The sequence below is a fragment of the Pseudomonas sp. REST10 genome (assembly GCF_029542605.1).
Lineage (GTDB): Bacteria > Pseudomonadota > Gammaproteobacteria > Pseudomonadales > Pseudomonadaceae > Aquipseudomonas > Aquipseudomonas khazarica.
The window spans coordinates 4,518,739-4,561,923 of the sequence record NZ_CP035677.1 but is presented as its reverse complement, the minus strand read 5'-3'; the positions used below and the strand labels follow the sequence as shown (position 1 = coordinate 4,561,923).

At 60.0% G+C, this 43,185-nt stretch carries 49 protein-coding genes and 4 tRNA genes; 52 read left to right on the top strand and 1 reads right to left on the bottom strand.

The window, feature by feature from the left end:
* Positions 1-444: 444 nt before the first annotated feature.
* The 50 genes from birA (at position 445) to bfr (ending at position 37,953) form a co-directional block, all read left to right on the top strand.
* Positions 445-1,410 carry a bifunctional biotin--[acetyl-CoA-carboxylase] ligase/biotin operon repressor BirA gene (gene birA, locus EWH21_RS21585; RefSeq protein ID WP_277699283.1) on the top strand — a complete coding sequence of 322 codons (966 nt, stop codon included), beginning with the start codon at positions 445-447 and terminating at the stop codon, positions 1,408-1,410.
* On the top strand, positions 1,400-2,149 hold the full coding sequence (locus EWH21_RS21580) for a pantothenate kinase (protein ID WP_277699282.1): 750 nt from the start codon (positions 1,400-1,402) through the stop codon (positions 2,147-2,149). The genes birA and EWH21_RS21580 overlap by 11 nt, the downstream gene beginning before the upstream one ends.
* Positions 2,150-2,157: 8 nt before the next feature.
* Entirely contained in the window at positions 2,158-2,847 is a 690-nt protein-coding gene (locus EWH21_RS21575) for an SPOR domain-containing protein (RefSeq protein ID WP_277699281.1), read from the top strand.
* Positions 2,848-2,988: 141 nt separating this feature from the next.
* Positions 2,989-3,073, top strand: a tRNA-Tyr gene (locus EWH21_RS21570).
* A gap of 24 nt (positions 3,074-3,097) precedes the next feature.
* A tRNA-Gly gene (locus tag EWH21_RS21565) sits at positions 3,098-3,171 on the top strand.
* Positions 3,172-3,197: 26 nt separating this feature from the next.
* Positions 3,198-3,273: transfer RNA gene (locus EWH21_RS21560), tRNA-Thr, on the top strand.
* Positions 3,274-3,357: 84 nt separating this feature from the next.
* Positions 3,358-4,551, top strand: a complete 1,194-nt coding sequence (tuf, locus tag EWH21_RS21555; RefSeq protein ID WP_134675806.1) for an elongation factor Tu — start codon at positions 3,358-3,360, stop codon at positions 4,549-4,551.
* A 53-nt stretch (positions 4,552-4,604) separates the two neighbouring features.
* Positions 4,605-4,680: transfer RNA gene (locus EWH21_RS21550), tRNA-Trp, on the top strand.
* A 42-nt stretch (positions 4,681-4,722) separates the two neighbouring features.
* Positions 4,723-5,091 (top strand): preprotein translocase subunit SecE, encoded by a 369-nt coding sequence (secE, locus tag EWH21_RS21545; RefSeq protein WP_037057257.1) that lies wholly within the window; start codon positions 4,723-4,725, stop codon positions 5,089-5,091.
* 9 nt (positions 5,092-5,100) lie between these two features.
* Positions 5,101-5,634 carry a transcription termination/antitermination protein NusG gene (gene nusG / locus EWH21_RS21540; protein WP_037057253.1) on the top strand — a complete coding sequence of 178 codons (534 nt, stop codon included), beginning with the start codon at positions 5,101-5,103 and terminating at the stop codon, positions 5,632-5,634.
* A gap of 119 nt (positions 5,635-5,753) precedes the next feature.
* Positions 5,754-6,185, top strand: a complete 432-nt coding sequence (gene rplK / locus EWH21_RS21535; protein WP_277699280.1) for a 50S ribosomal protein L11 — start codon at positions 5,754-5,756, stop codon at positions 6,183-6,185.
* Entirely contained in the window at positions 6,185-6,880 is a 696-nt protein-coding gene (rplA, locus tag EWH21_RS21530; RefSeq protein ID WP_037057251.1) for a 50S ribosomal protein L1, read from the top strand. The genes rplK and rplA overlap by 1 nt, the downstream gene beginning before the upstream one ends.
* 215 nt (positions 6,881-7,095) lie before the next feature.
* A complete protein-coding gene (gene rplJ / locus EWH21_RS21525; protein WP_037057248.1) occupies positions 7,096-7,596 on the top strand; it encodes a 50S ribosomal protein L10 in 501 nt (166 codons plus the stop codon).
* A gap of 81 nt (positions 7,597-7,677) precedes the next feature.
* Positions 7,678-8,046, top strand: a complete 369-nt coding sequence (gene rplL, locus EWH21_RS21520) for a 50S ribosomal protein L7/L12 (protein WP_037057245.1) — start codon at positions 7,678-7,680, stop codon at positions 8,044-8,046.
* Between the two features lie 221 nt (positions 8,047-8,267).
* A complete protein-coding gene (gene rpoB, locus EWH21_RS21515) occupies positions 8,268-12,341 on the top strand; it encodes a DNA-directed RNA polymerase subunit beta (protein ID WP_277699279.1) in 4,074 nt (1,357 codons plus the stop codon).
* Between the two features lie 61 nt (positions 12,342-12,402).
* Entirely contained in the window at positions 12,403-16,602 is a 4,200-nt protein-coding gene (gene rpoC, locus EWH21_RS21510) for a DNA-directed RNA polymerase subunit beta' (protein WP_037057238.1), read from the top strand.
* Positions 16,603-16,748: 146 nt separating this feature from the next.
* On the top strand, positions 16,749-17,120 hold the full coding sequence (rpsL, locus tag EWH21_RS21505; RefSeq protein ID WP_004373429.1) for a 30S ribosomal protein S12: 372 nt from the start codon (positions 16,749-16,751) through the stop codon (positions 17,118-17,120).
* A 104-nt stretch (positions 17,121-17,224) separates the two neighbouring features.
* Entirely contained in the window at positions 17,225-17,695 is a 471-nt protein-coding gene (gene rpsG / locus EWH21_RS21500) for a 30S ribosomal protein S7 (protein ID WP_003246741.1), read from the top strand.
* 30 nt (positions 17,696-17,725) lie between these two features.
* Positions 17,726-19,873 carry an elongation factor G gene (gene fusA, locus EWH21_RS21495; RefSeq protein ID WP_037057235.1) on the top strand — a complete coding sequence of 716 codons (2,148 nt, stop codon included), beginning with the start codon at positions 17,726-17,728 and terminating at the stop codon, positions 19,871-19,873.
* Positions 19,874-19,903: 30 nt separating this feature from the next.
* A complete protein-coding gene (gene tuf, locus EWH21_RS21490) occupies positions 19,904-21,097 on the top strand; it encodes an elongation factor Tu (protein WP_152489706.1) in 1,194 nt (397 codons plus the stop codon).
* 155 nt (positions 21,098-21,252) lie between these two features.
* Positions 21,253-21,564 carry a 30S ribosomal protein S10 gene (rpsJ, locus tag EWH21_RS21485; protein WP_003243886.1) on the top strand — a complete coding sequence of 104 codons (312 nt, stop codon included), beginning with the start codon at positions 21,253-21,255 and terminating at the stop codon, positions 21,562-21,564.
* An 83-nt stretch (positions 21,565-21,647) separates the two neighbouring features.
* Positions 21,648-22,277 (top strand): 50S ribosomal protein L3, encoded by a 630-nt coding sequence (gene rplC, locus EWH21_RS21480; RefSeq protein WP_013717347.1) that lies wholly within the window; start codon positions 21,648-21,650, stop codon positions 22,275-22,277.
* Positions 22,278-22,291: 14 nt separating this feature from the next.
* A complete protein-coding gene (rplD, locus tag EWH21_RS21475; protein ID WP_037055711.1) occupies positions 22,292-22,894 on the top strand; it encodes a 50S ribosomal protein L4 in 603 nt (200 codons plus the stop codon).
* Positions 22,891-23,190: a 50S ribosomal protein L23 gene (gene rplW, locus EWH21_RS21470; RefSeq protein WP_003243891.1), complete on the top strand. Its 300-nt coding sequence runs from the start codon at positions 22,891-22,893 to the stop codon at positions 23,188-23,190. The genes rplD and rplW overlap by 4 nt, the downstream gene beginning before the upstream one ends.
* Positions 23,191-23,204: 14 nt before the next feature.
* Complete coding sequence (rplB, locus tag EWH21_RS21465) at positions 23,205-24,029, top strand: 50S ribosomal protein L2 (protein ID WP_037055713.1); 825 nt, start codon at positions 23,205-23,207, stop codon at positions 24,027-24,029.
* 16 nt (positions 24,030-24,045) lie between these two features.
* Positions 24,046-24,321, top strand: coding sequence for a 30S ribosomal protein S19 (rpsS, locus tag EWH21_RS21460; RefSeq protein WP_003243896.1), 276 nt, complete (start codon positions 24,046-24,048; stop codon positions 24,319-24,321).
* A gap of 11 nt (positions 24,322-24,332) precedes the next feature.
* Positions 24,333-24,665, top strand: a complete 333-nt coding sequence (rplV, locus tag EWH21_RS21455; protein WP_003103908.1) for a 50S ribosomal protein L22 — start codon at positions 24,333-24,335, stop codon at positions 24,663-24,665.
* A gap of 13 nt (positions 24,666-24,678) precedes the next feature.
* Positions 24,679-25,365 carry a 30S ribosomal protein S3 gene (gene rpsC / locus EWH21_RS21450; RefSeq protein WP_003243898.1) on the top strand — a complete coding sequence of 229 codons (687 nt, stop codon included), beginning with the start codon at positions 24,679-24,681 and terminating at the stop codon, positions 25,363-25,365.
* Between the two features lie 12 nt (positions 25,366-25,377).
* Positions 25,378-25,791 (top strand): 50S ribosomal protein L16, encoded by a 414-nt coding sequence (gene rplP / locus EWH21_RS21445; RefSeq protein WP_003243901.1) that lies wholly within the window; start codon positions 25,378-25,380, stop codon positions 25,789-25,791.
* Positions 25,791-25,982 carry a 50S ribosomal protein L29 gene (gene rpmC / locus EWH21_RS21440; RefSeq protein WP_003243902.1) on the top strand — a complete coding sequence of 64 codons (192 nt, stop codon included), beginning with the start codon at positions 25,791-25,793 and terminating at the stop codon, positions 25,980-25,982. Before rplP ends, rpmC begins: the two co-directional genes overlap by 1 nt.
* 2 nt (positions 25,983-25,984) lie before the next feature.
* Positions 25,985-26,251 carry a 30S ribosomal protein S17 gene (gene rpsQ / locus EWH21_RS21435; RefSeq protein ID WP_003243904.1) on the top strand — a complete coding sequence of 89 codons (267 nt, stop codon included), beginning with the start codon at positions 25,985-25,987 and terminating at the stop codon, positions 26,249-26,251.
* 23 nt (positions 26,252-26,274) lie between these two features.
* Complete coding sequence (rplN, locus tag EWH21_RS21430) at positions 26,275-26,643, top strand: 50S ribosomal protein L14 (RefSeq protein WP_003243907.1); 369 nt, start codon at positions 26,275-26,277, stop codon at positions 26,641-26,643.
* Positions 26,644-26,654: 11 nt separating this feature from the next.
* Positions 26,655-26,969, top strand: a complete 315-nt coding sequence (gene rplX / locus EWH21_RS21425) for a 50S ribosomal protein L24 (RefSeq protein ID WP_003463290.1) — start codon at positions 26,655-26,657, stop codon at positions 26,967-26,969.
* A 19-nt stretch (positions 26,970-26,988) separates the two neighbouring features.
* Positions 26,989-27,528, top strand: a complete 540-nt coding sequence (rplE, locus tag EWH21_RS21420) for a 50S ribosomal protein L5 (protein ID WP_003243911.1) — start codon at positions 26,989-26,991, stop codon at positions 27,526-27,528.
* 14 nt (positions 27,529-27,542) lie between these two features.
* Positions 27,543-27,848, top strand: a complete 306-nt coding sequence (gene rpsN / locus EWH21_RS21415) for a 30S ribosomal protein S14 (protein ID WP_037055718.1) — start codon at positions 27,543-27,545, stop codon at positions 27,846-27,848.
* A gap of 194 nt (positions 27,849-28,042) precedes the next feature.
* Positions 28,043-28,435, top strand: coding sequence for a 30S ribosomal protein S8 (rpsH, locus tag EWH21_RS21410; protein WP_003243915.1), 393 nt, complete (start codon positions 28,043-28,045; stop codon positions 28,433-28,435).
* Positions 28,436-28,447: 12 nt separating this feature from the next.
* Positions 28,448-28,981 carry a 50S ribosomal protein L6 gene (gene rplF / locus EWH21_RS21405; RefSeq protein ID WP_037055721.1) on the top strand — a complete coding sequence of 178 codons (534 nt, stop codon included), beginning with the start codon at positions 28,448-28,450 and terminating at the stop codon, positions 28,979-28,981.
* A gap of 11 nt (positions 28,982-28,992) precedes the next feature.
* Complete coding sequence (gene rplR / locus EWH21_RS21400; protein ID WP_017675612.1) at positions 28,993-29,343, top strand: 50S ribosomal protein L18; 351 nt, start codon at positions 28,993-28,995, stop codon at positions 29,341-29,343.
* 3 nt (positions 29,344-29,346) lie between these two features.
* Complete coding sequence (gene rpsE / locus EWH21_RS21395) at positions 29,347-29,847, top strand: 30S ribosomal protein S5 (RefSeq protein WP_037055724.1); 501 nt, start codon at positions 29,347-29,349, stop codon at positions 29,845-29,847.
* Positions 29,848-29,849: 2 nt separating this feature from the next.
* Positions 29,850-30,029 carry a 50S ribosomal protein L30 gene (gene rpmD, locus EWH21_RS21390; RefSeq protein ID WP_003243922.1) on the top strand — a complete coding sequence of 60 codons (180 nt, stop codon included), beginning with the start codon at positions 29,850-29,852 and terminating at the stop codon, positions 30,027-30,029.
* A gap of 2 nt (positions 30,030-30,031) precedes the next feature.
* Positions 30,032-30,466 carry a 50S ribosomal protein L15 gene (gene rplO / locus EWH21_RS21385; protein ID WP_037055727.1) on the top strand — a complete coding sequence of 145 codons (435 nt, stop codon included), beginning with the start codon at positions 30,032-30,034 and terminating at the stop codon, positions 30,464-30,466.
* Positions 30,467-31,795: a preprotein translocase subunit SecY gene (gene secY / locus EWH21_RS21380; protein WP_037055730.1), complete on the top strand. Its 1,329-nt coding sequence runs from the start codon at positions 30,467-30,469 to the stop codon at positions 31,793-31,795.
* A 28-nt stretch (positions 31,796-31,823) separates the two neighbouring features.
* Positions 31,824-31,940: a 50S ribosomal protein L36 gene (gene rpmJ / locus EWH21_RS21375; RefSeq protein ID WP_002555468.1), complete on the top strand. Its 117-nt coding sequence runs from the start codon at positions 31,824-31,826 to the stop codon at positions 31,938-31,940.
* Positions 31,941-32,073: 133 nt separating this feature from the next.
* Positions 32,074-32,430, top strand: coding sequence for a 30S ribosomal protein S13 (gene rpsM, locus EWH21_RS21370; RefSeq protein ID WP_003463275.1), 357 nt, complete (start codon positions 32,074-32,076; stop codon positions 32,428-32,430).
* A 30-nt stretch (positions 32,431-32,460) separates the two neighbouring features.
* A complete protein-coding gene (gene rpsK, locus EWH21_RS21365) occupies positions 32,461-32,850 on the top strand; it encodes a 30S ribosomal protein S11 (RefSeq protein ID WP_003243933.1) in 390 nt (129 codons plus the stop codon).
* A gap of 17 nt (positions 32,851-32,867) precedes the next feature.
* Positions 32,868-33,488, top strand: a complete 621-nt coding sequence (gene rpsD, locus EWH21_RS21360) for a 30S ribosomal protein S4 (protein WP_003243935.1) — start codon at positions 32,868-32,870, stop codon at positions 33,486-33,488.
* Positions 33,489-33,510: 22 nt separating this feature from the next.
* Positions 33,511-34,512: a DNA-directed RNA polymerase subunit alpha gene (gene rpoA / locus EWH21_RS21355; protein WP_037055733.1), complete on the top strand. Its 1,002-nt coding sequence runs from the start codon at positions 33,511-33,513 to the stop codon at positions 34,510-34,512.
* A gap of 44 nt (positions 34,513-34,556) precedes the next feature.
* Positions 34,557-34,943, top strand: coding sequence for a 50S ribosomal protein L17 (gene rplQ, locus EWH21_RS21350; protein ID WP_037055738.1), 387 nt, complete (start codon positions 34,557-34,559; stop codon positions 34,941-34,943).
* A 259-nt stretch (positions 34,944-35,202) separates the two neighbouring features.
* Positions 35,203-37,353: a catalase/peroxidase HPI gene (gene katG, locus EWH21_RS21345; RefSeq protein ID WP_277699278.1), complete on the top strand. Its 2,151-nt coding sequence runs from the start codon at positions 35,203-35,205 to the stop codon at positions 37,351-37,353.
* Between the two features lie 135 nt (positions 37,354-37,488).
* Entirely contained in the window at positions 37,489-37,953 is a 465-nt protein-coding gene (bfr, locus tag EWH21_RS21340) for a bacterioferritin (RefSeq protein WP_047587342.1), read from the top strand.
* 79 nt (positions 37,954-38,032) lie between these two features.
* Here the strand turns inward: bfr and uvrA are convergent, their stop codons facing one another.
* Positions 38,033-40,894: an excinuclease ABC subunit UvrA gene (gene uvrA, locus EWH21_RS21335; protein WP_277699277.1), complete on the bottom strand. Its 2,862-nt coding sequence runs from the start codon at positions 40,892-40,894 to the stop codon at positions 38,033-38,035.
* A 134-nt stretch (positions 40,895-41,028) separates the two neighbouring features.
* On the opposite strand from uvrA, the gene EWH21_RS21330 reads away from it, so the two are divergent.
* Both EWH21_RS21330 and EWH21_RS21325 read left to right on the top strand, forming a co-directional pair.
* A complete protein-coding gene (locus EWH21_RS21330) occupies positions 41,029-42,423 on the top strand; it encodes an MFS transporter (protein ID WP_277699276.1) in 1,395 nt (464 codons plus the stop codon).
* A 9-nt stretch (positions 42,424-42,432) separates the two neighbouring features.
* A complete protein-coding gene (locus tag EWH21_RS21325; protein ID WP_037055750.1) occupies positions 42,433-42,924 on the top strand; it encodes a single-stranded DNA-binding protein in 492 nt (163 codons plus the stop codon).
* Positions 42,925-43,185 lie beyond the last annotated feature (261 nt).

The following is a 43,185-nucleotide window of genomic DNA, read 5'->3' as shown; positions in this document are numbered from 1 at the left end:
AACGACGCATCGCCGATGGTAGTGTGGTGCTTCACCATGTGAGAGTAGGTCATCGTCAAGCTCCTATACGAAACCCCAGATCTCTAACGAGGTCTGGGGTTTCTTCTTTGCGCGGCAGAAAGTCGGGCGCGAACAGCGCCGGTCGGCGGCGGGGTTGGTGGAGCAGCCTGCAGGACCCGTGATCGCCGGCAAGCCGGCTCCTACGGGACGCGGCCTGGCGAAACTCCCGTAGGAGCCCGCTTGCGGGCGATCGCGGTGATCGCCGCACCTGGGTGGTCGGGGCGTTCGCGGCTGAGGATGTTCCTGTGCAGCGCTTTCGGGGTGTTTGCCGGCGCGGTGCAGTGCTTGGATCTTCTCCCCGGATCGGCGGTGGAACACTGCGTTTTCTATGCAAGTACAAGCCTCGTCGTTATCATGCCAGCCTTGTTCATAGCGGGGCCTCGCATGCTGGAATTGTTGAAACTTCTGCAGGATGGTCGCTTCCATTCCGGTGAAGCCCTTGGGGCCCGGCTCGGAATCAGTCGGAGTGCCATCTGGAAGCAGTTGCAGGGCCTGGAGGCTGAACTGGGGGTCGAGGTGTTCAAGGTCCCAGGTAAAGGCTATCGGCTTTCTTCGCCCCTGGTCCTGCTCGATGCCGAGCGGATTTCACAGGCGGCGGGAGAGGTGGACTGGCCCATCGCTGTCGAGTCCAGTCTGGATTCGACGAATGCGGAGATCTTCCGCCGCCTCGATGCCGGCGCTCGTCCGCCTTTCGTGTTGCTTGCCGAACGTCAGACCGCAGGTCGCGGGCGGCGAGGCCGGGTGTGGGCGAGTCCGTTTGCCGAGAACCTCTATTGCAGTCTTGTCCTGCGCGTCGATGGTGGAATGACTCAGGTCGAGGCCCTGAGTCTGACCGTCGGCCTGGCGGTGGCGAAAGCGCTGCGGGCGTGTGGCGTGACTGCGGCCGGGCTGAAGTGGCCGAATGACGTGTTGGTCGACGGGCGCAAGATATCCGGAGTACTGCTCGAGCTTGCCGGCGATCCTGCCGATGTCTGCCATGTCGTGATCGGTATCGGTATCAATGTGAACATGCTGGTCGATACGCCTGCGTTGATCGATCAGCCCTGGACGTCGGTGCGGCAGTGTCTCGGCCACGCGCTCGACCGCAACCAGTTGGCGGCTGAACTCCTGAAGCAGTTGCGTGTGCATCTCTCCACGCATTGGCAGCAGGGCTTTGCCGGCTTGCGAGAAGAGTGGGAGGCGTTGCACGTGTGGCGAGGCCGCTGCGTCGCGTTGACTGCGGGGAGCAACGCAATCCTGGGTGTGGTGCAGGGCGTCGATGAACGAGGGGCGATTCGGCTGAGTGTCGATGGTGTCGATCAAGCCTTCAGCGGTGGCGAGTTGAGCCTGAGGTTGCAGCATGATTCTTGAGCTCGACTGCGGTAACAGCTTCATCAAATGGCGAGTGATCTCCAGCGACGCTGCTCAGCGTATTGCCATTGGCGTGGTCAACGACGATGCCGGCCTGTTCGAGGCGCTCTCGGCTGTCCCCGATCTGCAGGTGGAGCATTGCCGCATGGTCAGTGTGCGCAGCGATGCCGAGACCGAGCAGTTGGTCGTCCGTCTGCGTGCGTCTCTGGGCGTGGAGGCGGTTTGCGCTCAGTCCGCCAGCCAGGTCGGCGCTGTACGCAATGGCTATGCTGACTTCCAGCGCCTGGGCCTGGACCGCTGGCTGGCCGTGCTCGGGGCTTACCATCTCGGTCAGCGCGCCTGTCTCGTGGTGGATCTGGGAACGGCCGTCACTGCCGATTTCATCTCTGCCGACGGTGCGCACCTGGGCGGCTTCATCTGTCCGGGGCTGCCGTTGATGCGTGATCAGCTGAGCACGCACACCCGGCGTATTCGTTACGACCGCCAGGTGGCACTCGCGGCATTGCAGGAGCTGGATCCTGGGCGTTCCACTGCGGAGGCGGTCGAGCGTGGTTGCGTGCTGATGCTGCGCGGGTTCGTCGCCGAGCAGTTGGCACAGGCGACGGCGCGTTTTCCGGATGGCTTCGAGGTGTTCCTGACGGGTGGGGACGCGGACCTGGTGCGTGATGTCGTGCCGGGCGCTCAGGTCGTCGCGGATCTGGTATTTGTCGGGTTGGCGATCGCCTGCCCCCTGAATTGAGGCAAGGCATGCGCTGGTTCCTGCTACTGCTGCTACTTCTTAACGCGTTCTACTACGTCTGGCATCAACAGCAGGCGCCGTTGCGGGCCAAGGAGGTGGCGCCGGCCAGTTCTTATCAGGGGGCGCGCAAGGACATACGCCTGCTCAGCGAGGCCGAGTCGCCTCGTCTGCCCGCAAGGCAGCCGGAGGTCGAGCCGCAGGCGGCTGCCTCCGAGGCGGCGGTGTGTCTTTTCCTGGGGAGCTTCGAGGAAGAGTCTCGCGCCCGGGTCGTCGAGCAGCGCCTGCTGAGCCTCGACATACAGGCCGAGGTTCACAGCGTCGATGCGGCTGCGGGCGTGGAGTACTGGGTGTACCTGCCGCCGCTGGCGTCCCGGCAGGCGTCATTGCGTCAGTTGCGAGAGCTGCAGGCGCGGCGCATCGACAGTTACATCATCACGCAGGGGGAGTTGGCGAACGGCATCTCCCTGGGCATCTTCCCGCGCAGCGATTCGGCCGACAGCGTCATGCAGCGCCTTCGCGAGGTGGGTTACGAGCCGCAGATGCGCGAATTGTCGCGTGCCCATCGCAGTTTCTGGGTGCGGGTGGCCCCGGAAAGCAGGCGCCTGGCCGACGAATTTCTGCTGGGGCGACTGGCTGGAGACTTCGCTGGTTTGCAACATCAATTAATGCCGTGCGAGGGCGTTGCATTGCTCCAATAGTTTGCATAGAATGGCGCCCGCTTCGCAGGGTGGTCAAAGTTGGTTCCCGACGAAGATGTTGTCAAAGTAGCTAACCTCAAGATTTTAATGAGAAAAAGCTTGACAGCAGGGTGGCAGATCTAGAAAATGCCGCCTCACTTTGGAGGGGTTCCCGAGCGGCCAAAGGGATCAGACTGTAAATCTGACGTCATCGACTTCGAAGGTTCGAATCCTTCCCCCTCCACCAGATTCAGCGTGAGCTGCAGGCTCCGCGGGCATAGTTCAGTGGTAGAACCTCAGCCTTCCAAGCTGATGATGCGGGTTCGATTCCCGCTGCCCGCTCCAGTTTGTGGTTGGCGCAATAGAGTTTGGCTCATGTAGCTCAGTTGGTAGAGCACACCCTTGGTAAGGGTGAGGTCAGCGGTTCAAATCCGCTCATGAGCTCCATCTAATGAAGGCAGATATGAAAGTATCTGCCTTTGTTTTAATGGCGGCATGGCTTGCTCAATTCTTCGTTAGGAGACGGTCAAGATGGCTAAAGAGAAATTCGAACGTAACAAACCGCACGTCAACGTCGGCACCATCGGTCACGTTGACCACGGTAAGACCACTCTGACCGCTGCTCTGACCCGTGTCTGCTCCGAAGTTTTCGGTTCGGCCAAGGTTGACTTCGACAAGATCGACAGCGCTCCGGAAGAAAAAGCTCGTGGTATCACCATCAACACCGCGCACGTGGAGTACGACTCCAACATTCGTCACTACGCGCACGTTGACTGCCCGGGCCACGCCGACTACGTGAAGAACATGATCACCGGTGCTGCCCAGATGGACGGCGCGATCCTGGTCTGCTCGGCTGCCGACGGCCCGATGCCGCAAACTCGTGAGCACATCCTGCTGTCCCGTCAGGTTGGTGTACCGTACATCGTCGTGTTCCTGAACAAGGCCGACATGGTTGACGACGCTGAGCTGCTGGAACTGGTCGAGATGGAAGTTCGCGACCTGCTGAGCACCTACGATTTCCCGGGTGACGACACTCCGATCATCATCGGCTCCGCGCTGATGGCTCTGAACGGCGAAGACACCAACGAAATGGGCACCAGCGCTGTTAAGAAGCTGGTCGAGACTCTGGACAGCTACATTCCTGAGCCGGTTCGTGCCATCGATCGTCCGTTCCTGATGCCGATCGAAGACGTATTCTCGATCTCCGGCCGCGGTACTGTTGTTACCGGTCGTGTCGAGCGCGGTATCGTCAAGATCCAGGAAGAGATCGAGATCGTCGGTCTGCGTCCGACCACCAAGACCACCTGCACCGGCGTTGAGATGTTCCGCAAGCTGCTGGACGAAGGTCGTGCTGGTGAGAACTGTGGCGTGCTGCTGCGCGGCACCAAGCGTGATGAGGTCGAGCGTGGTCAGGTTCTGGCCAAGCCGGGCACCATCAAGCCGCATACCAAGTTCGAAGCTGAAGTGTACGTTCTGTCCAAGGAAGAAGGTGGTCGTCACACCCCGTTCTTCAAGGGCTACCGTCCGCAGTTCTACTTCCGTACCACTGACGTGACCGGTTCGTGCGAACTGCCGGAAGGCGTTGAGATGGTAATGCCGGGCGACAACATCAAGATGGTTGTCACCCTGATCAAGCCGATCGCCATGGAAGACGGCCTGCGCTTCGCGATTCGCGAAGGCGGTCGTACCGTCGGCGCCGGCGTGGTTGCTAAGATCGTCGAGTAATCGGTTGATCTGTTCCTCTCAGGCCGGCATAATGGTCGGCCTGATTTTGCTTTAGGTCAGTAGCTCAATTGGCAGAGCGGCGGTCTCCAAAACCGCAGGTTGGGGGTTCGATTCCCTCCTGACCTGCCATTTTCTAACGAATCTGGCGTGTCTTTCACAGGATCTTCTCGAATGAATGTTAAGGCTGAAGCCAAAGACTCTCGCTTTGATCTGGTCAAGTGGCTGGTCGTCGCTGCCCTGGTTGTTGTGGGTGTCGTAGGTAATCAGTACTTCTCTGCTGAGCCGGTTCTGTATCGTGTTCTGGGTCTGGTTGCTCTGGGTGCTGTTGCTGCCTTCGTGGCGTTTCAGACTGCTCGTGGCCAGGCGTTCGCGGTTCTGCTGAAAGAAGCTCGCGTCGAGATTCGTAAAGTTGTTTGGCCGACCCGTCAGGAAACCACGCAGACCACGTTGATCGTGGTTGCTGTTGTCCTGGTAATGGCGCTGCTGTTGTGGGGGCTCGATTCCCTGCTCGGTTGGCTTGTTTCCCTGATTGTTGGTTAAGGGTGTCTCGTGGCTAAGCGTTGGTACGTCGTGCATGCCTACTCGGGTTACGAGAAGCATGTGATGCGCTCGCTGATCGAGCGCGTGAAACTCGCTGGAATGGAAGATGAATTCGGCGAAATTCTCGTGCCCACTGAAGAAGTGGTCGAGATGCGCAACGGTCAGAAGCGCAAGAGTGAGCGCAAGTTCTTCCCAGGCTATGTTCTGGTCCAGATGGAAATGAACGAGGCGACTTGGCACTTGATCAAGGATACGCCGCGCGTCATGGGCTTCATTGGTGGTACTGCCGACAAGCCGGCGCCGATCACCGAGAAAGAAGCTGAAGCCATTCTCCGTCGCGTTGCCGATAACGGCGACAAGCCCAAGCCGAAGACGCTGTTCGAGCCGGGCGAGATGGTTCGTGTTGTCGATGGCCCGTTCGCCGATTTCGGTGGCGTGGTCGAAGAAGTGAATTACGAGAAGAGCCGTATCCAGGTTGCAGTGACCATCTTCGGTCGCTCCACCCCGGTCGAGCTGGAGTTCAGTCAGGTCGAGAAGGCATAACTGACATAAGCATCCCACACCCCGCAGCCTTAGGCTGCGGGGTTTTGTCGTCACTGGGATAAATGCGTAAGTAACCTCGGGGAGCCGTCAGGCGTTCGAACCCGAAATTGGAGTAGCTAATGGCTAAGAAAATTCAGGCTTATATCAAGCTGCAGGTTAAAGCCGGTCAGGCAAACCCGTCGCCACCCGTTGGTCCGGCTCTGGGTCAGCACGGTGTCAACATCATGGAATTCTGCAAGGCGTTCAACGCCAAGACTCAGGGCATGGAACCTGGTCTGCCGACTCCTGTGATCATCACCGTTTACAGCGACCGTAGCTTCACCTTTGAAACCAAGAGCACCCCGGCATCGGTACTGCTGAAGAAGGCCGCTGGCCTGAGCAGCGGCTCCGCTCGCCCGAACACCGTCAAAGTAGGCACCGTTACCCGTGCTCAGCTGGAAGAGATCGCCAAGAGCAAGCAGGCCGATCTGACTGCCGCTGACCTGGAGGCGGCCGTGCGCACCATCGCCGGCTCCGCTCGTAGCATGGGCCTGAACGTGGAGGGTGTGTAATGGCTAAGTTGACCAAGCGCCAAAAGGCCATTGCGGCCAAGGTTGAAGCCGGCAAGGCCTACACCTTTGAAGAAGCTGCCGGCCTGCTGGCCGAGCTGTCTGCTGTCAAGTTCACCGAGTCCTTCGACGTCGCCGTGAACCTGGGCGTAGACCCTCGTAAATCCGACCAGGTCGTTCGTGGCGCCACCGTTCTGCCGAACGGCACCGGTAAAAGCGTTCGCGTTGCCGTGTTCACCCAGGGTCCGGGCGCTGAAGCCGCTCTGGCTGCTGGTGCCGACAAGGTAGGTATGGACGATCTGGCTGCCGAAATGAAAGCCGGCGATCTGAACTACGACGTCGTCATCGCTTCCCCGGACGCCATGCGCGTTGTTGGCCAGTTGGGTCAGGTTCTCGGCCCGCGCGGCCTGATGCCGAACCCGAAAGTCGGCACCGTGACTCCGGACGTCGCTACCGCGGTCAAGAATGCCAAGGCTGGTCAGGTGCGTTTCCGTACCGACAAGAACGGCATCATCCACACCTCCGTTGGCAAGGTCGGCTTCGAAGCCACCGCGCTGAAGCAGAACGTGGAAGCCTTGCTGGCTGACCTGAAGCGTCTGAAGCCGTCGACTTCGAAAGGCATCTACGTCAAGCGCGTGACCCTGAGCACCACCATGGGTCCTGGTCTGATCATCGATCAGGCTTCGCTCGACGCGTAAGTGATTGAGCCGGCAGCCTTGTGCTGTCGGCTTTGAAAAAATTGGGGTCCCTGCCTGGCGGGGGCTATCCAAGACCGTAGGTGGCGCAAGCTTTAAAGCAGAGAGAGCGATCTCCCTGAGCCTACGCAGATGGTGCTCCCGATTCATACCGAATCAGACACCAAAACGCCGTCCGGCCCATGTCGGACGAAACGGTAACATCCAGGAGTAAACCCGTGGCAATTAAACTCGAAGACAAGAAGGCCATCGTCGCTGAAGTCAACGAGGCTGCCAAAGCCGGTCTGTCCGCTGTCGTGGCTGATGCCCGTGGCGTGACTGTCGGCGCAATGACCGGACTCCGTAAAGAGGCCCGAGCGGCTGGTGTGTACGTGAAAGTCGTACGTAACACCCTGCTCAAGCGCGCTGTTGAAGGCACTCAGTTCGACGTGCTCAACGACGTGTTCAAAGGCCCGACCCTGATCGCGTTCTCCAACGAACATCCGGGCGCTGCTGCCCGTATCTTCAAGGATTTCGCCAAGGGTCAGGACAAGTTCGAGATCAAGGCAGCTGCGTTCGAGGGCCAGTTCCTCGCAGCAAACCAGATCGACGTACTGGCAAGCCTGCCGACCCGCGAAGAGGGCATTGCCCAGCTGATGAGCGTGATTCAAGGCGCCACCAGCAAACTCGCTCGCACGCTGGCAGCTATTCGCGACCAGAAAGAAGCTGCTGCTGCCTAAGGCCGCGTAAGCACTTTCGAAATCACATGTTTAATTTGATGGTCGCGTAAGGCCGTCACCCCAATACAGGAATTGATAGTCATGTCCCTGACTAACGAGCAAATCATCGAAGCTATCGGCCAGAAATCCGTTATGGAAATCGTTGAGCTGATCAAAGCGATGGAAGAAACCTTCGGCGTTACCGCTGCTGCTGCTGTTGCTGCCGGTCCGGCTGCTGCTGCTCCGGCTGCTGAAGAGCAAACCGAGTTCACCATCGTTCTGGCTGAAGCTGGCGACAAGAAAGTGAACGTGATCAAGGCTGTTCGCGAGCTGACCGGTCTGGGCCTGAAAGAAGCCAAGGCTGTCGTTGACGGCGCCCCGGGCGTGGTCAAGGAAGGCGCTTCGAAAGAAGAAGCCGAAGCTGCCAAGAAAGCCCTGGAAGAAGCAGGCGCCAAGGTCGAGCTCAAGTAAGTTCGCACCTTGCGTCTACAGCCCGAGCGACTCGCACAAGGCTGATGGCTGGTGGCTTTTGCCACCGGCCTTTTTCCGTTCTAGGTTGGCTGTTCGTCAGTCAGCCTGGAATCGGGAAGATCCCGCCCGAGAGGCGGCCGCAAACCGAGGGTTTGCACGATTTTCTGGTCATCGCCGCCGGCGCTGGCCAAATAAGCAGGTGACCAAGCTGGGGAACGCTGATGGCTTACTCATACACTGAGAAAAAACGTATCCGCAAGGACTTTAGCAAGTTGCCGGATGTCATGGATGTGCCTTACCTCCTGGCCATCCAGCTGGATTCCTATCGCGAATTCCTGCAGCAAGGGGCGAGCAAGGAACAGTTCCGTGACATCGGCCTGCATGCGGCCTTCAAATCGGTATTCCCGATCATCAGCTACTCCGGCAACGCCGCTCTGGAGTACGTCGGCTATCGCCTGGGCGATCCGGCGTTCGACGTCAAGGAGTGCGTCCTGCGTGGCGTGACCTTCGCCGTGCCGCTGCGCGTGAAGGTGCGCCTGATCATTTTCGACAAAGAGTCGTCGAACAAAGCGATCAAGGACATCAAAGAGCAGGAAGTGTACATGGGCGAAATCCCGCTCATGACCGAGAACGGTACCTTCGTCATCAACGGTACCGAGCGTGTGATCGTTTCCCAGCTGCACCGCTCGCCGGGCGTGTTCTTCGACCACGACCGTGGCAAGACCCACAGCTCGGGCAAGCTGCTGTACTCCGCTCGCATCATCCCTTACCGCGGTTCCTGGCTGGACTTCGAGTTCGACCCGAAGGACGCGGTATTCGTGCGTATCGACCGTCGCCGCAAACTGCCGGCGTCCGTCCTGCTGCGCGCGCTCGGCTACAGCACCGAGGAAGTGCTGGACGCCTTCTACGACACCAACGTCTATCACGTTAAGAGCGAAGGCCTGAGCCTGGAGCTCGTGCCTCAGCGCCTGCGCGGTGAAGTCGCGGTCCTGGATATCAAGGACGGCAGCGGCAAGGTGATCGTGGAGCAGGGCCGTCGTATCACTGCCCGCCACATCAACCAGCTGGACAAGGCTGGCATCAAAGAGCTGGACGTTCCGCTCGAGTACGTCATTGGCCGCACCACTGCCAAGGCGGTCGTGCATCCGGCCACCGGCGAAATCATCGCCGAGTGCAATACCGAGCTGACCGCCGACCTGCTGGTCAAGATGTCCAAGGCACAGGTTGTCCGCTTCGAGACCCTGTACACCAACGACATCGACTGTGGTCCGTTCATCAGCGACACCCTGAAGATCGACAGCACCACCAATCAGCTGGAAGCGCTGGTCGAGATCTACCGCATGATGCGCCCGGGCGAGCCGCCAACCAAGGATGCCGCCGAGACCCTGTTCAACAACCTGTTCTTCAGCGCCGAGCGTTACGACCTGTCCGCCGTTGGCCGCATGAAGTTCAACCGTCGTATCGGTCGTACCGAGATCGAAGGTTCGGGCGTGCTGAGCAAGGAAGACATCGTTGCCGTACTGAAGACCCTGGTCGACATCCGTAACGGCAAAGGCATCGTCGATGACATCGACCACCTGGGTAACCGTCGCGTACGTTGCGTCGGCGAGATGGCCGAGAACCAGTTCCGCGTGGGCCTGGTGCGTGTCGAGCGCGCGGTCAAGGAACGTCTGTCGATGGCCGAAAGCGAAGGCCTGATGCCGCAGGACCTGATCAACGCCAAGCCGGTTGCGGCGGCGGTGAAGGAGTTCTTCGGTTCCAGCCAGCTTTCCCAGTTCATGGACCAGAACAACCCGCTCTCCGAGATCACCCACAAGCGCCGCGTTTCCGCACTCGGCCCAGGTGGTCTGACCCGTGAGCGCGCCGGCTTCGAAGTCCGCGACGTACACCCGACCCACTACGGCCGTGTGTGCCCGATCGAGACGCCTGAAGGTCCGAACATCGGTCTGATCAACTCGCTGGCTGCCTACGCCCGCACCAACCAGTACGGCTTCCTGGAAAGCCCGTACCGCGTGGTCAAGGAAGGCAAGGTCACCAACGACATCGTGTTCCTGTCGGCCATCGAAGAAGCCGATCACGTGATCGCCCAGGCCTCCGCCACCCTGAACGACAAGGGTGAGCTGATCGACGAGCTGGTTGCCGTACGTCACCTGAACGAATTCACCGTGAAGGCGCCGGAAGACGTCACCCTGATGGACGTTTCGCCGAAGCAGGTTGTTTCCGTCGCTGCCTCGCTGATTCCGTTCCTCGAGCACGACGACGCCAACCGTGCACTCATGGGTTCGAACATGCAGCGTCAGGCTGTACCGACCCTGCGCGCCGACAAGCCGCTGGTAGGTACCGGCATGGAGCGCAACGTCGCCCGTGACTCCGGTGTCTGCGTCGTGGCCCGTCGCGGTGGCGTGATCGACTCGGTCGACGCCAGCCGTATCGTGGTTCGCGTCAATGATGACGAAGTCGAAACTGGCGAAGCCGGTGTCGACATCTACAACCTGACCAAGTACACCCGCTCCAACCAGAACACCTGCATCAACCAGCGTCCGCTGGTGAGCAAGGGTGATCAGGTTGCGCGTGGCGACATCATGGCTGACGGCCCGTCCACCGACATGGGTGAACTGGCGCTGGGTCAGAACATGCGCGTTGCGTTCATGCCGTGGAACGGCTTCAACTTCGAAGACTCCATCTGCCTGTCCGAGCGCGTGGTTCAGGAAGACCGCTTCACCACCATCCACATCCAGGAACTGACCTGTGTGGCGCGTGACACCAAGCTCGGCCCAGAGGAAATCTCCTCGGACATCCCGAACGTTGGTGAAGCCGCACTGAACAAGCTGGACGAAGCCGGTATCGTCTACGTCGGCGCCGAAGTCGGCCCGGGCGACATCCTGGTCGGCAAGGTCACCCCGAAAGGCGAGACCCAGCTGACTCCGGAAGAGAAGCTGCTGCGTGCGATCTTCGGTGAGAAGGCGTCCGACGTGAAGGACACCTCCCTGCGCGTGCCGACCGGCACCAAGGGTACCGTCATCGACGTGCAGGTCTTCACCCGTGATGGTGTCGAGCGCGACAGCCGTGCCCTGGCCATCGAGAAAGAGCAGCTCGACGAGATCCGCAAGGATCTGAACGAAGAGTTCCGCATCGTCGAAGGCGCGACCTTCGAGCGTCTGCGTTCCGCTCTGGTGGGTGCCATCGCCGAAGGCGGCGCCGGCCTGAAGAAAGGCAGCGCGGTCACCGACGAGTTCCTCGACGGCCTTGAGCGTGGTCAGTGGTTCAAACTGCGCATGGCTGACGACGCGCTGAACGAGCAGCTGGAGAAGGCCCAGGCCTACATCTCCGACCGCCGTCAGCTGCTCGACGACAAGTTCGAAGACAAGAAGCGCAAGCTGCAGCAGGGCGATGACCTGGCTCCGGGCGTACTGAAGATCGTCAAGGTCTACCTGGCCATCCGCCGTCGCATCCAGCCGGGTGACAAGATGGCCGGTCGTCACGGTAACAAGGGTGTGGTCTCGGTGATCATGCCGGTCGAAGACATGCCGCACGACGCCAACGGTACGCCGGTCGACATCGTCCTCAACCCGCTGGGCGTACCGTCGCGTATGAACGTCGGTCAGATCCTCGAAACCCACCTGGGCCTGGCGGCCAAGGGCCTGGGCGAGAAGATCAACCGCATGCTCGAAGAGCAGCGCAAGATCGCTGAGCTGCGCAAGTTCCTCGCCGAGATCTACAACGAGATCGGTGGTCGTCAGGAAAACCTCGACGAGTTCTCCGACAACGAGATCCTCGAGCTGGCGAAGAACCTGAAAGGCGGCGTGCCGATGGCGACTGCCGTGTTCGACGGTGCCAAGGAAACCGAGATCAAGGCCATGCTGAAGCTGGCCGATCTGCCGGAAAGCGGCCAGATGCGTCTGTTCGACGGTCGTACTGGTAACCAGTTCGAGCGCCCGACCACCGTCGGCTACATGTACATGCTCAAACTGAACCACCTGGTGGACGACAAGATGCACGCGCGTTCCACTGGTTCCTACAGCCTGGTTACCCAGCAGCCGCTGGGTGGTAAGGCGCAGTTCGGTGGTCAGCGTTTCGGGGAGATGGAGGTCTGGGCGCTGGAAGCCTACGGTGCCGCCTACACCCTGCAGGAAATGCTGACCGTGAAGTCGGACGACGTGAACGGCCGTACCAAGATGTACAAGAACATCGTGGATGGCGATCACCGCATGGAGCCGGGCATGCCCGAGTCCTTCAACGTGCTGATCAAAGAGATCCGTTCGCTCGGCATCGACATCGATCTGGAAACCGAATAACACGCGACGTGAGGAGAGCGGGGCGGTTAGCCCGCTCTCCGCTCCGCCAGGAGGAAAGGCCTTGAAAGACCTACTGAATTTGCTGAAAAACCAGGGTCAGATCGAAGAGTTCGACGCCATCCGCATCGGGTTGGCCTCGCCTGAGATGATCCGTTCGTGGTCGTTCGGTGAAGTTAAAAAGCCGGAAACCATCAACTACCGTACCTTCAAGCCAGAGCGCGACGGCCTGTTCTGCGCCAAGATCTTTGGCCCGGTCAAGGACTACGAGTGCCTGTGCGGCAAGTACAAGCGCCTCAAGCACCGCGGTGTGATCTGCGAGAAGTGCGGCGTTGAAGTCGCGCTGGCCAAGGTTCGTCGTGAGCGCATGGCGCACATCGAACTGGCCTCGCCGGTCGCCCACATCTGGTTCCTGAAGTCGCTGCCGTCCCGTATCGGCCTGCTGATGGACATGACCCTGCGTGACATCGAGCGCGTGCTCTACTTCGAGAGCTACGTGGTGATCGATCCGGGCATGACCACCCTCGAGAAGGGGCAGCTGCTGAACGACGAGCAGTACTTCGAAGCCCTCGAAGAGTTCGGTGACGACTTCGACGCGCGCATGGGCGCCGAAGCCGTGCGCGAGCTGCTGCACGCCATCGACCTGGATCACGAGATCGGCCGCCTGCGTGAAGAGATTCCGCAGACCAACTCCGAGACCAAGATCAAGAAGCTGTCCAAGCGCCTGAAGCTGATGGAAGCCTTCAAGGACTCCGGCAACCTGCCGGAGTGGATGGTCCTGACCGTTCTGCCGGTTCTGCCGCCGGACCTGCGTCCGCTGGTGCCGCTGGATGGTGGCCGCTTCGCGACTTCGGATCTGAACGATCTGTATCGCCGCGTGATCAACCGTAACAACCGTCTGAAGCGCCTGCTCGATCTGTCGGCGCCGGACATCATCGTGCGCAACGAAAAGCGCATGCTGCAGGAAGCGGTCGACGCCCTGCTCGACAACGGCCGTCGAGGTCGCGCCATCACCGGCTCGAACAAGCGTCCGCTGAAGTCGCTGGCCGACATGATCAAGGGTAAGCAAGGTCGCTTCCGTCAGAACCTGCTCGGTAAGCGCGTGGACTACTCCGGTCGTTCCGTTATTACCGTGGGCCCGACCCTGCGCCTGCACCAGTGCGGCCTGCCGAAGAAGATGGCTCTGGAGCTGTTCAAGCCGTTCATCTTCGGCAAGCTGGAAGCCCGTGGTCTGGCGACCACCATCAAGGCGGCCAAGAAGATGGTCGAGCGCGAGCTGCCCGAGGTCTGGGACGTTCTCGCCGAAGTCATCCGCGAACATCCCGTGCTGCTCAACCGTGCACCGACCCTGCACCGTCTGGGTATCCAGGCGTTCGAGCCGGTACTGATCGAAGGCAAGGCCATCCAGCTGCACCCGCTGGTCTGCGCCGCGTACAACGCCGACTTCGACGGTGACCAGATGGCCGTGCACGTGCCGCTGACCCTCGAGGCCCAGCTGGAAGCGCGCGCGCTGATGATGTCGACCAACAACATCCTCTCGCCCGCCAACGGCGAGCCGATCATCGTACCGTCGCAGGACGTGGTTCTGGGTCTGTACTACATGACCCGTGAAGCGGTGAACGCCAAGGGTGAAGGTCGCGTCTTCGCCGATCTGCAGGAAGTCGACCGCGTGTTCCGCGCCGGCGAAGCGTCCCTGCACGCCCGTGTGAAAGTGCGTATCAACGAAACCGTCAAAGAGAAAGACGGTTCGATCAGCAAGAACACCCGCATCGTCGACACCACCGTCGGCCGCGCGCTGCTGTTCCAGGTGGTACCGGCCGGCCTGTCCTACGACGTGGTCAACCAGCCGATGAAGAAGAAGGCGATCTCCAAGCTGATCAACCAGTGCTACCGCACCGTGGGTCTGAAGGACACCGTCATCTTCGCCGACCAGCTGATGTACACCGGTTTCGCCTACTCGACCATCTCCGGTGTGTCGATCGGCGTGAACGACTTCGTCATCCCGGATGAAAAAGCGCGCATCATCGATGCCGCCACCGAGGAAGTGAAGGAAATCGAATCGCAGTACGCCTCCGGCCTGGTTACCCAGGGCGAGAAGTACAACAAGGTGATCGACCTGTGGTCGAAGGCCAACGACGAAGTCTCCAAGGCGATGATGGCCAACCTCTCGAAAGAGCCGGTGGTCGATCGCGAAGGCAAGACCGTCGAGCAGGAGTCCTTCAACTCCATGTACATGATGGCCGACTCCGGTGCGCGGGGTTCCGCAGCCCAGATTCGTCAGCTGGCCGGTATGCGTGGTCTGATGGCCAAGCCGGACGGTTCCATCATCGAAACGCCGATCACGGCGAACTTCCGTGAAGGCCTGTCGGTTCTGCAGTACTTCATCTCCACCCACGGTGCTCGTAAAGGTCTGGCGGATACCGCACTGAAGACCGCGAACTCCGGTTACCTGACCCGTCGTCTGGTCGACGTGGCCCAGGATCTGGTGGTGACCGAGGTCGACTGCGGTACCGAACACGGTCTGCTGATGACTCCGCACATCGAAGGCGGCGACGTGGTCGAGCCGCTCGGTGAGCGCGTTCTGGGTCGTGTCATTGCCAAGGACGTGCCGAAGCCGGGCAGCGACGAGATCATCGTGCCGGCCGGTACCCTGATCGACGAGCAGTGGGTCGAGTTCATCGAGCTGAACAGCGTCGACGAAGTGGTCGTGCGTTCGCCGATCACCTGCGAAACCCGCTACGGCATCTGCTCCGCGTGCTACGGCCGCGATCTGGCCCGTGGTCACCAGGTCAACATCGGTGAGGCGGTCGGCGTTATCGCTGCCCAGTCGATCGGTGAGCCGGGTACCCAGCTGACCATGCGTACCTTCCACATCGGTGGTGCTGCAAGCCGTACCTCGGCTGCCGACAGCGTCCAGGTGAAGAACGGTGGTGCGATCCGTCTGCACAACCTGAAGCACGTCGAGCGTGTCGACGGCAACCTGGTAGCGGTTTCCCGTTCCGGTGAGCTGGCCGTGGCCGACGAGTTCGGTCGTGAGCGCGAGCGCTACAAGCTGCCGTACGGTGCCGTGATTTCCGTGAAGGAAGGCGACAAGGTCGACGCTGGCGCCATCGTCGCCAAGTGGGACCCGCACACCCACCCGATCGTGACCGAAATGAAGGGTATCGTGACCTTCGTCGGCATGGAGGAGGGCATCACCATCAAGCGCCAGACCGACGAACTGACCGGTCTGACCAACATCGAGGTGATGGATCCGAAGGATCGTCCGGCTGCTGGCAAGGACATTCGTCCGGCCATCAAGATGGTCGACGCCAACGGCAAGGAACTGCTGCTGCCGGGTACCGACGTACCGGCCCAGTACTTCCTGCCTGCCAACGCCCTGGTCGGTGTGGCGGATGGTGCGCAGATCGCGGTCGGTGACGTTATCGCCCGTATCCCGCAGGAAACCTCGAAGACCCGCGACATCACCGGTGGTCTGCCGCGCGTTGCCGACCTGTTCGAAGCCCGTCGTCCGAAGGAAGCTTCGATCCTGGCGGAAATCAGCGGCACCATCTCGTTCGGCAAGGAGACCAAGGGCAAGCGCCGTCTGGTCATCACTCCGACCGATGGCAGCGATCCGTACGAGGAGCTGATTCCGAAGTGGCGTCACCTGAACGTGTTCGAAGGTGAACAGGTCAACAAGGGTGAAGTCATCTCCGACGGTCCGAGCGATCCGCACGACATCCTGCGTCTGCTGGGCGTCAGCGCGCTGGCCAAGTACATCGTCAACGAGATCCAGGACGTTTACCGTCTGCAGGGTGTGAAGATCAACGACAAGCACATCGAGACCATCCTGCGTCAGATGCTGCGCAAGGTCGAAGTCAGCGAGTCCGGCGATTCGTCCTTCATCAAGGGCGACCAGATGGAGCTCACCCAGGTTCTGGGCGAGAACGAGCGTCTGGCCGAGGAAGACAAGTTCATCGCCAAGTACACCCGCGTACTGCTGGGTATCACCAAGGCGTCGCTGTCCACCGAGTCGTTCATCTCGGCGGCTTCCTTCCAGGAAACCACCCGCGTCCTCACCGAGGCGGCGGTTACTGGCAAGCGCGACTACCTGCGTGGTCTGAAAGAGAACGTGGTCGTGGGTCGTCTGATCCCGGCTGGTACCGGCCTGGCCTATCACAGCGAGCGCAAGCGCAAGCGTGATGCCGACAAGCCGGTCCGCGTCAGCGCCAGTGAGGTCGAAGCCGCACTGACCGAAGCGCTGAACTCCAGCGGAAATTGAGTCGAAGCCCCGTCAGTTCGCTGGCGGGGCTTTGCCTTGACTGGGGACGTGAGTCTCTTTAGACTCATGCACCCCTAAATTTGGCAGGGCGTTTGGCTCTGCCATCTTTATTTGTGAGCGTCGAAAGACAACAGTGGAGCTAGTAGATGGCAACTATCAACCAGCTGGTACGTCAGCCGCGTAAGCGCATCGTCGAGAAATCCGACGTGCCTGCGCTGCAGAACTGCCCGCAGCGTCGTGGCGTGTGCACCCGCGTGTACACCACCACGCCGAAGAAACCTAACTCGGCACTGCGTAAAGTATGCCGCGTGCGTCTGACCAACGGCTACGAAGTGTCTTCGTACATCGGCGGTGAAGGCCACAACCTGCAAGAGCACAGCGTCGTGCTGATCCGTGGCGGTCGTGTAAAAGACCTTCCGGGTGTGCGCTACCACACCGTGCGTGGTTCGCTGGATACCTCCGGCGTCAAAGACCGTAAGCAGGGTCGTTCCAAGTACGGTACCAAGCGTCCGAAATAAGGCCGCTTGATCCTTTTTATTTAGTTGAGTCGATAAGAGTAAGGTCGGGCGCGGCGTTCGCCGTTGGTCCCGAGCTAACCTGAAGACCGTTTGAGGGCTTATCAATGCCAAGACGTCGTGTAGCAGCCAAGCGTGAGATCCTGGACGATCCGAAATACGGAAGCCAGATCCTCGCCAAATTCATGAACCACGTGATGGAAAGCGGCAAGAAGGCCGTGGCCGAGCGCATCGTTTACGGTGCTCTGGACACTGTCAAAGCGCGCAAGAACAGCGATCCCCTGGAGATCTTCGAGAAAGCTCTCGACGCCATCGCTCCGCTGGTCGAAGTCAAGTCCCGCCGTGTAGGCGGTGCTACCTACCAGGTTCCGGTCGAAGTTCGTCCGTCCCGTCGTAACGCTCTGGCCATGCGCTGGCTGGTGGACTACGCGCGCAAGCGTGGTGAGAAGTCCATGGCTCTGCGTCTGGCTGGTGAGTTGCTGGATGCTGCTGAAGGCAAAGGCGCTGCTGTCAAGAAGCGTGAAGACGTGCACCGTATGGCTGAAGCCAACAAGGCTTTCTCGCACTACCGCTTCTAATTCCGGCTCCACTAACCTTGCGAGGGCTTTATGGCTCGTAATACAGCAATTAACCGCTACCGTAACATCGGTATCTGTGCCCACGTTGACGCGGGCAAGACCACCACTACCGAGCGGATCCTGTTCTACACAGGCCTGAGCCACAAGATGGGCGAGGTGCATGATGGCGCCGCGACCACCGACTGGATGGTTCAGGAGCAGGAGCGTGGTATTACCATTACTTCTGCTGCGATCACCACCTTCTGGGAAGGTTCTCGTCGTCAGTACGACAAGTACCGCGTAAACGTCATCGATACCCCCGGTCACGTTGACTTCACCATCGAAGTAGAGCGCTCCCTGCGCGTACTCGACGGTGCTGTCGTTGTGTTTTGCGGTACTTCGGGCGTTGAGCCGCAGTCCGAAACCGTATGGCGTCAGGCCAACAAGTACGGTGTTCCGCGTATCGTCTACGTGAACAAGATGGACCGTGCCGGTGCCAACTTCCTGCGCGTCGTCGGTCAGATCAAGAACCGTCTGGGTCACACCCCGGTTCCAATCCAGATCGCCATCGGTGCCGAGGACAACTTCCAGGGTCAGGTCGACCTGATCAAGATGAAAGCCATCTACTGGAACGATGACGACAAGGGCACTACCTATCGCGAGGAAGAGATTCCTGCGGAGCTGGTAGACCTGGCCAACGAATGGCGCTCCAACATGGTCGAGGCTGCTGCCGAGGCCAACGAAGAGCTGATGAACAAGTACCTCGAAGAAGGTGACCTGTCCGTCGACGACATCAAGGCTGGTCTGCGCGCCCGTACTCTGGCGAGCGAGATCGTTCCTGCTGTCTGCGGTTCTTCGTTCAAGAACAAGGGCGTTCCCCTGGTTCTGGACGCCGTCATCGATTTCCTGCCTGCTCCGACCGAGATCCCGGCGATCAAGGGTATCCACCCGGATCTGGCCGAGAAGCCGAAAGAGCAGATGGAAGAGTCGGACTACGACGAGCGTCACGCGGACGACAACGAGCCGTTCTCGGCTCTGGCGTTCAAGATCGCGACCGACCCGTTCGTCGGTACCCTGACCTTCGTTCGCGTCTACTCGGGCGTTCTGGAGTCTGGCCAGTCGGTCATCAACTCCGTGAAGGGCAAGAAAGAGCGCGTTGGTCGTATGGTGCAGATGCACGCCAACCAGCGTGAAGAGATCAAAGAAGTACGCGCTGGTGATATCGCTGCTCTGATCGGCATGAAGGACGTCACCACTGGTGAAACCCTGTGCGATCCCGAGAAGCAGATCATCCTCGAGCGTATGGACTTCCCGGAGCCGGTGATTTCGGTAGCTGTAGAGCCGAAAACCAAGGCTGACCAGGAGAAGATGGGTATCGCTCTGGGCAAACTCGCTCAGGAAGACCCGTCGTTCCGCGTCAAGACTGACGAGGAAACCGGTCAGACCATCATCTCCGGTATGGGTGAGCTGCACCTGGACATTCTCGTTGACCGCATGAAGCGCGAATTCAACGTTGAAGCCAACATCGGTAAGCCGCAGGTTTCCTACCGTGAAACCATCACCAAGGACGCTGTCGAGATCGAAGGCAAGTTCGTTCGTCAGTCCGGTGGTCGCGGTCAGTTCGGTCACTGCTGGATTCGCTTCTCGACTCCGGACGTGGACGACAAGGGCAACATCACTGAAGGCCTGGTGTTCACTAACGAGGTCGTTGGTGGTGTGGTACCGAAGGAATACATCCCGGCTATCCAGAAGGGTATCGAAGAGCAGATGAAGAACGGCGTCGTTGCCGGCTATCCGCTGATCGGCCTGAAGGCTACCGTGTTCGATGGTTCCTACCACGACGTCGACTCCAACGAGATGGCGTTCAAGATCGCTGCCTCCATGGCGACCAAGCAGCTGGCCCAGAAGGGTGGCGGCAAGGTGCTCGAGCCGATCATGAAAGTGGAAGTGGTGACTCCTGAGGATTACATGGGTGACGTGATGGGTGACCTGAACCGTCGTCGTGGTCTGATCCAGGGTATGGAAGATTCGGTCTCCGGCAAGGTCATCCGTGCCGAAGTTCCGCTGGGCGAGATGTTTGGTTACGCTACCGACGTTCGTTCCATGTCCCAGGGTCGCGCCAGCTACTCCATGGAATTCTCCAAGTACGCAGAGGCTCCGGCGAACATCGTCGAAGCACTGGTTAAAAAACAAGGCTAATCCCGCCCTTTAAGTAAGAGGTTTACTGTCGTGGCTAAGGAAAAATTCGAACGTAACAAACCGCACGTCAACGTCGGCACCATCGGTCACGTTGACCACGGTAAGACCACTCTGACCGCTGCTCTGACCCGTGTCTGCTCCGAAGTTTTCGGTTCGGCCAAGGTCGACTTCGACAAGATCGACAGCGCTCCGGAAGAAAAAGCTCGTGGTATCACCATCAACACCGCGCACGTAGAGTACGACTCCACCATTCGTCACTACGCGCACGTTGACTGCCCGGGCCACGCCGACTACGTGAAGAACATGATCACCGGTGCCGCCCAGATGGACGGCGCGATCCTGGTCTGCTCGGCTGCCGATGGTCCGATGCCGCAAACCCGTGAGCACATCCTGCTGTCCCGTCAGGTTGGCGTACCGTACATCGTCGTGTTCCTGAACAAGGCCGACATGGTTGACGACGCCGAGCTGCTGGAACTGGTCGAGATGGAAGTTCGCGACCTGCTGAGCACCTACGACTTCCCGGGCGACGACACTCCGATCATCATCGGTTCTGCTCTGATGGCCCTGAACGGCGAAGACGACAACGAGCTGGGCACCACTGCCGTTAAGAAGCTGGTCGAGACTCTGGATAGCTACATTCCTGAGCCGGTTCGTGCCATCGATCGTCCGTTCCTGATGCCGATCGAAGACGTATTCTCGATCTCCGGCCGCGGTACTGTTGTTACCGGCCGTGTAGAGCGCGGTATCGTCAAGATCCAGGAAGAAATCGAAATCGTCGGTCTGCGTCCGACCACCAAGACCACCTGCACCGGCGTTGAGATGTTCCGCAAGCTGCTGGACGAAGGTCGTGCTGGCGAGAACTGCGGCGTGCTGCTGCGCGGCACCAAGCGTGATGAAGTCGAGCGTGGTCAGGTTCTGGCCAAGCCGGGCACCATCAAGCCGCACACCAAGTTCGAAGCTGAAGTGTACGTTCTGTCCAAGGAAGAAGGTGGTCGTCACACCCCGTTCTTCAAGGGCTACCGTCCGCAGTTCTACTTCCGTACCACTGACGTGACCGGTTCGTGCGAACTGCCGGAAGGCGTTGAGATGGTAATGCCGGGCGACAACATCAAGATGGTTGTCACCCTGATCAAGCCGATCGCCATGGAAGACGGCCTGCGCTTCGCGATTCGCGAAGGCGGTCGTACCGTCGGCGCCGGCGTGGTTGCCAAGATCGTCGAGTAATCAACGATCCGCTTGAAAGAAAGGGGCCCTTCGGGGCCCTTTTCTTTTGAACTGGTTAAAAGTTGACACCCCTGGGGGGCATCCGTACAATTGCGCCTCCCTCGAACGGGCGTAGTCCGTCTGTGGGGATTAGCAGCTTGGAATCTGAGGTCAAAATGCAAAACCAACAAATCCGTATTCGGTTGAAGGCTTTTGACCATCGCCTGATCGATCAATCTACCCAGGAAATCGTGGAAACCGCGAAACGTACTGGTGCTCAGGTGCGTGGTCCGATTCCTCTGCCTACTCGTAAGGAGCGGTATACCGTTCTGATTTCCCCGCACGTCAACAAAGACGCGCGTGATCAGTACGAAATCCGCACTCATAAGCGTGTTCTGGACATCGTCCAGCCGACGGATAAAACCGTTGATGCGCTGATGAAGCTCGACCTTGCGGCAGGCGTGGAAGTGCAGATCAGCCTCGGCTAAAACCTGACGGTTTTAGTCGTGTAACGCTCTGAAATGGGCGGCCATAGCGGGTGAAAGCCCCGTACACTCATGAGGTTTAGAACATGACTATTGGTGTAGTCGGTCGTAAGTGCGGCATGACCCGCATTTTCACCGAAGAAGGTGTCTCCATTCCGGTCACGGTCATCGAGATCGAACCGAATCGCGTCACCCAGTTCAAAAACGAGGAGTCCGATGGCTATCGTGCAGTGCAGGTCACTGTCGGTGAGCGTCGTGCTTCGCGTGTTAGCAAGGCTCAAGCTGGCCACTTCGCCAAGGCGAACGTCGCGGCAGGTCGTACCGTTCTGGAATTCCGTCTTGAAGAAGGCGACTACCAGGCTGGCGATCTGATCAACGCTGAAATTTTCCAAGCTGGTCAACTGGTCGACGTGACCGGTCAGTCCAAAGGTAAAGGCTTCGCCGGTACCATCAAGCGTTGGAACTTCCGCGGCCAGGACAACACTCACGGTAACTCCGTTTCGCACCGTGTACCGGGTTCCATCGGTCAGTGCCAGACCCCGGGGCGTGTATTCAAGGGCAAGAAGATGTCCGGTCATATGGGCGCCGAGCGCGTGACCGTGCAGTCCCTGGAAGTTGTTCGCGTAGACGCCGAGCGTAACCTGCTGCTGGTCAAGGGTGCCGTTCCGGGCGCTACTGGCGGCGACGTTATCGTTCGTCCGGCTGTCAAGGCGTAAGGGGAGAATCTGAGATGCAATTGAATGTAAATGGCGCTCAGGCGATCGAAGTGTCCGAAGCGACCTTCGGTGGCGAGTTCAACGAGACCCTGGTTCACCAAGCAGTCGTGGCCTACATGGCCGGCGGCCGTCAGGGCACCAAAGGCCAGAAGTCCCGTTCCGACGTTTCCGGTGGCGGTAAGCGCCCGTGGCGTCAGAAGGGTACCGGTCGTGCTCGTGCGGGTACTACCCGTGGTCCGATCTGGCGTGGCGGTGGTGTGACCTTCGCAGCGTCCACCCGTAACCATGATCAGAAGCTGAACAAGAAGATGTACCGCGCAGCCCTGCGCTCCATCCTTGCTGAGCTGGTTCGTACCGACCGTCTGGTAGTGGTTGAAGACTTCGCTGTCGAAGCTCCGAAAACCAAGGCTCTGCTGAGCAAGCTGAACGGCCTGGGTCTGAACGATGTGCTGATCGTATCCGACGCGGTCGATCAGAACCTGTACCTGGCTGCCCGCAACCTGCCGCACGTCGATGTACGTGACGTCCAGGGTTCCGATCCGGTCAGCCTGATCGCGTACGAAAAAGTGCTGGTCACTGTTTCGGCCGTGAAGAAATTCGAGGAGCTGCTGGGATGAACCAGGAACGCGTATTCAAAGTGCTGCTTGGCCCGCACATCTCCGAGAAGGCCACGGTTCTGGCTGACAAGCAAGGTCAGTTCGTTTTCAAAGTCGCTACCGATGCGACCAAGCTGGAAATCAAGAAGGCCGTCGAAAGCCTGTTCAACGTGAAGGTTGAGCGCGTTACTACCCAGAACGTTCTGGGCAAGAGCAAGCGCACCGCTCGCGGTCTGGGCAAGCGTAACGACTGGAAGAAGGCAGTTATCTCCCTTCAGCCGGGCCAAGATCTCGATTTCACCAGCAGTGCTGAGTAAGGAAGGGGTGCATCATGGCAATCGTTAAATGCAAACCGACTTCCGCTGGCCGCCGTTTTGTGGTCAAGGTGGTCAATCAGGAGCTGCACAAAGGCGCTCCGTACGCTCCGCTGCTCGAGAAGAAGTCGAAGTCCGGTGGTCGTAACAACAACGGCCGTATCACCACGCGTCACGTTGGTGGTGGTCACAAGCAGCATTACCGTCTGGTCGACTTCCGTCGCAACGACAAAGATGGCATCCCTGCCACTGTCGAACGCGTGGAATACGATCCGAACCGTACTGCTCACATCGCTCTGCTGAAGTACGCCGACGGTGAGCGTCGCTACATCATCGCCCCGAAAGGCGTTGTAGCTGGCGACCAACTGATCGCGGGCATCATGGCTCCGATCAAGGCCGGTAACAGCCTGCAGCTGCGCAACATTCCGGTGGGTTCGACCGTTCACGGTATCGAGCTGAAGCCGGGTAAAGGCGCGCAGATCGCTCGTTCCGCTGGTGCTTCCGCTCAGCTGATCGCGCGTGAAGGTGCTTATGTGACTCTGCGTCTGCGCTCCGGCGAAATGCGCAAAGTCCTGGCTGAGTGCCGTGCGACCCTGGGCGAAGTCTCGAACTCCGAGCACAGCCTGCGTTCGCTGGGTAAGGCTGGCGCCAAGCGCTGGCGTGGTGTTCGTCCGACCGTTCGTGGTGTTGCCATGAACCCGGTTGATCACCCGCACGGTGGTGGTGAAGGTCGTACCTCCGGTGGTCGTCATCCGGTGTCGCCATGGGGCTTCCCGACCAAGGGCGCGAAGACCCGTGCTAACAAGCGCACCGACAACATGATCGTCCGTCGTCGCAAGTAAATAGAGGGATACGACAGTGCCACGTTCTCTGAAAAAAGGTCCTTTTATCGATCTTCACCTACTGAAGAAGGTCGAAGCGGCGGTGGAAAAGAACGATCGCAAGCCGGTTAAAACCTGGTCGCGTCGTTCGATGATCCTGCCGCAGATGGTCGGTTTGACCATCGCCGTGCATAACGGTCGTCAGCATGTCCCGGTTCTCGTGAACGAAGACATGGTCGGCCACAAACTGGGCGAATTTGCCGGCACTCGTACCTATCGTGGTCACGTTGCCGACAAGAAAGGCAAGCGTTAAGGGGTTTGGAAATGGAAGTAGCCGCTAAGTTGTCGGGCGCTCGCATCTCCGCCCAGAAAGCTCGCCTGGTCGCCGACCAGATCCGCGGGAAGAAGGTGGGCGAAGCGCTCAACCTGCTGGCTTTCAGCAGCAAGAAAGCCGCCGAGATCATGAAGAAAGTGCTGGAGTCGGCCGTTGCCAACGCCGAGCACAACGAAGGCGCAGACGTTGATGACCTGAAGGTCAGCACCGTTTTCGTCAACGAAGGGCGTTCGCTTAAGCGCATCATGCCGCGTGCCAAAGGCCGTGCTGATCGCATCGTCAAGCGGTCTTGCCATATCACTGTCAAGGTTGCGGACAAGTAACGGAGTCGATCAGATGGGTCAGAAAGTACATCCCGTTGGCATCCGCCTGGGAATCGTCAAGGATCACACCTCGGTCTGGTACGCAGACGGTCGCAATTACGCCGACTATCTGAATGCCGACCTGAAGGTTCGTGCATACCTGCAAGACAAACTAAAAAGCGCGTCCGTTAGCCGTATCGACATCGCTCGTCCGGCTCAAACCGCACGCATCACCATCCACACCGCTCGTCCCGGCATCGTGATCGGCAAGAAAGGTGAAGATGTTGAGAAGCTGCGTCAGGACCTGACCAAGCAAATGGGTGTGCCGGTGCACATCAACATCGAAGAGATCCGCAAGCCGGAGCTCGACGGTATGCTGGTTGCGCAGAGCGTAGCTCAGCAGCTGGAGCGTCGCGTTATGTTCCGTCGCGCTATGAAGCGCGCTGTACAGAACGCCATGCGCATTGGTGCCAAGGGCATCAAGATCCAGGTGAGTGGTCGTCTCGGCGGCGCTGAAATCGCTCGTACCGAGTGGTATCGCGAAGGTCGTGTGCCCCTGCACACCCTGCGTGCCGACATCGATTACGCCACCTACGAAGCGCACACCACTTACGGTGTGATCGGCGTCAAGGTTTGGATCTTCAAGGGTGAGGTCATTGGTGGCCGCACTGAAGAGCTGAAGCCGCAAGCGCCCGCTCCTCGTAAAGCTGCTAAGAAATAAGGAGTACGCATCATGTTGCAACCAAAGCGTACGAAGTTCCGCAAGCAGATGACCGGCCACAACCGTGGTCTGGCTCAGCGCGGTAGCAAAGTCAGCTTCGGCGAGTTCGCGCTGAAGTCTGTCGCCCGCGGTCGTCTCACCGCTCGTCAGATCGAGTCCGCTCGTCGTGCTCTGACTCGTCACGTAAAACGTGGCGGCAAGATCTGGATCCGCGTCTTCCCGGACAAGCCGGTTACCAAGAAGCCTCTCGAAGTGCGTATGGGTAAAGGTAAGGGTGGCGTTGAATACTGGGTAGCCCAGATCCAGCCAGGCAAAGTCCTGTACGAGATCGAAGGCGTATCCGAAGAGCTGGCGCGCGAGGCCTTCGCCCTGGCTGCTGCAAAGCTGCCGCTCGCCACCACCTTTGTTAAGCGGACGGTGATGTGATGAAAGCGACCGAACTTCGTGAAAAAAGCGCACAGCAGCTGAACGAGCAACTGCTCGAGCTGCTGCGCGACCAGTTCAATCTGCGTATGCAGAAGGCAACTGGCCAGCTGGGGCAGTCGCACCTGCTCTCGCAAGTGAAGCGCGACATCGCTCGCGTCAAGACTGTCCTCAGCCAGCAGGCAGGTAAGTGATCATGGCCGAAGTTGAAAAAACAGTCCGTACGCTGACCGGCCGTGTTGTCAGCGACAAGATGGACAAGACCATCACCGTTCTGATCGAGCGTCGCGTTAAGCACCCGATCTACGGTAAATACGTCAAGCGTTCGACCAAGCTGCACGCTCACGACGAATCCAACCAGTGCAAGATCGGCGACAAGGTTTCCATCCGCGAAACCCGCCCGCAGTCCAAGACCAAGTCCTGGGCTCTGGTTGAAGTCGTTGAACGCGCCGTAGAAGTCTAAGAGCTAAGGGTCGGAGAAATTTTATGATTCAGACTCAATCCATGCTCGATGTGGCTGACAACAGTGGTGCACGTCGCGTCATGTGCATCAAGGTGCTGGGCGGCTCGCATCGTCGCTACGCCGGCATCGGCGACATCATCAAGGTCACCGTCAAGGAAGCAATTCCGCGCGGCAAAGTGAAGAAAGGTCAGGTCATGACCGCAGTGGTCGTTCGTACCCGTCACGGCGTTCGCCGTGCCGACGGTTCGATCATCCGCTTCGACGGCAACGCTGCTGTTCTGCTGAACAACAAGCAAGAGCCGATCGGTACCCGTATTTTCGGGCCAGTGACCCGTGAACTTCGTTCCGAGAAGTTCATGAAGATCGTCTCGCTCGCCCCTGAAGTGCTTTAAGGAGATCCGACATGCAAAAGATTCGTCGTGACGACGAGATCATCGTGATCGCCGGCAAAGACAAAGGTAAGCGTGGCAAGGTGCTCAAGGTTCTCGCTGACGACCGTCTGGTCGTTGGCGGCATCAACCTGGTGAAGCGCCACACCAAGCCGAACCCGATGTCGGGCGTTCAAGGCGGTATCGTCGAGAAAGAAGCGCCGCTGCACGCTTCCAACGTTGCCATCTTCAACTCTGAAACCAACAAGGCTGATCGCGTTGGCTTCAAGGTCGAAGACGGCAAGAAAATTCGTGTCTTCAAGTCCACCCAAAAGCCGGTTGGCGCTTGAGAATCATAGGTAGAACACCATGGCACGACTGAAAGAGATTTACCGGAAGGAAATCGCGCCCAAGCTGAAGGAAGAACTGAAGCTGGCCAACGTGATGGAAGTTCCGCGCATCACCAAAATCACCCTGAACATGGGCCTGGGCGAAGCGATCGGTGACAAGAAAGTCATCGAGAACGCCGTTGCCGACCTCGAGAAGATCACCGGTCAGAAAGTCGTCGTGACTCATGCCCGCAAGTCGATCGCAGGTTTCAAGGTTCGTGAAGGCTGGCCGATTGGCGTCAAGGTCACTCTGCGTCGCGAGCGTATGTACGAGTTCCTGGATCGTCTGCTGTCCATCTCCCTGCCGCGCGTGCGTGACTTCCGCGGCCTGAATGCCAAGTCCTTCGACGGCCGCGGCAACTACAGCATGGGCGTGAAAGAGCAGATCATCTTCCCGGAAATCGATTACGACAAGATCGATGCGCTGCGTGGTCTGGACATCACCCTGACTACCACTGCCCGTAACGATGATGAAGGCCGCGCTCTGCTGCGTGCTTTCAACTTCCCGTTCCGCAACTGATCGGAGTCTGGAAAATGGCCAAAATGAGCATGAAGAACCGTGAGCTGAAGCGTCAGCAAACGGTTGCCAAGTACGCCAAGAAGCGTGCCGAGCTGAAAGCGATCATCGTTAACCCGAACTCCACTCCGGAAGCTCGTTGGGAAGCGCAGGTCGCCCTGCAGAAGCAGCCACGTGACGCCAGCGCCTCGCGCCTGCGTAACCGTTGCCGCATCACCGGCCGTCCGCACGGCGTTTACCGCAAGTTCGGTCTGTCGCGTAACAAGCTGCGCGAAGCCGCCATGCGCGGTGACGTACCGGGCCTGGTGAAAGCCAGCTGGTAATCAGCGGTAGCTGAAAGCAGAGCCGGCCTTGTGCCGGCTTTGCCTTTTATTGAACAAGCCCCTTTTGGGGCTTGCTTCATTTTTGATCGGTCTCTAGAATGTCCGGCTCTCCTGAGCCTGGTATTTCCGTGCCGAGCTTTTGGATGATCCCACAGCCCTCGGGCTGTTCTTTTTGTATCAGGAGCGTCTAGCCCATGAGTATGCAGGACCCGTTAGCGGACATGCTAACTCGTATCCGTAATGCCCAGATGGCTGAAAAGTCCGTCGTAAGCATGCCGTCTTCCACTCTGAAGGTGGCTGTAGCCAAAGTTCTGAAGGACGAGGGTTACATTGCGGGTTACGAAGTAAATGGCGAAGCCAAGCCACAACTGTCCATCGAGCTGAAGTACTTCGAAGGCCGTCCGGTCATCGAGGAAGTCAAGCGCGTGAGCCGTCCTGGCCTTCGTCAATACAAATCCGTCGATGACCTGCCGAAGGTTCGTGGCGGTCTCGGTGTTTCCATCGTCTCCACCAACAAAGGTGTGATGACGGATCGCGCTGCGCGCGCTGCCGGTGTCGGCGGCGAAGTGCTCTGCACCGTGTTCTAAGGGGGGATAAGCATGTCTCGCGTTGCTAAGAACCCCGTCGCGCTGCCAGCTGGTGTCGAGATCAAACTCGCCGGTCAGCAGCTCTCGGTGAAGGGTGCCAAGGGCACTCTGGAACTGAACGTTCATTCGTCCGTGGAAGTGATCCAGGAAGGTAGCGAGCTGCGTTTCGCTGCTCGTAACGGCGACCAGCAGAACCGTGCCATGGCCGGTACTACTCGCGCTCTGGTGAACAACATGGTCATCGGTGTCAGCCAAGGCTTCGAGCGTAAGCTGCAACTGGTAGGTGTGGGCTACAAAGCTCAAGCCAAAGGCCAGGTGCTGAACCTTGCTCTGGGCTTCTCCCACCCGATCGACTACGAACTGCCGGAAGGCGTCGTGGCCGAAACCCCGAACCAGACCGAAATCCTGATCAAGGGTATCGACAAGCAACTGGTGGGTCAGGTGGCTGCGGAGATCCGTGACTTCCGTCGTCCTGAGCCGTACAAGGGCAAAGGCGTTCGTTACGCGGATGAAGTTGTCCGTCGTAAAGAAGCCAAGAAGAAGTAAGGGGCTGAGAAATGACCGACAAAAAAGTTACTCGTCTGCGTCGCGCTCGCAAAGCACGCCTGAAAATGCACGAGCTCGAAGCCGTGCGTCTGTGCGTGTATCGCTCTTCGCAGCACATCTATGCCCAGGTCATCTCGGCCGACGGCAGCAAGGTTCTGGCCAGCGCCTCTACCTTGGACAAAGCTCTGCGTGATGGCGCCACCGGCAACGTCGACGCAGCCAAGAAAGTTGGTGCGCTGGTTGCTGAGCGTGCGAAAGCCGCTGGTGTGACTCAAGTGGCATTCGACCGTTCTGGCTTCAAGTACCACGGCCGCGTCAAGGCGCTGGCTGATGCTGCTCGTGAAGGCGGGCTGGAGTTCTAAGTTATGGCAAATAACGACCAAAAGCGCGACGAAGGCTACATCGAGAAGCTGGTTCAGGTTAACCGCGTTGCCAAGACCGTCAAAGGTGGCCGTATCTTCACCTTCACCGCACTGACCGTAGTGGGTGATGGCAAGGGTCGCGTCGGTTTCGGCCGTGGCAAGTCCCGTGAAGTACCGGCTGCCATCCAGAAGGCGATGGAAGCTGCGCGTCGCAACATGATCCAGGTGGATCTGAACGGCACCACTCTGCAGTACCCGATCAAGTCCGCTCACGGCGCCTCCAAGGTGTTCATGCAGCCGGCTTCCGAAGGTACCGGTATCATTGCCGGCGGCGCCATGCGTGCCGTGCTGGAAGTGGCTGGTGTGCAGAACGTTCTGGCCAAGTGCTACGGCTCGACCAACCCGGTGAACGTGGTTCATGCCACTTTCGAAGGTCTGAAGACCATGCAGTCTCCGGAATCCGTTGCGGCCAAGCGTGGCAAGAGCGTCGAGGAGATTCTCTAACCATGGCTAACACCGTCAAAGTGACTCTGATCAAGAGCACCAATGGCCGTCTGGCCAATCACAAAGCTTGCGTCAAGGGCCTGGGCCTGCGCCGCATCGGTCACACCGTAGAGGTTCTGGATACTCCGGAAAACCGCGGCATGATCAACAAGGCTTACTACCTGCTGAAGGTGGAGGGTTAATCATGCAACTGAACGATCTGCGTTCCGCGCCGGGTGCCCGTCGCGAAAAGCACCGTCCGGGCCGTGGTATCGGTAGCGGTCTGGGCAAGACTGGTGGCCGTGGTCACAAAGGTCAGACCTCCCGCTCCGGTGGCTCCATCGCTCCGGGCTTCGAGGGTGGTCAGCAGCCGCTGCACCGCCGTCTGCCGAAGTTCGGCTTCGTTTCCCTGAAGGCTATGGATCGCGCTGAACTGCGTACCTCCGAGCTGAACAAGGTTGAAGGCGATGTCGTTACTCTGCAGGCTCTGAAGGATGCCAACCTGGTAGGCCAACACGTACAGCGCGTCAAAGTCATGCTGTCCGGTGAGGTTACCCGTGCGGTCACCCTGAAAGGTATCGCCGCCACCAAGGGTGCGCGTGCGGCTATCGAAGCAGCTGGCGGTAAGTTCGAGGACTAAATGGCTAAGCAAGGTGCTCTCTCAGCGCTGGCAGGTGGCGGGTTGTCCGAACTCTGGGCTCGACTGCGCTTCCTGTTCCTGGCGATCATCGTCTACCGGATAGGTGCGCACATCCCGGTTCCTGGCATCAATCCAGACCGACTGGCGGATCTGTTCCGGCAGAATGAGGGGACCATTCTTAGCTTGTTCAACATGTTTTCCGGCGGCGCGCTGGAGCGGATGAGCATCTTTGCACTGGGGATCATGCCGTACATCTCGGCATCGATCATCATGCAGCTGATGACCGCCGTCAGCCCGCAGCTGGAGCAGTTGAAGAAGGAAGGTGAAGCTGGCCGTCGCAAGATCAGCCAGTACACCCGCTACGGCACTCTCGCCCTGGCATTCGTCCAGGCCATCGGCATGTCCGTTGGTCTGGCCAGTCAGGGCGTAGCGTTCTCGGTCGATTTCGGCTTCCACTTCGTGGCGGTCACCACTTTTGTGGCGGGCGCGATGTTCATGATGTGGCTGGGCGAGCAGATCACCGAGCGTGGTGTCGGCAACGGTATCTCGATGCTGATTTTTGCTGGCATCGTGGCCGGTCTGCCGGCGGCAATCGGGCAGTCTTTCGAGTCTGCCCGTCAAGGCGATATCAACATCTTCGCCCTGATTGCCATCGGCCTGCTGGCAGTAGCGATCATCGGTTTCGTGGTGTTCATCGAGCGTGGTCAGCGTCGCATTGCGGTGCACTACGCCAAGCGTCAGCAGGGCCGCAAGGTCTTCGCTGCGCAGACCAGCCACTTGCCGTTGAAGGTGAACATGGCGGGCGTGATCCCGGCCATTTTCGCCAGCAGCCTTCTGCTGTTCCCGGCCTCGCTGGGGTCTTGGTTCGGTCAGTCCGAAGGTCTGGGCTGGCTGCAGGACATTTCGCAGGCTATCGCTCCTGGTCAGCCGTTGAACATTCTGCTGTTTAGTGCAGGGATCATTTTCTTCTGCTTCTTCTATACAGCGCTGATGTTCAACCCGAAAGACGTAGCGGAAAACCTGAAGAAGTCCGGTGCCTTTATTCCGGGCATCCGTCCGGGCGAGCAGTCGGCACGCTATATCGATGGCGTACTGACCCGCTTGACCATGTTCGGTGCTCTGTACATGACGGCCGTGTGCCTGTTGCCCCAGTTCCTGGTGGTGGCGGCCAACGTTCCGTTCTACCTTGGCGGGACCTCGTTGCTGATCGTGGTCGTGGTTGTCATGGACTTCATGTCCCAAGTGCAATCTCACCTCGTGTCTCACCAGTACGATTCCCTGATGAAGAAAGCCAACCTGAAGGGTTATGGCAGCGGCATGCTCCGCTGATCCACCCGTAAGGTTCGAGGAGTTGGTAATGAAAGTTCGTGCATCGGTGAAAAAGCTGTGCCGTAACTGCAAAATTATCCGTCGCGAAGGTGTCGTGCGGGTGATCTGCAGCGCAGAGCCGCGTCACAAGCAGCGCCAAGGCTGAGTGTGAACCACGCGTGATAAGCCCGGCAGCTAGTGCGCTGCCGGGTTGATTATTTGTTTTTACAGCGTTAATATCTCGCGCCCTATTTCTTGGCTTCCGGGGCGTAGGTAGCTGTCAATTGGAGTTCCACTGAATGGCCCGTATTGCAGGCGTTAACATTCCGGATAACAAGCATACTGTTATCTCGCTGACCTACATCTTCGGTGTTGGTCGCACCACTGCACAGAAAATCTGTGCCGCTACCGGCGTAAATCCGGCTGCGAAAATCAAGGATCTGACTGACGAGCAGATCGAACAGCTGCGTGGCGAAGTAGCCAAGGTGAATACCGAAGGCGACCTGCGTCGTGAAGTGAATATGAAGATCAAGCGCTTGATGGATCTGGGTTGCTACCGCGGCCTGCGTCATCGTAAAGGTCTGCCGGTTCGCGGTCAGCGTACCAAGACCAACGCTCGCACCCGTAAGGGCCCGCGTAAGCCGATCCGCAAGTAATCGCATTCGCGAATCGACAGGAATTTAGTCATGGCAAAACCTGCTGCTCGTACTCGTAAAAAAGTCAAAAAGACAGTGGTTGATGGCATCGCCCACATCCACGCGTCTTTCAACAACACTATCGTGACCATCACCGACCGTCAGGGCAACGCCCTGTCCTGGGCTACCTCCGGTGGTTCGGGCTTCCGCGGCTCGCGTAAGTCCACTCCGTTCGCCGCCCAGATCGCCGCCGAGCGCGCTGGTCAGGCTGCACTGGAGTACGGTCTGAAGAACCTCGACGTGAACGTCAAGGGTCCAGGCCCAGGTCGCGAATCCGCTGTGCGTGCTCTGAACGCCTGCGGCTACAAAATCGCCAGCATCACCGACGTGACGCCTATCCCGCACAACGGGTGCCGTCCGCCGAAGAAGCGTCGCGTGTAAACAGGAGACAGTGAGAAATGGCTCGTTACATTGGTCCCAAGTGCAAACTGTCTCGCCGTGAAGGCACCGATCTCTTCCTGAAGAGCGGTGTTCGCGCGCTTGAATCTAAGTGCAACATCGAAGCAGCTCCCGGTATTCACGGTCAGCGCCGCGGTCGTCAATCCGACTACGGTACCCAGCTGCGTGAGAAGCAGAAAGTCCGTCGTATCTACGGCGTTCTGGAGCGTCAGTTCAGCGGTTACTACAAGCAAGCTGCCAGCCAGAAGGGCGCCACCGGCGAAAACCTGCTGCAACTGCTGGAGTGCCGTCTGGATAACGTGGTTTACCGTATGGGCTTTGGCGCTACCCGTGCCGAATCCCGTCAGCTGGTTTCGCACAAAGCAATCAGCGTCAACGGTCAGACCGTAAACGTACCGTCCTACCAGGTTAAAGCTGGCGACGTAGTTGCTGTTCGCGAGAAATCGAAGAACCAGCTGCGCATCGCTCAGGCTCTTGAGCTCTGCGCCCAGCGCGGCCGCGTTGAGTGGGTAGAAGTAGACGCCGAGAAGAAGTCTGGTGTGTTCAAGAACGTACCGGCTCGTGGCGATCTCTCCGCTGACATCAACGAGAGCCTGATTGTCGAGCTCTACTCCAAGTAAGGGCTAGAAAATAGGTGCATCCATGCAGATTTCGGTAAATGAGTTCCTGACCCCCCGTCACATCGATGTGCAGGAGGTCAGTCCGACCCGCGCCAAGATCACCCTCGAGCCTCTCGAGCGTGGTTTCGGCCATACCCTGGGCAACGCGCTGCGTCGCATCCTGTTGTCCTCCATGCCTGGCTGTGCAGTAGTCGAGGCCGAGATCGACGGCGTACTCCACGAGTACTCCGCGATCGAAGGTGTGCAGGAAGACGTCATCGAGATCCTGCTCAACCTGAAAGGTCTGGCTATCAAGCTGCACGGCCGTGACGAAGTGACCCTGACTCTGTCCAAGAAGGGCCCGGGCGTCGTTACCGCTGCCGATATTCAGCTGGATCACGATGTCGAAATCGTCAACGGCGACCACGTAATCGCCAACCTGGCCTCCAATGGCTCGCTGAACATGAAGCTCACCGTAGCTCGTGGTCGCGGCTATGAGCCAGCCGACGCTCGCCAGAGCGACGAAGATGAGAGCCGCAGCATTGGTCGCTTGCAGCTGGATGCTTCGTTCAGCCCGGTACGTCGTGTTGCCTACGTGGTGGAAAACGCTCGTGTCGAGCAGCGCACCAACCTGGACAAACTGGTTATCGACCTGGAAACCAACGGTACCCTGGATCCTGAAGAGGCCATCCGTCGTGCCGCGACCATCCTGCAGCAGCAGCTGGCCGCGTTCGTCGACCTCAAGGGTGACAGTGAGCCGGTTGTGGTCGAGCAGGAAGACGAGATCGATCCGATCCTGCTGCGTCCTGTCGATGACCTGGAACTGACCGTACGTTCGGCCAACTGCCTCAAGGCAGAGAACATCTACTACATCGGCGACCTGATTCAGCGTACCGAAGTAGAGCTGCTCAAAACCCCGAACCTGGGCAAGAAATCCCTGACCGAAATCAAGGATGTTCTGGCTTCTCGCGGTCTGTCCCTCGGTATGCGCCTCGACAACTGGCCGCCGGCAAGTCTGAAGAAAGACGATAAGGCCACTGCCTGATCGTCATCATCACCGAACGAAACAGTTTGGTAAGGAATTGAACCATGCGTCATCGTAAAAGTGGCCGTCACCTCAGCCGCACCAGCGCTCACCGCAAGGCCATGTTCCAGAACATGGCGGTATCGCTGTTTGAGCACGAGCTGATCAAAACTACCCTGCCGAAAGCCAAGGAACTGCGTCGCGTTGCCGAGCCGCTGATCACCCTGGCCAAGGAAGACAGCGTTGCCAACCGTCGTCTGGCCTTCGACCGTACCCGTTCGAAAGCCATCGTTGGCAAACTGTTCAACGATCTGGGCAAGCGCTACGCCACCCGTAACGGCGGCTACCTGCGCATCCTCAAGTGCGGTTTCCGCGCTGGCGACAACGCCCCGATGGCTTACGTCGAACTGGTTGACCGTCCGGTCGCCGGCTCGGTAGAAGCTGCCGAGTAAGTCGTTTGCTGTACGAGAAACCGGGCCTAGTGCCCGGTTTTTTGTTGCCCGTCATTTCTGCTCGTCCTCCCGATGTTCTGCGGCCCCACGGCGGGTGGCGCTGCCAGTCGCTCGGCATTCACGGCCGCCGCAGGCGAAAGAAAATAGCTATCGGCTCGTTACACTTCATGAATTGGTTCGCCTGACAAAGCGGGTCTAGGCTTGTCCCATTGTTGATTGCACAGGCTGCAATCGACCCGATGAGGAGAAGGAGAGAAGCATGTCGAACCAAGGTAAATGTCCGTTCAACCACGTTGCAGGTGGCGGCACGACCAATCGTGATTGGTGGCCGAATCAGCTTCGTGTGGACTTGCTGAACCAGCATTCCGACCGATCCAACCCGCTCGGCGAGACGTTCAATTACGCCGAAGCGTTCAAGAAGCTCGATTACAAGGCACTGAAGGCCGACCTGGTCAGGCTGATGACCGACAGCCAGGACTGGTGGCCGGCGGACTTCGGTCACTATGGTCCGCAGTTCATCCGTATGGCCTGGCACTCGGCCGGTACCTATCGCACCACCGATGGCCGTGGCGGCGGTGGTCGTGGCCAGCAACGCTTCGCTCCGCTCAACTCCTGGCCGGACAACGTCAACATCGACAAGTCGCGCCGCCTGCTGTGGCCGATCAAGCAGAAGTATGGCCAGGCTATTTCCTGGGCCGACCTCTACATCCTCGCCGGTAACGTGGCGCTCGAGTCCATGGGCTTCCGTACCTTCGGCTTTGCCGGTGGTCGCGAGGACGTCTGGGAACCGGATCAGGACGTCAACTGGGGCGCCGAGATCGCCTGGCTGGGGGTCGATCCCAAGCGCGTCAACGACGAGCGTGAGCTGGCCGCACCGTTCGGTGCTACCCACATGGGCCTGATCTACGTGAACCCGGAAGGGCCGAACGCCAGCGGTGACTACCTGGAGGCCGCCAAGGACATCCGCGCCACCTTCAATCGCATGGCCATGGATGACGAAGAGATCGTCGCGCTGATCGCGGGTGGTCACACCTTCGGCAAGTGCCACGGTGCAGCCCCTGAATCGCACAAGGGACCGGAGCCGGAAGGCGCGCCCATCGAGGCCCAGGGCCTTGGCTGGACCAGCGACTTCGGCAGCGGCCATGGCAAGGACACCGTGTCCAGTGGCCTCGAGGTTACCTGGACGAAGACCCCGGCGCTGTGGAGCAACAACTTCTTCGAGAACCTGTTCAAGTTCGAATGGGAACTGACCAAATCGCCGGCTGGTGCCAAGCAGTGGGTGGCCAAGGATGCACCGGAGATCATCCCCGATGCGCACGTGCCCGGTAAATTCCACAAGCCGACCATGCTGACCACTGACCTCAGCCTGCGTTTCGACCCTGAGTTCGGCAAGATCTCCAAGCACTTCTACGAAGATCCGCAGGCGTTCGCCGATGCCTTCGCCCGTGCCTGGTACAAGCTGACGCACCGCGACATGGGGCCGAAAGCGCGCTACCTCGGCCCGGAAGTGCCGAAGGAAGACCTGATCTGGCAAGACCCGCTGCCAGCCGCCACGCACAACCCGAGCGCTGCCGATATCGCCGACCTGAAGGCGAAGATCGCGGCCTCCGGCCTGTCGGTCGGTGACCTGGTGTCCGTGGCCTGGGCTTCGGCCTCGACCTTCCGTGGTGGTGACAAGCGCGGTGGCGCCAATGGTGCGCGCCTGGCCTTGGCGCCGCAGAAGGACTGGGCGGTCAACCAGCGTGCGATCAAGGTGTTGCCGAAACTGGTGGCGATCCAGCAGGCCTCCGGCAAGGCGTCGCTGGCGGATGTGATCGTGCTCGCCGGTAACGTGGGCGTGGAGCTGGCTGCCAAGGCTGCTGGCGTCACGGCTGAGGTGCCGTTCGCCGCTGGCCGTGTCGATGCACGTCAGGACCAGACCGATGTCGAGTCGTTCGATGTGCTGGAGCCGGCAGCCGATGGCTTCCGCAACTACAGCAAGGGCAATCTGGGTGTGCCGACCGAAGCGATGCTGGTCGACAAGGCGCAGATGCTGACCCTGACAGCGCCCGAGCTGACGGCGCTGGTGGGTGGTCTGCGTGTATTGGGTGCCAACCATGACGGCAGCCAGCATGGCGTGTTCACCGACAAGGTCGGCGTGCTGTCCAACGACTTCTTCGTCAACCTGCTGGACATGGGCACCGAGTGGAAGGCCACCGACAGCAGCAGCGAGGTGTTCGAAGGGCGGGCTCGCAAGGATGGCCAGGTGAAGTACACCGCCACCCGTAACGACCTGGTGTTCGGCTCCAACTCGGTACTGCGTGCCTACGCCGAGGTCTATGCCAGTGGCGACGGCAAGGAGAAGCTGGTCAAGGACTTCATCGCCGCCTGGACCAAGGTGATGAACCTGGATCGTTTCGACCTGGCCTGAGCCTGAAGGACGCACAGCCGTGCGTCAGTAGACCGCAACGCCTCCCCCGTGGAGGCGTTGTGCTTTTGCTTGACCGAATCAGGTGTGAGGCGGAGCATTGCACTCTGCCAACGAACGCTACAAGGATTGCCCGGCATGAAAGGCCACACCGAAGTCATCGACTACCTCAAGCACCTGCTCAAGGGTGAGCTGGCCGCCCGCGACCAGTACTTCATCCATTCGCGGCTGTATGAGGACTGGGGCTTCAGCAAGCTCTACGAGCGCATCAATCACGAGATGGAAGAGGAAACCCAGCACGCTGATGCCCTGCTCAAGCGCATCATCTTCCTGGAGGGCGTGCCGGACATGGCGCCGAACCCCTTCACCTACGGGCAGACGGTGCCCGAGGCGCTGAAGCTGGACCTGGCCCTGGAGTACGAAGTGCGTGCGGCCCTCAGCAAGGGCATCGAGCTGTGCGAGCAGCATCAGGATTACCCGAGCCGCGATATCCTGCTGGCGCAGCTCAAGGACACCGAGGAAGATCATGCCTACTGGCTGGAAATCCAGCTGCAGCTGATCGACAAGCTGGGGCTCGAGAAGTACCTGCAAAGCCAGATGTGAGCGGCAAGCTGCAAGCCACAAGAAAAAGCCAGAGCTAATGCTCTGGCTTTTTTTGCCGCTCTGATTTGCCGCTTGCGGCCTATCGCTTGTCGCTGTCTCTTTCCAGCAATGGCTTGAGGAAGTGCCCGGTATGCGATGCCGGGTTCGCCGCCACCTCTTCGGGCGTGCCGGTCGCGATGATCATGCCGCCCTTGGAGCCACCCTCCGGACCGAGATCGACCAGCCAGTCGGCGGTCTTGATCACGTCCAGGTTGTGTTCGATGACCACCACGGTGTTGCCGTGGTCGCGCAGGCGATGCAGCACATCCAGCAGTTGCTGGATATCGGCGAAGTGCAAGCCGGTGGTCGGCTCGTCGAGGATGTACAGGGTCTTGCCCGTGTCGCGCTTGGACAGCTCGCGGCTCAGCTTGACCCGCTGTGCCTCGCCGCCGGACAACGTGGTCGCGCTCTGGCCCAGCTTGATGTACGAGAGGCCGACGTCCATCAGGGTCTGCAGCTTGCGGGCGATTGCCGGCACGGCGTCGAAGAAGGCGCGGGCGTCCTCGATGGTCATGTCGAGCACTTCGGTGATGCTCTTGCCCTTGTACTTCACTTCCAGGGTTTCGCGGTTGTAGCGCTTGCCCTTGCACACGTCGCACGGCACGTAGATATCCGGCAGGAAGTGCATCTCCACCTTGATCACGCCGTCGCCCTGGCAGGCTTCGCAGCGCCCGCCCTTGACGTTGAAGGAGAAGCGCCCCGGCCCGTAGCCGCGCGAGCGCGACTCCGGTACGCCGGCGAAGAGTTCGCGGATCGGCGTGAACAGGCCGGTATAGGTCGCCGGGTTGGAGCGTGGCGTACGGCCGATCGGGCTCTGGTCGATGTCCACCACCTTGTCCAGGTGCTGCAGGCCGTCGAACGAGTCGTGCGGCGCGGCTTCCAGGCTGGTGGCGCCGTTCAGTGCGGTGGCGGTGATCGGGAACAGGGTGTTGTTGATCAGCGTCGACTTGCCCGAGCCGGAGACACCGGTGACGCAGGTGAGCAGGCCGACCGGAATCTCCAGGTCGACCTTGCGCAGGTTGTTGCCGCGCGCCCCCTTGAGTTTCAGCAACTTCTTCTTGTCGCGCGGGGTGCGGGTCGCCGGGTACTGGATCTTCTTGCGCCCGGACAGGTAGCTGCCGGTCAGCGACTCGGGGTCGGCCATCACCTGGTCCGGTGTGCCCTGGGAGACGATCCGCCCACCGTGCACGCCGGCGCCCGGGCCGATGTCCACCACGTAGTCGGCCAGGCGAATGGCGTCCTCGTCGTGTTCGACCACGATCACCGTGTTGCCCAGGTTGCGCAGGTGGGTGAGGGTGGCCAGCAGGCGCTCGTTGTCGCGCTGGTGTAGGCCGATGGACGGCTCGTCGAGGATGTACATGACGCCGACCAGGCCGGCGCCGATCTGGCTGGCCAGGCGGATGCGCTGTGCCTCGCCGCCGGAGAGGGTGTCGGCGCTGCGGTCGAGCGTCAGGTAGTCGAGGCCGACATTGACCAGGAACTGCAGGCGCTCGCGAATCTCCTTGAGGATCTTCTCGGCGATCTCGCCGCGTCGTCCACTCAGGTGCAGCTCGCCGAAGTAGTCGCAGGCATCGCCCACCGGCAGGCCGGTGACCGCCGGCAGGGTCTTCTCGCCGACCCAGACGTGGCGTGCCTCGCGGCGCAGGCGGGTGCCGCGACAATCCGGGCAGGGCTGGGTGCTGAGGAACTTGGCCAGCTCTTCGCGCACGCTGGCCGACTCGGTTTCGCGGTAGCGGCGTTCGAGGTTGGGGATGATGCCCTCGAAGGGGTGCGAGCGCTTGACGATGTCGCCACGGTCGTTGAGGTACTTGAAGTCGACGCTCTGCGTGCCGCTGCCGAACAGGATCACCTTCTGGTGCTCGGCCGCCAGCTCATCGAACGGTTCTTCCAGGCTGAAGCCGTAGTGGCTCGAGAGCGAGCCGAGCATCTGGAAGTAGTAGACGTTGCGGCGGTCCCAGCCGCGAATGGCGCCTTCGGCGAGGGTCAGTTCGCCGTTGACCAGGCGCTTGGTGTCGAAGAACTGCTTCACCCCCAGGCCGTCGCAGGTGGGGCAGGCGCCAGCGGGGTTGTTGAAGGAGAACAGCTTGGGTTCCAGCTCGCTGATCGAGTGGCCGCAGTGCGGGCAAGCGAAGCGTGCGGAGAAGATGATCTCGTCGCCTTCCTCGCCCTGCTCTTTGTCGCCTTCGGCTGGGAGGGGCGCCACCAGGGCGATGCCGTCGGCCAGGCCGAGGGCGGTCTCGAAGGACTCCGCCAGGCGCTGCTGCAGGTCTTCGCGCACCTTGAAGCGGTCGACCACCACGTCGATGGAGTGCTTCTTCTGCTTGTCCAGCTTGGGCAACTCGTCCAGCTCATGCAGCTTGCCGTTGATCCGGGCGCGGACGAAACCCTGCGCGCGCAGCTCCTCGAACACCGAGAGGTGCTCGCCCTTGCGTTCGCGGATCACCGGGGCCAGCAGCATCAGCTTGCGCCCTTCCGGCAGGGCCAGCACCTGATCGACCATCTGGCTGACGGTCTGCGCCTCCAGCGGCACGTCATGGTCCGGGCAGCGCGGGGTGCCGACGCGGGCGTAGAGCAGGCGCAGGTAGTCGTAGATCTCGGTGATGGTGCCGACGGTCGAGCGCGGGTTGTGCGAGGTGGATTTCTGCTCGATGGAAATCGCCGGGGACAACCCCTCGATGGTGTCGACGTCAGGCTTCTCCATCATCGACAGGAACTGCCGGGCATAGGCCGACAGCGACTCGACGTAGCGGCGCTGGCCCTCGGCGTAGAGCGTGTCGAACGCCAGGGAGGACTTGCCGGAGCCGGACAGGCCGGTGATCACGATCAGCTTGTCGCGCGGCAGGGTCAGGTCGATATTCTTCAGATTGTGGGTGCGGGCCCCACGGATCAGGATTTTGTCCACTTACAACGGCCTCGCTGGGCGGGCGGAAAACGGTCGAGTATAGGGCTTGCGCCTAGCCTGCGGCAAAGTGTGTGCCTGTGCCGAAACGGCGGCGGCTGCTAGAATCGCCGGCTGATTTCCTCGGGATTGATTCGATGCACGATCCGCACAGCGAGCGCATGAGCAGTAGCGAGACCCGCGCGGCCGGTGGCCTGGCGATGGTCTTCGCGTTTCGTATGCTGGGCATGTTCATGGTGTTGCCGGTGCTGGCCACCTACGGCATGGATCTGGCCGGCAGTACACCGGCACTCATCGGGCTGGCGGTTGGCGCCTACGGTCTGACCCAGGCCGTGCTGCAGATTCCGTTCGGCATCATCAGCGACCGCATCGGGCGGCGTCCGGTGATCTATGTGGGCCTGCTGATCTTCGTCGCCGGCAGCCTGGTGGCGACCAACGCCGACTCCATCTGGGGCGTGATCGCCGGGCGCGTGCTGCAGGGCGCGGGCGCCATTTCGGCGGCGGTGATGGCGCTGCTGTCCGACCTGACCCGCGAGCAGCACCGCACCAAGGCCATGGCCATGATCGGCATGAGTATCGGCCTGTCGTTCGCCGTGGCCATGGTGGTCGGCCCGCTGCTGACCCGCGCGTTCGGTCTGTCCGGCCTGTTCTTGGCGACGGCGGGCATGGCGCTGCTGGGCATCCTGATCGTCGCCGGCGTGGTGCCCAGGGATGCCGGGCCGCTGCAGCATCGCGAGTCCGGCGTGGCCGCCCAGGCGCTATGGCCGACCCTGAAGCATGGCGACCTGCTGCGCCTGGACTTCGCCATCCTGGCGCTGCATGCGGTTCTCATGGCCAGTTTCGTCGCGTTGCCGCTGGCGCTGGTGGAAGAGGGCGGGCTGGTCAAGGAGGAGCACTGGTGGGTCTACCTGACCGCGTTGCTGATCGGCTTCTTCGGCATGGTGCCGTTCATCATCTATGGCGAGAAGAAACGCCAGATGAAGCGCGTGCTGCTCGGCGCCGTCAGCGTCCTGCTGGCCTGCGAGCTCTATTTCGCCCTGTTCGGCCACAGCCTGCGTGCGCTGGTGCTGGGCATCGTAGTGTTCTTCACCGCGTTCAACCTGCTCGAGGCGTCGCTGCCGTCGCTGGTCAGCAAGGTGGCGCCGGCCGGTGGCAAGGGGACGGCGATGGGGGTCTATTCCACCAGCCAGTTCCTCGGCGCGGCGCTGGGCGGCATTCTCGGTGGCTGGCTGTACCAGCATGTCGGCCTGGGCGGGGTGTTCATCGGCTGTGCAGTGCTCTGTGCGATTTGGCTGGCCATTGCTGTTACTATGCGCGAACCGCCGTACGTGACCAGTTTGCGCCTGCCGCTCGATGCCGCGGCACTGGCCGATGTCGAACTGGTCGAACGCCTCAAGGCGACGCCGGGAGTGGCGGACGCCGTGGTGGTGGCCGATGAAGCGGCCATCTATATCAAAGTCGATACCCAACAAGTGGATCGCACGTCTCTGGAGCGCCTGATCGCATCGGCACCAGTGGCGTGCCGAGTCTAGGAGAACGTTATGGCCCGTGGGGTTAACAAAGTCATTCTGGTCGGCACCTGCGGCCAGGACCCGGAAACACGCTACCTGCCCAGCGGCAATGCGGTCACCAACCTGAGCCTGGCCACCAGCGAGCAGTGGACCGACAAGCAGACCGGTCAGAAGGTCGAGAAGACCGAGTGGCACCGCGTTGCCCTGTTCGGCAAGGTCGCCGAGATCGCCGGCGAATACCTGCGCAAGGGTTCGCAGGTGTACATCGAGGGCAAGCTGCAGACCCGCGAGTGGGAAAAGGACGGTATCAAGCGTTACACCACCGAAATCATCGTCGACATGCAGGGCACCATGCAGCTGCTCGGCGGTCGTCCGAGTGGTGACGACAGCGGCGCACCGCGCCAGTCGCGTCCGGCGCCTCAGCGTGAGCCGCAGCAGGCCCCGCGTCAGGAGCGTCCGGCTCCGCAGCAGGCCCAGCCGGCGCCTGACTACGACAGCTTCGACGACGATATCCCGTTCTGAAAAACAGCTATCTAAGAAGCGACAACAACTGAAGCGAAGCCATTGATTTGGCTTCGCTTTTTTATTGTTTACAGATTTTTGCGGAGGAAGGGCTACATTTGTTAAGCGTTTACCTTTCGAAGGTGTAAACAAATTGAATCGCCCCTGATTTCTTAGACACCTCCAAGCCTCATAATGAGGCCCATCAGGAGGTGCCATGAGCAACCAGCGTTACCCCGAAGAATTCAAAATCGAAGCGGTCAAGCAAGTGACCGAGCGCGG

Coding starts and splice junctions, on each gene's coding strand:
- birA (WP_277699283.1), top strand. CDS start 445: ATGCTGGAATTGTTGAAACTTCTGCAGGATGGTCGCTTCCATTCCGGT.
- EWH21_RS21580 (WP_277699282.1), top strand. CDS start 1,400: ATGATTCTTGAGCTCGACTGCGGTAACAGCTTCATCAAATGGCGAGTG.
- EWH21_RS21575 (WP_277699281.1), top strand. CDS start 2,158: ATGCGCTGGTTCCTGCTACTGCTGCTACTTCTTAACGCGTTCTACTAC.
- tuf (WP_134675806.1), top strand. CDS start 3,358: ATGGCTAAAGAGAAATTCGAACGTAACAAACCGCACGTCAACGTCGGC.
- secE (WP_037057257.1), top strand. CDS start 4,723: ATGAATGTTAAGGCTGAAGCCAAAGACTCTCGCTTTGATCTGGTCAAG.
- rplK (WP_277699280.1), top strand. CDS start 5,754: ATGGCTAAGAAAATTCAGGCTTATATCAAGCTGCAGGTTAAAGCCGGT.
- rplA (WP_037057251.1), top strand. CDS start 6,185: ATGGCTAAGTTGACCAAGCGCCAAAAGGCCATTGCGGCCAAGGTTGAA.
- rplL (WP_037057245.1), top strand. CDS start 7,678: ATGTCCCTGACTAACGAGCAAATCATCGAAGCTATCGGCCAGAAATCC.
- rpoB (WP_277699279.1), top strand. CDS start 8,268: ATGGCTTACTCATACACTGAGAAAAAACGTATCCGCAAGGACTTTAGC.
- rpsL (WP_004373429.1), top strand. CDS start 16,749: ATGGCAACTATCAACCAGCTGGTACGTCAGCCGCGTAAGCGCATCGTC.
- rpsG (WP_003246741.1), top strand. CDS start 17,225: ATGCCAAGACGTCGTGTAGCAGCCAAGCGTGAGATCCTGGACGATCCG.
- fusA (WP_037057235.1), top strand. CDS start 17,726: ATGGCTCGTAATACAGCAATTAACCGCTACCGTAACATCGGTATCTGT.
- rpsJ (WP_003243886.1), top strand. CDS start 21,253: ATGCAAAACCAACAAATCCGTATTCGGTTGAAGGCTTTTGACCATCGC.
- rplC (WP_013717347.1), top strand. CDS start 21,648: ATGACTATTGGTGTAGTCGGTCGTAAGTGCGGCATGACCCGCATTTTC.
- rplD (WP_037055711.1), top strand. CDS start 22,292: ATGCAATTGAATGTAAATGGCGCTCAGGCGATCGAAGTGTCCGAAGCG.
- rplW (WP_003243891.1), top strand. CDS start 22,891: ATGAACCAGGAACGCGTATTCAAAGTGCTGCTTGGCCCGCACATCTCC.
- rplB (WP_037055713.1), top strand. CDS start 23,205: ATGGCAATCGTTAAATGCAAACCGACTTCCGCTGGCCGCCGTTTTGTG.
- rplV (WP_003103908.1), top strand. CDS start 24,333: ATGGAAGTAGCCGCTAAGTTGTCGGGCGCTCGCATCTCCGCCCAGAAA.
- rpsC (WP_003243898.1), top strand. CDS start 24,679: ATGGGTCAGAAAGTACATCCCGTTGGCATCCGCCTGGGAATCGTCAAG.
- rplP (WP_003243901.1), top strand. CDS start 25,378: ATGTTGCAACCAAAGCGTACGAAGTTCCGCAAGCAGATGACCGGCCAC.
- rpmC (WP_003243902.1), top strand. CDS start 25,791: ATGAAAGCGACCGAACTTCGTGAAAAAAGCGCACAGCAGCTGAACGAG.
- rpsQ (WP_003243904.1), top strand. CDS start 25,985: ATGGCCGAAGTTGAAAAAACAGTCCGTACGCTGACCGGCCGTGTTGTC.
- rplN (WP_003243907.1), top strand. CDS start 26,275: ATGATTCAGACTCAATCCATGCTCGATGTGGCTGACAACAGTGGTGCA.
- rplX (WP_003463290.1), top strand. CDS start 26,655: ATGCAAAAGATTCGTCGTGACGACGAGATCATCGTGATCGCCGGCAAA.
- rplE (WP_003243911.1), top strand. CDS start 26,989: ATGGCACGACTGAAAGAGATTTACCGGAAGGAAATCGCGCCCAAGCTG.
- rpsN (WP_037055718.1), top strand. CDS start 27,543: ATGGCCAAAATGAGCATGAAGAACCGTGAGCTGAAGCGTCAGCAAACG.
- rpsH (WP_003243915.1), top strand. CDS start 28,043: ATGAGTATGCAGGACCCGTTAGCGGACATGCTAACTCGTATCCGTAAT.
- rplF (WP_037055721.1), top strand. CDS start 28,448: ATGTCTCGCGTTGCTAAGAACCCCGTCGCGCTGCCAGCTGGTGTCGAG.
- rplR (WP_017675612.1), top strand. CDS start 28,993: ATGACCGACAAAAAAGTTACTCGTCTGCGTCGCGCTCGCAAAGCACGC.
- rpsE (WP_037055724.1), top strand. CDS start 29,347: ATGGCAAATAACGACCAAAAGCGCGACGAAGGCTACATCGAGAAGCTG.
- rpmD (WP_003243922.1), top strand. CDS start 29,850: ATGGCTAACACCGTCAAAGTGACTCTGATCAAGAGCACCAATGGCCGT.
- rplO (WP_037055727.1), top strand. CDS start 30,032: ATGCAACTGAACGATCTGCGTTCCGCGCCGGGTGCCCGTCGCGAAAAG.
- secY (WP_037055730.1), top strand. CDS start 30,467: ATGGCTAAGCAAGGTGCTCTCTCAGCGCTGGCAGGTGGCGGGTTGTCC.
- rpmJ (WP_002555468.1), top strand. CDS start 31,824: ATGAAAGTTCGTGCATCGGTGAAAAAGCTGTGCCGTAACTGCAAAATT.
- rpsM (WP_003463275.1), top strand. CDS start 32,074: ATGGCCCGTATTGCAGGCGTTAACATTCCGGATAACAAGCATACTGTT.
- rpsK (WP_003243933.1), top strand. CDS start 32,461: ATGGCAAAACCTGCTGCTCGTACTCGTAAAAAAGTCAAAAAGACAGTG.
- rpsD (WP_003243935.1), top strand. CDS start 32,868: ATGGCTCGTTACATTGGTCCCAAGTGCAAACTGTCTCGCCGTGAAGGC.
- rpoA (WP_037055733.1), top strand. CDS start 33,511: ATGCAGATTTCGGTAAATGAGTTCCTGACCCCCCGTCACATCGATGTG.
- rplQ (WP_037055738.1), top strand. CDS start 34,557: ATGCGTCATCGTAAAAGTGGCCGTCACCTCAGCCGCACCAGCGCTCAC.
- katG (WP_277699278.1), top strand. CDS start 35,203: ATGTCGAACCAAGGTAAATGTCCGTTCAACCACGTTGCAGGTGGCGGC.
- bfr (WP_047587342.1), top strand. CDS start 37,489: ATGAAAGGCCACACCGAAGTCATCGACTACCTCAAGCACCTGCTCAAG.
- EWH21_RS21330 (WP_277699276.1), top strand. CDS start 41,029: ATGCACGATCCGCACAGCGAGCGCATGAGCAGTAGCGAGACCCGCGCG.
- EWH21_RS21325 (WP_037055750.1), top strand. CDS start 42,433: ATGGCCCGTGGGGTTAACAAAGTCATTCTGGTCGGCACCTGCGGCCAG.